The following is a 55216-nucleotide window of genomic DNA, read 5'->3' on the forward strand; positions in this document are numbered from 1 at the left end:
CATGCCGTTGACGAAGAAGCCCATCACCGCGCCGGCGACGAGGAGCTGCATCGGGTCGATCAGCCGCGAGTAGACGATGACCATCACCGCGGCGCCGAGCATGTAGCCGAAGAAGGCCGGGCGACGGCCGAGCCGGTCGGCGATATGGCCGAAGGCGAAGATGCCGAGTGCCATGCCGGCGATGGTCACCGCCGTCCACAGGGCCGATTGGGTGAGGGCGAAGCCGAACCGCGTGGCGAGGTAGTTCGGCAGCCAGATCATCACGCCGTAGTAGCCGAAGTTCTGGACCGAGCAGAGGATCACCATGCCGATGCTGAGCTTGGTGGTCTCCCAGTCCTTGACCAGCAGGCGAAGCGCGGATTCCTTCGGACGGTCCTTGGAGCGGGCGACGAAGACATCGGGCTCGTGCAGCGAATGCCGGATGAAATAGGCCGCGATCGCCGGCAGGACGCCGATGGCGAACATGCCGCGCCAGCCGATCGTGGGCAGCAACAGCGGGGTGATGAGGGCTGCCGCGAGAACGCCGACCTGCCAGCCGAGGCCGACATAGGAGGAGGCGCGCGCCCGCTTCGAGGCCGGCCAGGCCTCGGCGACGAGCGCCATGCCGATGCCGAATTCGCCGCCGAGCCCGAGGCCGGCGATGGTCCGGTAGATCAGCAGATCCCAATAGCCCTGGGCGAAGGCGCACAGGCCGGTAAAGACGGCAAACAGGACGATGGTCCAGGTCAGGACGCGGACGCGGCCGATGTGGTCCGAGAGCATGCCGAAACCGATGCCGCCGAGCACGGCCCCGACGAGCGTCGCCGTCACCAGCGAGGCGGCCTGGGCCTGGCTCAGCTGCAGATCGGCCGAGATCGCCCTGAGCATGAAGCCGAGGATGAGCAGATCGAAGCCGTCCATCGCATAGCCGATGGCGGCGCCCCACAGCGCCTTGCGCGCCTTGTCGTCCACCGTCGTCGGTGCCGACAGCGCGGCGGCAGATGTTGTCCGATCGCTCATGGCTCAAAGCCCCTCGTTTTCGCGCGGCCGAACGATGCTGAGCCGCAAAGCTGATCGAGGCGCGCTCAAATGCGTGGTGTCGGTTCGACATGTCACGCGGCCGGAGCCGGCGCAATAATTGGCCTCGACCCTGCCTGTGGATGTGTCAGGAAACATTTGCGCGTGTGGCTTTGGCGACGGCGGGGCGCCTGTCCGCGCGCCGTGGTGGAAATCGCGGCACGGGGATTGACCTGCCGGGCGGGGGCGATCAGAAGGGGCCGTTTGCCAATTCGACCTGCCCCTGCGCCCTTGCCCTCCCCGGCGAGCGGCGTCGCTCAGCCCGGAGAAACCGCGCCATGCCCAACCTGTTCACCCCCACCGACAGGACCGTGATCGCGCGCGAAGCGGCCAAGATGCTGCTCGAGATCAAGGCGGTCCATTTCTACAGCGACAAGCCCTTCTTCTTCACCTCGGGTTGGGCGAGCCCGGTCTATATCGACTGCCGCAAGATCATCTCCTATCCGCGCCTGCGCTCGACGCTGATCGACTTCGCCGCCACCACGATCGTGCGCGACATCGGCTACGAGTCGCTCGACACCATCGCCGGCGGCGAGACGGCTGGCATTCCCTTCGCCGCCTGGATCTCGGACCGCCTCGCGCTGCCGATGCAGTATGTGCGCAAGAAGCCGAAGGGCTTCGGCCGCAACGCCCAGATCGAGGGTTCGGTCGTCGAAGGTGCGCGTACGCTGCTGGTCGAGGATCTCGCCACCGACGGCCGCAGCAAGGTCAATTTCTGCGAGGCGCTGCGCAATGCCGGCGCCGATGTGCAGCACTGCTTCGTGCTGTTCTACTACGACATCTTCCCGAAGAGCCGCGAGCTGATGGCGGAGATCGGCGTGAACCTGCACTACCTCACCACCTGGTGGGACGTGCTGGCCGTCGCGAAGGACAGCGGCCATTTCGAGCCGAAGATCCTTGCCGAGGTCGAGAGCTTCCTTAACGATCCGGCGAGCTGGTCGTCCAAGCATGGCGGCATCTCCGCCTTCGGCGAAGAAAAGAAGCCGGCCTGAGCCCATGCTTCACCACCCGCAGCTGCGACTCGATACCAGCAGAGGGCAGCTGCATGACGAGCGTGGCCGGATGTTCGATCCGGCGGCGCGACGATGGAGCGAAGCGCGACCAGGCAGGCCGGGGGAGCCGGTCTCGGCTGCCCATGCCCTGCGCTGGCTCCAGCGCGAGCGCGGGATGCCGCTGCGCACGCCCGTCGCCGTGATCGGCACGCGCACGCCGACCGCGTCCCAGGCCGTTGCCGCCGAGACCTTGGGGCGGCTTCTCGCCGAGCACGGCGTCACCGTGCTGTGCGGCGGCCGCTCAGGCGTGATGGAGGAGGTCTGCCGGGGCGTCGCGCGGGCCGGTGGGCTGTCGATTGGCCTGCTGCCCGATGACGAGCCGGAGGCGGCCAATCCTTACGTCACCGTTCCGCTGGCGACGGGGATCGGCGTGGCGCGCAATGCGCTGATCGCCCGTGCCGCCTGCTGCCTCGTCGCGATCGGCGGCGGCTACGGTACCCTGTCGGAGATCGCCTTCGCCCTGCAGTTCAAGCGGCCGGTGTTCCTGCTGGACGGCGCGCCCGCGGTCGATGGGGCGCTCGAATGCGCCGATGCCGAGGCGGCGCTCGATGCCGTTGCACGGGTCATCCTGGCCCTCTGATCGACTTTCGGTTCACGACCTGCCGAGGCGGTTTCCTGCGGCTGCGCTGCGGGCCTCGAGCGCCTTGGCGACGCGGCGCATCGACTCGCCGGCGGCATGGCATTCCTCGTCGCTGAGCACAGTCATCATCGCCTCGATCTCGGTGACGTGGATCGCCATCGCCTTGCGGGTCAGAGCTTCGCCTGCGGGCGTCAGCCAGAGGCGGCGCAGGCGCTTGTCGGTTTCGTCATTGCGTCGCTCGATCAACCCGCGCCGCTCCAGCACCGGCAGCAACATGCTCATCGCGCTGCGCCCGACCAGCAGTTTCTCGGCCAGTGCCTGCTGCGAAAGGCCTGGGGCATGGAAGATGTTGGCGAGCACGTCGTAATGCGCGAGCTGGATGTCGAGCGACGCCAGCGCCTCGGTGAAGACCTTCTCCCACAGGCTATGTGCGCGGGCGACGGCAACCCAGTTGCGGAAGCGCGGCAGGTCCCAGGGCAGAATCTGTGTTGTCGCCTGATTGGAAGGGGTCGGCGCGGAAAGCTCTTGCTTTTTGTTCATGGCTGAACATATTCGTTCAGCGCTGAACAAGACAGAGTCTGTGCCATGACCGCTTCCGCTCTCCGCTACATGCGCCCACTGGTCCGGGCCGCCAGCTTCGTGGCACCCGGTGCGACCGGCCGGCTTGCTTTCCGTCTGTTCTGTACCCCGCCGAGGCCGCTGAAGCGAAACGGAAAATCGCCCGAACAGGCTGCCGCGACAAGACTCCGGCTAGCCAGCCGACGCGCGATCCCGTTTCCCTGCGGGAGCGTGCAGGCCTATGTCTTCGAGCCGGAGGGGCGCGCGGCGACCGGGACGGTGCTGCTGGTCCATGGCTGGACGGGAGAGGCGGCCTCGATGACCGCCTTCGTCGAGCCGCTACTGGCCGCGGGCTTCCGGGTCGTCGCCTTCGACCTGCCGGGCCATGGCGCTTCGACGGGGCGCGAGCTCAACCTCCCGCTCGGCGTGGCGAGTCTCGCCGCCGTGGCGCGGGTGTTCGGGCCGCTGCATGCGATCGTCACGCATTCCTTCGGCGGCGCGATCGCGCTTGCTGCCTTGGCGGGCTCGGTCAGGGGGCAGCCGCCGGTCAGCGCCGGGCGGTTGGTGCTGATCGCCGCGCCGTCTTCGATCACCGAGATCACCCGGCAATTCGGCGCCGCGATCGGCCTTGGCCGGCGCGGTCAGGCGGCCCTGGAGCGGCGCATCCATGTCGTTGCGGGCAACCCGGTCGACGTCTTCGAAGGGCCGCTGCAGCTGGAGGCGATCGGGCTGCCGACGCTGGTCATTCACGACCGCCAGGACCGCGAACTCGGCTTCCAGCATGCGCAAGCGCTGGCCGGCGCCGGCTCCTTCGTCAGGCTGGAAGCGACGGAGGGGCTCGGCCATCGCCGCATCCTGAAGGCGCGGCCGGTGGCCGAGAGCGTGGCGCGCTTCGTCGCGAATTGAGCACGACATGCCGTCATTGCGAGAAGCGAAGCGACGAAGCAATCCAGGGACCGCAGGGCTCGACGGTTCAACCCGGTCCCCTTGGATTGCTTCGCTTTGCTCGCAATGACGGGATCAGCTGAGCCAGCAAAAGCTCAGAGCCAGCCCATCAGCTCCCGCTGCACGATCTCGGCGATGACGTCGATGCCCTCGCGCGAGTCGTTGAGGCAGGGCAGATAGGCGAATTTCTCGCCGCCATTGTGCAGGAAGATCTCGCGGTTCTCGCCGTCGAGCTCCTCGAGCGTCTCCAGGCAATCGGCTGAGAAGCCGGGCGCGACGATCGCCATCGACTTCTTGCCGGCCTGGGCCAGCGCCTTCACCGTCTCGTCGGTATAGGGCTGCAGCCACTCGTCGGGGCCGAAGCGCGACTGGAAGGTCAGCGGGAAGCGCTCTTCGGAGAGACCGAGCTCGGCGCGCAGCAGGCGCCAGGTCTTGACGCATTGGCAGTAATAGGGGTCGCCCTTCAGCAGGTATTCCTTCGGCATGCCGTGGAAGGAGCAGAGGATGACCTCGGGTTCGAAATCGAGCTTGGCGAGCGAGGCGCGCATCGAGCGGGCCAGCGCGCCGATATAGACAGGGTCGTCGTGATAGGGCGGCGAGACGCGCACCGAGGGCTGCCAGCGCATCTGCATCAGCGCGCGGAAGGCCTGGTCGCAGGCCGTGGCCGAGGTCGGCGCGGCATATTGCGGATAAAGCGGCACCAGCAGAATGCGTTCGCAGCCCTGGTCGAGCAGGGCCTTCAACCGGCTCTTCACATCGGGAAAGCCGTAGCGCATCGCCCAGTCGAAGACGACGCGGTCGCCTGCGAGCGGCTTCAGGCGCTCGGCGAGTTGCTCGGTCTGCGAGCGGGTGATGGTCTTGAGTGGGCCTTCGTTGCGCTCGTTGTTCCAGATCGATGCGTAATCCTTGCCTTTGCGGCCGGGGCGCGTCGACAGGATGATCAGGTTGAGGATCGGCCACCATTTCCAGCGCGGCTCCTCGATGACGCGCCGGTCGGACAGGAACTCCTTGAGGTAGGCGCGCATCGGCCAGTAGCCGGTGCCCTCGGGCGTGCCGAGATTCATCAGCAGCACGCCGATGCGTCCGTATTGCACCCTGGGATGGTCGGGCGGCAGGGAAGCGGCCTCGCGGCCGGGCGCCGCGGCGATGTCAGCAGTCATGAGCGGATGCTCTCCTTGCCACCGTGATTTAGACGAGTTCGCGCTTTCGTCCAGCCTTGAAGCCTGTTGAAAGCATGGGTGCGACATTGCCGCCGCCGTCCGGCGGCGCGATGCATCCTCTGGTCAGTGCGGCTTAACTCTTGCTAGTCTGGAGCTGTTCTCAAGACCTGAGGGGCGCCTGCCATGACGAAACTCACCCGCCGCAAGGCTCTCGGCGTCCTGGCGGCGCCTGCCACGCTCGCCGCGACCGCCCCGGTGGCGATGGCGCAGCAGCCGGCGCCGAGCTTCACGCTGCTGCTGGTCAACGACATCTACAAGATGAGCGACGACAAGGGGCGCGGCGGCTTCGCGCGCGCGTCCGGCATCGCCAAGGCCGAGCGGGCCAAGGGTGTGCCGGTGCTCTTCTGCCATGCCGGCGACTGCTACTCGCCCTCGCTGATGTCGGGCTTCGACCAGGGCGCGCATATCGTCGCCATGCAGAACAAGATGGGCATCGACGTCTTCGTGCCGGGCAACCACGAATTCGATTTCGGCAAGGAGAACTATCTCAAGCTCGTGGCCGCGCAGACCTACCCGACCTTCGCCGCCAATCTGCGCGACGCGTCGGGCAATCCGCTGCCCGGCCACAAGGACAGCCAGATCTTCGAGCTCGGCGGCATCAAGGTCGGCGTCATCGGCACAGCCTTCGACTCGACGCCGCAGGTTTCCTTTCCGGGCGACCTGAAATTCTCCTCGACGATGGAGGCGCTACGCCGCGAGGCGAAGGGGCTGAAGGGGCAGGGCGCCGACATTCTCGTCGCCGTCGTCCATGCCGACCGGGCGATGGATTATGAGATCGTCCGCTCGCGCGTCGTCGACATCGTGCTGACCGGCCACGATCATGACCTCGCCATCGCCTATGACGGCAAGGTGGTGATGGTCGAGTCGAACGAGGAGGGCAATTACGTCACCGCCATCGACATCGCCGTCAGCGTCAAGGGCGAGGGCGCGGCCCGGCAGGTCTCCTGGACGCCGACCTTCCGCGTCAACGATTCCCGCTCCGCCACGCCGGACCCGGATGTCGCCGCGATCGTGAAGGGCTATGAGGCGGAGCTCTCGAAGGAACTCGACGTCGACATCGCCACGCTGGCCGCGCCGCTCGATTCCCGCACCGGCGTCATCCGCACGCAGGAGACCGCGATCGGCAACCTGATCGCCGATGCGATCCGGGCCGCGACCGGCGCCCAGCTCGCCATCACCAATGCCGGCGGTATCCGCGCCAACAAGCAATATGCCGCCGGGCAGAAGCTGACGCGCCGCGACGTGCTCAGCGAACTGCCCTTCGGAAACGCCACGGTGATGGTCGAGATCACCGGCAAGGACGTGAGGGACGCGATCGAAAACGGCCTGCGCGATGCGCCGCAGGGCGCCGGCCGCTTCCCCGTGGTCTCCGGCCTCACATTCGAAGCCGATCTCAAGCAGCCGCAAGGCTCGCGCGTCATCGCGGTCACGGTCGACGGCAAGCCGATCGACCCGGCCGGCAAATACACCGTCGCTTCCAACAACTTCATGCTGGAAGGCGGCGACGGCTATACGGCGCTGGGCCGCGGCAGGACTCTGATCGGCCTCACCGACGGCAAGCTGATGGCGAACGAAGTGATGGTCTATGTGCGCCGGCTCGGGACGGTCGACGCCAAGGTCGAGGGCAGGGCCGTCCTGAAGTGAGCTGCACCGACGCGCTCGCTGCCTTTCTGGCGAGCGGGAATTCCAGGGGCTGGCGCGACCTGCCGGTCTTCGCTGTCGGGGGAGACGCGGCGCGCGCCTGCGCCGTCGTCGATGCCGAGCGGGAGGCCGGGCATGTCGTGGCACCGGCGCCGGAGCGGGTCTTCGCCGCGCTGGCGCTGACGCCGCTGGACGCGGTCCGCGCCGTGATCCTCGGGCAGGATCCCTATCCGACGCCCGGGCATGCCAACGGGCTCGCCTTCTCCTATGTCGGCCCGCCGCCGCTGCCACGCTCGCTCGTCAACATCTACAAGGAGCGGGCCGAGGATCTCGGGAGGGCGGCGCCGTCCGACGGCGACCTGACGCGCTGGGCGCAACAGGGCGTGTTGCTGCTCAACACCGCGCTGACGGTGCGGGAAGGGGCAAGCAAGGCGGGTTCGCACCTTTCGCTCGGCTGGGGGAAGGTTACGGACGCCGTCATCGCGGCCGTCTCGCGGGAGCGACCCCATGCCGTCTTTCTGCTCTGGGGTGCGCCCGCGCAGGCGAAGCGGCCGCTGATCGACGAGGACCGGCATCTCGTCATCGCCAGCGCTCATCCTTCTCCGCTTTCGGCAAGGCGCGGCTTCTTCGGGTCGAAGCCGTTCAGCCGGGCCAATGCCTGGCTGGAAGGGCAGGGGGAGAAGGCGATCGCCTGGTGATGTCGACGACCGTCATGCTCGGGCTTGACCCGAGCATCTCGCGTTAGAAGAGGCGCCTTGTTCGGCAAGAGATTCTCGGGTCGAAGCCGTGCTTCGCCCGAGAATGACGGCGGATGTCACCCCACCGGCCGCTCGTCGGCGATGACCTTGCCGTCATTGGGCAGGGCGCCGAGCGGCAGGATTTCGACCGCTCCCTTCAGCTTGGTCACCTGCTGCAAGGTCGAGGAGACCGCGTCGACGAAGCCGGCGGGCTCGGCATAGATTTCCGCCTTCAGCGTCATCGTGTCGGTCTCGTTGGCGCGGCCGACGACGAGGCGCAGTTTGGCGATCTCGGCATGGCGCTTGGCGATTTCGGCGACCTGCTCGGGCCGCACGAACATGCCCTTGATCTTGGCGGTCTGGTCGGCTCGGCCCATCCAGCCCTTGATGCGGGTGTTGCTGCGCCCGCAGGCGCTCGCGCCCGGCAACACGGCGGTGAGATCGCCGACGGCGAGCCTGATCTGGGGATGATGCGGGTCGAGATTGGTGATGACGACCTCGCCGACTTCGCCCTCCGGGACCGGGTCGCCGGTGCCGGGGCGGACGATCTCGACGATCAGGTTCTCGTTCAGCACCATGCCCTCGCGTGCCGGCGTTTCGTAGGCGATGACGCCGACATCGGCGGTCGCATAGAGCTGGTAGGCGTCTATCCCGCGCTCCCCGACCCAGGCCTGCAGCGAGGGCGGGAAGGCTGCACCGGAGACAACCGCGCGCTTGATCGAGGAGATATCGACGCCGCGAGCGTCGGCGGCTTCGATCAGGATCTTGAGGAAGTCCGGCGTGCCGGCATAGGCGCTCGGCCGATAGGCGGAGATCACCTCCATCTGCTGCTCGGTATTGCCGGGCCCGGCCGGGATCACGGCGCAGCCGATGGCGCGGGCGGCGGAGTCCATGATGAAGCCACCCGGCGTCAGGTGATAGCTCAGCGTGTTCAGCACGATGTCGCCCGGCCGGAACCCGGCGGCATGGAGGCCGCGCGCCGCGTTCCAGGCATCGGCGGCGGTGCCCTCGGGCTCGAAGATCGGGCCTGGCGAGGTGAAGAGCCGGCCGAAGGAGCCGGCGTGAGCCGGGACGAAGCCGCCGAAGGGCAGCGCCTGCTTCTGGAGCGCGGGCAAGTCGGCCTTGCGCAAAACCGGCAGGCGCGCCAGTGCCTCGCGGCTCGTCACGGATGCGGGATCGATGTCACGCAACCGTTCGGCATAGGCCGGTGCCTGCATCGCGGCGGCGATCAGCTTCGGCAGCCGCGCGAAGAGATCGGCCTCGCGCTCTTCGGGCGGGCGCGTTTCGAGCGCGTCGTAATGCTCGGTCATGGTGCGGTCTCGTTCATCGGGTCTTTGGCAGGTAGCAGCCCTCATCCTGAGGAGCGCTCGGAGAGTGCGTCTCGAAGGATGTTCCAGATATCTCCGGAACCTCCCGGAGCATCCTTCGAGACGCCGCTGCGCGGCTCCTCAGGATGAGGGCTTCGCAAGATGGCAGACGTTCACGACAGCCAGCGCTTGCGGCGCTTGTAGCTCTTCACCTCGCGGAAGGACTTCTTGTTGCCCTCGGCGACGCCAAGGTAGAATTCCTTCACGTCCTCGTTCTCGCGCAGCATCTGGGCTTCGCCATCCATGACGACGCGGCCGGTCTCCATGATGTAGCCATAGGTGGCGTAGCGCAGCGCCATGTTGGTGTTCTGTTCGGCGACGAGGAAGGAGACGCCTTCCTCGGCATTGAGCCGGCGAACGATCTCGAAGATCTCTTCGACGATCTGCGGCGCGAGGCCCATCGAGGGCTCGTCGAGCAGGATCATCTTCGGCTTCGACATCATTGCGCGGCCGATGGCGCACATCTGCTGCTCGCCGCCGGAGGTGTAGCCGGCCTGCGAATTGCGGCGCTGCCTGAGGCGGGGGAACAGCGTGTAGATCTTCTCGAGGTCGCGTTTGATCGCGGCGTTTCCGTCGCGGCGGGTGAAGGCGCCGGTCAGCAGGTTCTCCTCGATCGAGAGATGGCCGAAGCAGTGCCGGCCCTCCATCACCTGGATGCAGCCACGCCGGACGAGCTCGTTCGGGGACATCTTGTCGACGCGCTCGCCGTCGAAAACGATCGAGCCCTTGGTGACCTCGCCGCGCTCGGCCTTGAGCAGGTTGGAGATCGCCTTCAGCGTCGTGGTCTTGCCGGCGCCGTTGGCACCGAGGATCGCGACGATGCCGGCGCGCGGCACGGTCAGCGAGACCCCCTTCAGCACCAGCACGACATGGTCGTAGATGACCTCGATATTGTTGAGCGACAGGATGGTGTCGCTCGCGGTCGCTGCGGTTGGCTTTTCAAGAGTGGCGGTGGACATCGGACCTCCAAATCCTTCTCCTCTCGGGGGAGAAGGTGCCTGCGGAGCAGACGGATGAGGGCTGTAGCTCCTCATCCGTCCTTTCCCTCATCCGACCCGGCTATGCCGGGCCACCTTCCCCCCGGGGGAGAAGGCTCGGCGTTGCGTTACGACGACTTCTCGCAGGTCTCGGAGCGCTTCGGCCAGTTGCCGGCCTTCTCGACATAGTCCTTGGCGTTGCTCTCGATCAGCGGACGGACCTCGTCCTTCATCGGCTCGACCCAGTCGGCCTTCTTGGTCCACTTCGTGCCGTCCCACTCCGAGACGAACATCTTGCTGTGGCCGGAATGGTCGGTGCAGGAGATCGTCGTCGGCGTGACGAAGCCGCCGAGCCCGATCTCCTTCAGGCGCGCCTCGGTCAGGTTGAGCGATTCCAGGCCGCGACGCATGTCCTGCGCATCGATCACCTTCTTGCCGGTGAGCTTCTGCGCGTTGCGGATGCCCTCGACGACCAGCATCGCGTTGTAGACGCCGCGGTTGTAGAGGGCCTCGCCGACCTTCTCCTTCGGTGTCGTGCTCTTACCCTTGTCGACCACGAACTTCAGGATGTCCTGCATCGCGGGCGCCTCGGTGCCGCTCAGCGTCCAGCTCAGCGACCGGTAGCCCTTGGCCTGCTCGCCGCCCGCACGCGCGTCGTCATCGCCGCCAGCCCACCACACGCCGACGAACTTGTTCATCGGGAAGTTGTTCTTGGCGGCTTCCTTGACCGCAGTCGGGTTCATCGCGCCCCAGCCCTGGTTGTAGAGGAAGTCCGGCCGGTCACGCCGGATCGAGAGCCAGAGCGAGCCCTGGTTCTGCATGTCGGCCGCCGCCACCGGGTACAGCTTCAGCTCGAAGCCGTATTTCTTGGCGAGGTTCTCGAGCACCGGGATCGGCTCCTTGCCGAAGGGCGCGTCGAGATGGATCAGGCCGAGCTTCTTGCCCTTGAGCTTGTCGAGGCCGCCGAGCTCGGCCGCCATGTGCTTCACCATGACGGAGGCGCCGTCCCAATAGGTGAAGGGCGGGATGAAGACCCAGGGGAAGTTCGTGCCATCAGCCGAGGCGGAGAGGCCATAGGCCATCGACAGGATCGGGATCTTGTCGACATGGGCGCGCGGGATCGCGGCGAGCGTCGCGCCGGTCGACCAGGGCGAATAGACGATGGTGTTCTTCGCCTTGGCCTGCTCGTAGCACTCGATCGACTTCTTGGTGTCGTAGCCGGTCTCGCACTCCTCGTAGATGACCTTGACGCCGTTCACGCCGCCGTCGCGCTCGTTGATCATCGTGACGTAGTCGCGCATGCCGTCGCCGATCGGGATGCCCGAGCCGGAGAACGGGCCGGTGCGATAGGCGTTGTTGGCGAAGTAGACGCTGTCCTGCGCCGCGGCCGGAGCGATCGCGCCGGCTGCGGTGAGTAGGGCGCCCAGAGCCGCCCCTTTCATCAGAATGCTGGTCTTCATGGACTTCCTCCGTTTGTTTCCTCCCGACCAGACAGCTGCCGGATCGGTCTTTCAGCGCCGGCGCTTCAGCGTCGCCGGTCGTTTCTTGGGTCCATCCCTTAGCCTCAGTAGGGGAAGGGCCACGTCCGCAATTTCTGCTTGCCGATCTGCCAGAGCCGGGCGAGGCCGTGCGGCTCGACGATCAGGAAGAGGATGATCAGCGCGCCGACGAGCATGAAAGTGACGTGCTCGGCCGCTGCGCCGCCGATCGGGACTCCGAGCGCTGGCAGGCCGAACTTCAGCGCGGTCGGCAGGATGGAAAGGAAGGCCGCACCGAAGAAGGAGCCGATCAGCGAGCCGAGCCCCCCGATGATGACCATGAACAGGATGTTGAAGGAGAGCCGGATCGAGAACACGTCCGCCGCCTCGCCGCCGCCGTACCAGAGGAAGATCATCATCGCGCCTGCGACGCCGGCGAAATAGGACGAGACCGCGAAGGCCATCAGCTTGGCGTTGAGCAGCTTGATGCCCATGAGTTCCGCCGCGATGTCCATGTCGCGCACCGCCATCCAGGAGCGGCCGAGCTTGCCGTGGACCAGGTTCGAGGCGAACCAGGTCAGCACCACGACAAGGCCGAGGCAGACGAAATAGCGTGTCTCGGGCGTCGCGGACGCTCCCGTCAGCGGGATGTCGAACAGCGTGCGCTGCGGCACCTCGATCGCGCCCGAGGCGTTGTAGTTGAACAGCCAGGGCACGCGCACGAAGGCCCATTGCAGGAAGAACTGCGCGGCGAGCGTGGCGACGGCGAGATAAAAGCCCTTGATGCGCAGCGAGGGCAGGCCGAAGAGCACGCCGATGCCGGCCGAGAACAGCCCCGACACCAGGATCAGGACGATGATGTTCACGTTCGGGAAGAAGGTCGTCAGCTTGTAGCAGGCATAGGCGCCGACGCCCATGAAGGCGGCGGTGCCAAGCGAGATCAGCCCGGTATAGCCGGTGAGGATGTTGAGCCCGATCGCCGCCAGCGAGAAGACGAGGAAGGGGATCATCACCGAGGCGATGAAGAAGTCGCTGCCGAAGAAGGGGATGGCGACGAAGGCGATCGCCAGGATGACGGCTATGCCGATCCGGTCTTCCCTGAGCGGGAAGACGGCCATGTCGGCGGAGTAGGTCGATTTGAACTGGCCGGCCTCGCGGTAGAGCATGTCGTCCGGCTCCTCAGATACGTTCGATGATCTTGTCGCCGAACAGTCCCTGCGGCCTGAACAGCAGGAAGCCCAGCGCGATGAAATAGGCGAGCCAGCTTTCGATGCCGCCGCCGACCAGCGGGCCCCAGTAGAACTCGCCGAGCTTCTCGCCGATGCCGATGATGAGGCCGCCAACGATGGCGCCGGGGATCGAGGTGAAGCCGCCGAGGATCAGCACAGGCAGCGCCTTCAGCGCCACGATCTCGAGCGCGAAGGAGACGTCCGAGCGCGCGCCCCACATGATGCCGGTGATCAGCGCGACGATGCCGGCGGTGAACCAGACGATGACCCAGATCTGGTTGAGCGAAATGCCGACCGAGAGCGCGGCCTTGTGGCTGTCGGCGACGGCACGCAGCGCGCGGCCGATGCGGGTGTACTGGAAGAAGGCGGCGAGCAGCGCGATCATCAGCGAGGCGATCACGGCCGCGGCGATGTCGATCTTCTGCAGCGAGACCAGCCCGCCGAGGATCTGCAGATCGAGCGCGCCCTTCGGCAGATAGAGCTGGTCGGCGATCATCTGCTTGGGATTGCCGCCGAACAGCGCTTCGCCGAAGCCGATCAGGAAATAGGTGATGCCGAAGGTCGCCATGAACAGGATGATGTCCGGCTGGTTGACCAGCGGCCGCAGCACCACGCGCTCGATGGTGACGGCGAGCGCGAACATGACGCCGAGGGTGATGATGACGGCGAGGAAGGCCGGCACGCCCTTCTCGTAGAGGCCGACCAGCGTCAGCGCCGCGAACACCACCATGATGCCCTGGGCGAAGTTGAACACGCCCGAGGCCTTGAAGATCAGCACGAAGCCGAGCGCGATCAGGGCGTAGAGCACGCCGGAGACGAGCCCTTCCCAGACCGTCTGCGCCAGGAGGTCCGGCGCCTGCGCCATCTGCTGGAAGGGGTCGACGAAGATGGCGTAGAGGGTGCCGGAGCCGTCGAGCCGGGCGCCGACGATCGCGGCGATCACGACGGCGGCGAGGATCAGGCCGGCCTTGATCCAGGGATTGGCCAGCGGGTTCGAGGCCGGGCGGGTGGCGATGTCGCTCATATGTCCGCGCTCCTCAATGCGCCACGCCGAGATAGGCGTCGATCACCTTCTGGTTCGCCTTGACCTCGTCGGGCGTGCCGTCGGCGATCTTGCGGCCGTATTCGAGCACGACGACGCGGTCGGAGAGGTCCATCACGACCCCCATGTCATGCTCGATCAAAGCGATTGTCGTGCCGAACTGGTTGTTCACGTCGAGGATGAAGCGGCACATGTCCTCCTTCTCCTCGAGGTTCATGCCGGCCATCGGCTCGTCGAGCAGGAGCAGCTCAGGCTCCATGGCGAGCGCACGGCCGAGCTCGACGCGCTTCTGCAGGCCGTAGGGCAGCTTGCCGACCGGCAGCTTGCGGATGTGCTCGATCTGCAGGAAGTCGATGATGTCCTCGACGACGCGGCGGTGCGCGATCTCCTCCTGCATGGCCGGGCCGTGGCGCAGCGCCTGCCAGAACAAACCCCTCTTCATCTTGAGCGTGCGGCCGGTCATGATGTTGTCGAGCGTCGACATGCCCTTGAACAGCGCGACGTTCTGGAAGGTGCGGGCGATGCCGCCGGCGGCGGCGCGATGCGGGCGCATCTTGGCGCGGCGCTCGCCCTTGAAGACGATCTGGCCTTCCTGCGGCTGGTAGAACCCGTTGATGCAGTTGAGCATCGAGGTCTTGCCGGCGCCGTTGGGGCCGATGATGGCGCGGATTTCGCCCTTGCGGATGTCGAAGGAGACATCGGTGATCGCCTTCACGCCGCCGAAGCGCAGCGAGATGTTCTCGACCGAGAGCAGGACTTCGCCCTTGCCGCGGATGGGGGTGCCGGTCACGTTCATCGGCTCCGCGTTCATGCCGCTTTCGCCGCTGCCGGCGCCTCCTGCCCGGTGACGGGATAGGTCTTGGCGTCGCGCACCTTGACCCGGGCCGAGATCGCACCCTTGCGGCCGTCCTCGAAGGTGACTTCGGTCGAGATGTCGGCGGCCTCCGAGCCGTCGTAGAGAGCCGCGACCAGCGGGGCGTAGCGCTCGGCGATGAAGCCGCGCCGCACCTTCTGGGTGCGGGTGAGCTCGCCGTCGTCGGCGTCGAGTTCCTTGTGCAGGATGAGGAAGCGCTTGATCTGGGCGCCGCCCATCATCGGCTCGGTGGCGAGCGAGCGGTTCACCTCGTCGACGTGCTTCGCGATCATGTCGTAGACGAGGTCGTGGCCGGCAAGCTCCTGATAGGAGGCGTAGACCACGTTGTTGCGCTCGGCCCAGTTGCCGACGGCGGTGAGATCGATGTTCAGCGCGACGGTGGCGTAGTCGCGGCCCTGGCCGAAGGCGACGGCTTCCTTGATGTTCGGATAGAACTTCAGCTTGTTCTCGATGTATTTGGGCGGGAAGAGGTCGCCGCTCGCGAGCTTGCCGACGTCCTTGGCGCGGTCGATGATCTTGAGGTGGCCGCCCTCGTCGAAGAAGCCAGCGTCGCCCGATCGGACATAGCCGTCGGCGGTCATCGTCTCGGCGGTCTTGTCCGGGTCCTTGTAATAGCCGCCGAAGATCGAGGGCGAGCGGTAGAGCACCTCGCCATTGTCGTCGATGCGGATCTCGACCAGCGGCGCCGGCTTGCCGACCGTGTCGGCCTTGATCTCGCCGTTCGGCTGCATGGTGATGTAAACGCCGGCCTCGGTCTGGCCGTAGAGCTGCTTCAGGTTGACGCCGATCGAGCGGTAGAAGCGGAAGAGCTCGGGGCCGATCGCTTCGCCGGCGGTGTAGCCGACCTTGATGTTGGTCAGGCCGAAGCGGTTGCGCAGCGGGCCGTAGACCAGGAGATCGCCGAGCTTGTAGAGCAGCCGGCCCTTCAGCGGCACGCTCTCGCCGTTCAGGATCTGCTCGCCGTACTGCTTGGCCACGCCGAGGAAGTAGTGGAACATCCTGCGCTTCAGGGCGCCGGCATCCTCCATGCGCACCATGGTGATGGTCAGCATGTTCTCGAAGACGCGCGGCGGGGCGAAGGCGTAGGTCGTGCCGACTTCGCGGCGGTCGTCGACGACGGTGTCCGGGCTTTCCGGGCAGTTGACGCAGAAGCCCGCCAGCATCGCCTGCGCATAGGAGAAGACGTGGTCGCCGACCCAGGCGATCGGCAGATAGGCGATGACCTCGTCGCTCTCGTTGAGCCCGTCGAAGCTGCAGCCGATCTCGGCGGCGACGATGACGTTGTAATGGCTGAGCATCACGCCCTTGGGCCGCCCGGTCGTGCCGGAGGTGTAGAGGATGATGCCGAGGTCCGAGCCCTTGCCCTGCTCCATCTCGCGGGCGAGCGCTGCCTCGGCCTGCGGGTCCTTGAGCGCCTTGGCGCCGGCCGCGATCACCGTTTCGATGGCGTGGAGCTTGCTGTGATCATAGTCGCGCAGGCCGCGCGGCTCGTCGTAGAGCATCTGGCGCAGATGCGGCAGGCGGTCGGCGATCGAGAGCAGCTTGTCGACCTGCTCCTGGTCCTGCACCACGGCGAAGGCGGCCTCGGCATGGTCGAGGACATAGGCCATCTCCTCGGCGACGCCGTCGGCATAGACCGGCACAGGGATCGCGCCGATCCATTGCGCAGCGCACATCGACCAATAGAGCTTCGGCCGGTTGTAGCCGATGATCGCGACCTTCTCGCCGCGCTTCAGCCCGAGATCGTGCATGCCCTTGGCGAAGTTGCGAACATGGCTTGCCACCTCGGCCCAGTCCCAGGACTGCCAGATGCCGAGATCCTTGTGGCGGAAGGCGACGCGGGACGCGCGCTCCCCGGCGTTGCGCAACAGCAATTTCGGAAAGGTGTCCGCCTGGCCGGCGGTGCCGCTTGCCACGATTGCGTTCTCCCTGACGAGCCGCCATGCGTCGTGGCAGCTTCCTGTAAGCCGGTTCCCGGCCTCGTTCTCATGCAAGACTTGCAGGCGGGTATCATCTTCGCAAGGACCCGCTTGACAGACAATTCTCCTTTTGTTGACTATTGTCCCGCCGAAGTGTGCTTCGTGCGCAAATTTGCAGCGCCCTTCCTGGCTTTGGCACTGATTTCCCTTGCGAAACGGGCACGATCAACCGGCGGGCCGGATAGCGCCCTGCCGCTGTGGCGGACCGGCACATGCTTCATCATCTATCATTCGGCGTTTCCGACATCGAACGCGCGAGCGCCTTCTACGACGCCGTGCTGGCGCCGCTGGGATATGTCAGGGTCTGGTCTGACCTGAGGCCAGGCGAGTCGCGGCAGGCGGTCGGATATGGCGCACCGGGTGGCGGCGACAAATTGGCCCTGAAGCTGCAGCCGGACGGTCAGAGGCCGCCCGGCCCGGGATTTCACCTTGCCTTTGCCGCGCCGGATCGGGCGGCCGTCGATCGGTTCCATGCGGCGGCGCTCCAGCATGGCGGGCGCGACAACGGCGCGCCAGGGCTACGCGCCCATTACGGCCCCTACTACTACGCGGCCTTCGTGGTCGATCCCGATGGCTTCAATATCGAGGCGGTGTGCAACGCCCCGGCTTAGCCTGACTTGACCGTCGGCACGGTTTCAAGCGCCAAGCCGAATCGAAAAGCCCGCCATCCTCGTGATGGCGGGCTCTCGGGACGCGGCGGATGATCGGTCAGTAGCGCTCGTAGTGATGGCGCCGGTAGCCATGGGCCGGCGCGTGCGGCGGCGGCCCGCCATGGCGGCGACCGTAACCGTAGCCGCGATCATAGCCGCGGCCTTGGCGGTAGTAGTCGCGCCTGTGCTGCCGCTCCATGTTCCGCTGGATTTCCCATTCGCGATGTTCGCGGTTGTGGCGGGTATATTCGGCCGGCAGCCTGTCCAGCGCCGCGGCGTGCGGAACGGTTTGCGGCGCGGCGCCGGCCGGCGTGGCGGCGATCGCAGCCAGAGCTAGGCCGGCGGCCATCAGAATTCTACGCATGGTCGTCTCCTTCAGTCGATGGCCGCATTGGATCAAGACCGGACCCAATGAAGCCTGAACGGGCAGGTTGGCTGCCGTTCAGAAAGGCCCGCGCCTCGCGGCTTGGCCGCGGCGCGGCGTCCCCGGGCTTGCACGGCGATCGACGCTCACTTTTACCGGCTGAAGGACGTGGAAGGGGTCGGCCCAATCGCCCCAGACGCGATGGGCGATGTCCGATTGAGCGGCAGCGTATTCGGCCGCCTGGTCGTTGACCCGCTTCATGAACAGATCGAAGAAGCCAAACATCTCGAAAGTTCCTTTCTCCGCACGGGACTGTTCGGGAAAGGCAACGCGCGAGATGCGATTTGGTGCCCTCCTGGGAATCCTCAACCTTCGTAGCGCGCAAGCTTGTCGAGGTCGCGGATGGTAATGCTGCCGTGCCCAACTTCGATCAGGCCGAGATCGGCAAGCTTCGCCAGGCCCTGATTGGCCATCTGGCGCGAAATGCCTGCGAGCATGCCGAGTTCCTCCTGCGAGATCGCCAGCGTGCGGCCGAGATCGGGGTAGAGGATCGGGTTGAACAGCCAGGCGAGATTGCGGGCGAGGCGGCCGGTTGAATCGAGCGTGCGCTCTGTCTCTGCCAGCGAGATGAACTGTGCGAGCCGCTCATTGAACTGGTGGACGAGGAAGCGGTTGAACGCCGCCGAATGCTCGAACAGCCAGAGGAAGGTCGAGCGGCGCATCAAGGCGATCCGCGACTCGCGCAGGGCAACCAACTCGTAACGGCGCGGTTCGGCCTTGATCACCGTGCCCTCGCCGAACCAGGCGCCGGCGCGCAGGCCCGCGAGCGTCGCCGTTTTGCCGGATTTCGAGGTGGTCGCCATCTTGACCAGCCCCTCGGCGACCCCGGTCCAGGATTCCAGCCGGTCGCCGACATGGCAGATCGAGGCACCCTTGCCGTAGCTCTTGAAGGAGATGCCGCGCCGGGCCTCCTCGAACTCGTCCTCCGACAGGTCATGGGACCAGGAGGCGATGGCGCGCAGTTCCTCGGCGGCGATCAAGATGGCGGTTATCCGGGTTGATGGGGCAGGTTTCGGCGGCGTGGCGTCATTCTCGGGCGAACCAGAGCGTAGGCCCGAGAATCTCCTTCAGGAAGAGGCTCCGGAGCCTCCCTGTCATGAGATGCTCGGGTCAAGCCCGAGTATGACGAAGCGGAGCGTTGCGGTTATTCCGCCGCCTGCGGCAGGGCTGATGTGCTGTTTCCCTCACGCAACCGCTTGAGCAACACAGCCTCCTCAGCCTTCGCCGCCTTGAGATGCCGTTCCTTGACGTGGCCGAAGCCGCGGATCTTCTCCGGAATCGCGGCGAGGGCGACGCAGAGCGCGTGGTTCTCGGGCGAAAGTCGCGCCAGCAGCTCGTTGAGCAGCGTTTCGCAATCGGCGATCAGGCGGCGCTCGGTGCGTCGTTCCTCGGTGTGGCCGAAGGGGTCGAAGGCCGTGCCGCGCAGGCCTTTGAACTTCGCCAGCATGGCAAAGGCGCCCATCATCCACGGGCCGAAGCTGATCTTGCGCGGCAGACCGGTGTTCGGGTCGCGCTGCGCCAGCAGCGGCGGCGCGAGGTGGAATTCGTAGCGCAGCTTCTTGCCTTCGCCGCCTTCCGCCTCGAAGGTCGCGGCGACCTGCCGGCGGAAGGCGCCGTCGCTGTAGAGACGCGCGACCTCATACTCGTCCTTGTAAGCCATCAGCTTGAAGAGATTGCGGGCGACGGACTCGCTCAGCGTGGTCTGGCCCGGCATGACTGCGGCTTCGCGCGTCTGTACGCGGGCGACGAGGTGGCGGTAGCGCGCCGCATAGGCGGCGTTCTGATAGGCGGTGAGGAAGGCGACGCGGCGCTCGATGATCTCGTCGAGCGTCTGCGAAAGCTGGCGGGCCGGCGTCGCCGCCTTGGTCTGCGAGAGAAGTTCGGCCAGCGCCTGGGGATCATGCGCGGCGCGGCGGCCGAGTTCGAAGGCTTGCCTGTTCATCGCCACGGCCTCGCCGTTGAGCTCGATCGCCCTGAGCAGCGCATCGCGGGAGAGCGGGACACAGCCGAGCTGCCAGGCATGGCCGAGCATGAACATGTTGGCGGCGATGGCATTGCCGAGGAAGGCCACCGCAGCGGCGGTCGCGTCGAGGAAATGCGTCCGGTCACGGCCGGCCGCCGACAGGATCGCGCGCTTCAGCCGCTCCGTCGGCAGGGAGAAATCGGCGTTGCGGGTGAAGTCGCCCGGCAGGCTCTCGGCGGTGTTGACGATGACGGTGCCGCGTTCGGGGCGGATCGCGCCGAGCACCTTCTTCGAGCCGGTGACGGTGAGATCGCAGCCCAGCACGAGATCGGCTTGTCCCGCCGTGACGCGGATGGCGTGGATGTCGTCGGGATGCGGCGCGAGCTTGACGTGGCTGAAGACGGCGCCACCCTTCTGGGCCAGGCCGGCCATGTCGATCATGCCGCAGCCCTTGCCTTCGAGATGCGCGGCCATGCCGAGGATGGCACCGATGGTGACGACGCCGGTGCCGCCGACGCCGGTGACGATCACGGCATAGCTGCGGTCGAGCGCCGGCACGGTCGGTTCGGGGACCTCGCCCTCGCCGAGCGCCGCGGCGTCGAGCCTGAGCGGATCGGCCTTCTTCGGCTTGGCGCCGTGGACGGTGACGAAGGACGGGCAGAAGCCCTTGATGCAGGAGAAGTCCTTGTTGCAGTTCGACTGGTCGATCTGGCGCTTGCGTCCGAACTCGGTCTCGAGCGGCTGCACCGAGACGCAGTTCGACTGCACGCCGCAATCACCGCAGCCTTCGCAGACCAGCTCGTTGACGATCACGCGCTTGTCCGGATCGGGATAGGCGCCGCGCTTGCGCCGCCGGCGCTTCTCGGTGGCGCAGGTCTGGTCGTAGAGCAACAGCGAGACGCCGGAGATCGTGGCGAGTTCGCGCTGGACGGCGTCGAGCTCGTCGCGGTGGTGCAGGGTTGTGCCGGCCGGCCATTGCGTGCCGGGCGGATATTTGCCGGGGTCGTCGCTGACGACGGCGATGCGCCTCACGCCTTCGGCCGCGACCTGCCGCGCCATCTGGTCGGGGGAGAGATGGCCTTCCGCCTGCTGGCCGCCGGTCATGGCGACGGCGTCGTTGTAGAGCAGCTTGTAGGTGACGTTGACGCCAGAGGCGACGGCCCAGCGGATCGCGAGCGAGCCGGAATGGGTATAGGTACCGTCGCCGAGATTCTGGAAGACGTGGCCGCGCGTCGAGAACGGCGCTTCGCCGACCCAGTTGGCGCCCTCGCCGCCCATCTGGGTGAAACCTGCCGTGTCGCGGTCCATCCACTGCACCATGTAGTGGCAGCCGATGCCGGCATAGGCGCGCGACCCCTCGGGCACGATTGTCGAGGAGTTATGCGGGCAGCCCGAGCAGAAATAAGGGGTGCGCTTCGCGATCTCCTGCGCTTCGGCAAGCCGCCCCTGCGCTTTCGCGATCTCGTCCAGCCTCGCGCGCAGGGCGGGATCGTCGCGATACTGGAGCAGGCGGCCGCCCAGGGCGATCGCGATGTCGTTGGGGTCGAGTGCGCCATGGACCGGGAAGAGCCACTCTCCCTTTTCGTCCTTCTTGCCGATCACCATGGGCTGGTGCGGGGCGCCATAGAGCTCCTCGCGGACCTGCACCTCGATCAGCGAGCGCTTTTCCTCTACCACCATGATCAGGTCGAGGCCCTCGGCGAAGGCCTTCAGCTCGGCCGGATCGATCGGCCAGGGGCAGGCGAGCTTGAACAGGCGGATGCCGAGATCATTGGCGCGGACCTCGTCGATGCCGAGATCCTCCAGCGCCTGCTGCACGTCGAGATACGATTTGCCGACGGTGGCGATGCCGATGCGCGGCTGCCGGCCGCCATGGGTGACGATGCGGTTGAGCTTGTTGGCGCGCAGATAGGCGAGCATCGCATCGCGCTTGTAGAGGTGCATCCGGCGCTCCTGCTCGACGAAATCGAGCTCGCGGCGGATGGCGAGGCCGCCGGGCGGCGGAACGTAGTCCGTCGGCGTGATAATCTCGACGCGATCGAGCGAGCCGTCGATCGAGGCCGTCGATTCGATGTTGTCCTTCACGCATTTGATGCCGACCCAGACCGAGGCGAAGCGCGAGAGCGCAATGCCATGCAGGCCGTAGTCGATGATCTCCTGCACGCCGGCCGGGTTCAGGATCGGCATCATCCGGTCGACCAGCACGAACTCGGTCTGGTGGGCGTTGGTGGAGGATTCCGCGGTATGGTCGTCGCCCATCAGGCAGATGACGCCGCCCTTGGGATCGGTGCCGGCCATGTTGCCGTGGCGGAAGACGTCGCCGGAGCGGTCGACGCCCGGGCCCTTGCCGTACCAGAGGGCGAAGACGCCGTCGTGCTTTCCCTCGCCGCTCAGGCCCGCCTGCTGCGTTCCCCAGATCGCGGTGGCGGCAAGGTCCTCGTTCAGGCCCGGCTGGAAGACGATGTTCGCGGCCTTGAGGGGCTTCGCGGCGCGCATCAATTGCTGGTCGAGCCCGCCGAGCGGGGAGCCGCGATAGCCGGAGACGAAGCCCGCCGTTTCGAGCCCGGCCCGGCGGTCGCGCTCGCGCTGCATCAGCAGCATGCGGGCGACGGCCTGTGTGCCGGTGAGGAACACCTCACGCTTGTCGAGATCGTATTTGTCGTCGAGCGCGACGCTGCGCAGGGCTCCCGCGTCAGTGCCCGATATGCGCGGTGTCTCGGCCATGCTCGACCTCCCGGATCGTCGTTCCCGCCGACGGACCGGTTGTCCCGGCCTCATGCTGTGCCGTCTTTGCGGCAAATATGTCAGTGATGCTGACATATCGACCGGAGGCGGTCAATTGATCTGGTATCATTCCAGTTTTCGAGGCGCGGTCCAGAGGGATGATGGTCGTGGAGGCCAGGCGTCATGCGGGAGCGCCGCGATTTGGCCCCGTTTGGCGGGGATGGCTGTTGCGGTGGTCGTAGGCCCGTCATGGTCGTTGACGATCGCTTAACCATGATCCACGCAAAGCCACCGGAGGATCACGGAGGGTTCGCCTTTGACGCGACGCGCATCTTTGACGGCCCTCGCCGGGCTCCTGCTGGCCGCCATCGCGGCCGGGCCGGCGGCTGCGCATCCGCACGTCTTCGTCAATGCCAAGGCAGAGATCGTCTTCGCGCCCGACGGCACGGTGCAGGCGATCCGGCACCGTTGGAGCTTCGACGAGGCCTATTCGGCCTATATCACGCAGGGCCTCGACAAGAACGGGGACGGCAAGCTGACGTCGGACGAGCTCGCCGAACTCGCCAAGACCAACGTCGAATCGCTGCCGGATGTCGAGTTCTTCACGGCGGCCAAGCTCAATGGCCGCAAGCAGGAATTCGGCACGCCGGGCGAGCAGGTGATGTCCTTCGACAACAAGGTGCTGACCCTGGCCTTCACGCTGCCGTTGAAGAGCCCGGCGAAAGCGCGCTCGTTCGGCATCGAGATCGGCGATCCCACCTATTTCGTCGCCTTCAGCATCGTCGACGAGCCCGACGCGGTCGTGACCAAGGGCGCGCCGCAGGGCTGCGTGGTGCGGGTGAACCGGCCGCCCAAGCTCGACGATGCCACGCAGAAGCGCCTGGCCGAAGCCGACATCACCGCGATGCCCGATGTCAGCGGGCTCGAAGTGACGACGCGGGCGCTGGTGGCATGTCCGTGACTATGTCACTCAGCCCTCATCCTGAGGAGCCGCGGAGCGGCGTCTCGAAGGATGGTCCAGCGCACTCTGGATCATCCTTCGAGATGCGCTCTCCGAGCGCTCCTCAGGATGAGGGCTCGAAAGTGGCGAGGCCGCTATTTGCGCGCATCGTCGTTGCGGCGCTGGCGCTGCTCCTGGTCGCGGGCGTGGTTGCGCTTCTCGCCATGCTGATCGCGAGTGTTAGCCCACCGCCTCCGCCTCCGCCGCGCAATCCTTTCGGCACGGCGCTGCCACGCGAGGCGCTGCCGTCCACCACCGGCTTCGGCGCGCTGCTGATCGCCTGGCAGTCGAGCTTCTACCGCGAGCTGACGGCGGCGCTGAAGGCGATCGCGACGGCGCCCGGCGCGCTCTGGGGTTTGCTCGGGCTCTCCTTCGGCTATGGCGTCTTCCACGCAGCCGGGCCCGGACACGGCAAGGCGGTGATCTCCGGTTACATCGTCGCCGACAACCGTAGCCTGAAGCGCGGCCTTGGCCTGAGCTTCGCGGCGGCCCTGCTGCAGGCCCTGGTCGCCATCGCGATCGTGACGGTGGCGACGCTGCTGCTGCGGCTCACGGCGATGCAGATGAATGCCGCAACGACCGTGATTGAGCAGGGCAGCTTCCTGCTGGTGGGTCTGGTCGGCCTGCTGATGCTCTGGCGCAAGTCGGGCGCATTTATTGGGCTGGAGGCGGGCGCTGCGCATGATCCGGCGGCCTGCGACCACGTCCATATGCCGGATGCCGATCAGGTCTCGCGGCTCGCCGGCTGGCGGGACATGGCAGGCGTCGTGCTGGCTGCTGGTTCGCGGCCCTGCGCAGGGGCGCTGATCATCCTCGTCTTCGCGGCGTCGCAAGGGCTGTTCTGGGCCGGCGTCGCCGCGACCCTGGCCATGGCGCTCGGTACCGCATTGACCACCGGGGCGCTGGCCGCCTTCGCGGTCTTCTTCAAATTCGCGGCGCTGAAATTCGCCGGCGGCGGCAACCTGCGCTCGGCGCGGCTGATCGCCGGGCTCGAGCTCCTTGCAGCCGCCTTCGTCGCCGTGCTGGGCGCGGCGCTCTTCACCGGCCTCTGGCTCGGCGGGGCGGGGGGCTGAATCTGAAGACGCCTAGAATCGCAGCCCTCATCCTGAGGAGCCGCGTCAGCGGCGTCTCGAAGGACGCTTCAGCAGGCTCTGGAACCATCTGGAGCATCCTTCGAGACGCGCCTGCGGCGCTCCTCAGGATGAGGGCTGAGTTCGCCCAGTGGCGAACTAACGCTGCGGATCGTTCTTCAGCAGGATCGGCTTGCCGTGCGGGGTCGCTTCCGCGGCACGGGCCCAGGAGGCGGCGAGTGCGTCGACGCCGTCATGCGAGGCTAATCCCTTCTCGATCAGCAGGTGCTCCAGCGCCTCGCACCAGCGCTCGTAATAATCCGAGCCGTCGCGGCAACCGCCATTGGCGAGCGCTTCGCGGATTTCGGCGCCGAGCGCCTGCGCCCATTCATCGGCCGTGAAGACGCCCTTGTTCTGCAGCGCGACGACCAGCGCGAAGGCCTGCGCCTGCCAGGGCTCGGCGAAGATCGGCCCATCGGCATCGCGCGGGATCGGCGTGTCGGCGGCGAGCGCTGCCGCCAGGTCGGTCTCAGGCCGGCTCAAGATAGCTCTCCCAGGCCTCGATGCTGACGGCGGAGGTCGGGTCGCCATCGCGGCCCCAGAGCTCGCTGCCGGTGAAGACCACCGTGTAGAGCCACTGCGCCGTCTCGGGCAGGCCTTGCGAGCCGGTATCGGGGAAGACGTGGCAGCCGACGATGCGCTCGACCACGCCTTCCTTGCCGCGGGCATAGCGCGGCAGGCGGGTGTGGTGCTGCGGGTGCATCACGATGGTTCGCACTTTGTCGCCGGCGGCGAAGCGGGCCGGCGCCTTCGCTTCGCGCTCATAGGGGAAGCCACGGCGCAGCACGCCGGCGACCTCCTCGCCCTTGAGCACGCGCTTCGGTTCGCGGCGCTCAGCCGAAGGCTTGCCGGTCGCGAGTTCGTCCGATGTCAGGAAGCCATGCTTGACCAGCACCTTGTCGAGCGCGGCCAGCCAGATCTCGTAATAGGTCGAGGAGAGGTACTGCGCCGGCGGCAGGCTTTCGCGGGCGTGGCGGATCTCGTCGATGGTCCAGGCGCCCATGGCGCCGGCCGCGACATTGATCGCGAGCACGCGCTTCTCCCAGTCGCCGTGGAAGACCGGCTCGTTCGGCTCGGGGACGACCGGCCCGAAAGCCATCTGTCCGCCGAGGTCATGGGCGCTGTTCATGCGGCGTCCTCCACCTTCGGCAAACCGGTCCCGATCATCGAATCGCGGGTCACGATGCTGGCGAGTTTTTCCTCGCTCCAGCCCTCGGTGCCGGCCGGGCGCATCGGGATGACGATGAAGCGGGTCTCGGCCGTCGAATCCCAGACGCGGATGCGCTGGCTCTCCGGTAGCGTCACGCCGAAATCGGCGATGGTGCCGCGCGGGTCGATCACCGCCTTGGCGCGATAAGGCGGGGATTTGTACCAGACCGGCGGCAGCCCCAGCACCGGCCACGGGTAGCAGGAGCAGAGCGTGCAGACGATCAGGTTGTGCTGCTCGGGCGTGTTGAAGCAGGCGACGATATGCTCGCCGCCGCGCCCGCCATAGCCGAGCTCGGCAACGGCCGCCGTCCCGTCCGCCTTCAGGCGTTCGGCAAAGGCCGGGTCGGTCCAGGCTTTGGCGACGACGCGGGCGCCGTCGCGCGGGCCGATCCTGGTCTCGTAGGTGTCGATGATGGCGTCGAGCGCGGCCGGATCGACATAGCCCTTCTCGACCATCAGCGTCTCCAACGCCTTCACCCGCGCCTCGATGGCCGTGAAGTGGTTGTCGTGCTGGTGGTCGTGATCGTGGTGGTGATGTCCGCCCATGGCGAGATCCTCTCAGGCGATCCGGATGCGCGCGGCGCGTTCGTAGCGTATCGCGAAGGCGACGAGCGAGCGATCGGAACCCTTCGGGCCGATCAGCGACAGGCCGAGCGGCGCGCCCTCGCGTTGCGCCACCGGAATGGTAACTTGCGGGAAGCCCGACAGGCCAGCAAGGCAGAGCAGACGCAGGGCCCGGTTGCGGAAATCCTCCAGCTCCGCCTCTTTCGCTGCGATCAACGGGGCGATGTCCGGCATGGTCGGCAGGATCAGCACGCCGTCCCGGCCGAGAAGGCGCGCGAGCCGGGTGCGGAAGGTTTTGCGGGTGGCTTCTCCCCGGGCGTATTCGGCGTCGGTCACCGCCTTGGAGAAGATGAAACGCTCCCTGACGCCCGGCCCGAGCGGCGGGGCGAAGCGCTCGATCATGGCGCCGTCGGACAACCAGGCTTCGCGACCTTGAATCCAGCGGAAGGCCCAGTAGAGCGCGTCGAGATCGCGCACCAGCTTGACGCTTTCCGGCTGGCCGAGTGCCGGGATCGTGCGCTGCACGACATTGCGCAGGATCGACTCGGCCTCGGGGATGGCCTGGGCGAACATGTCGTCGGCGATGATGAGGCGCGGCGTCTCCGGCAGTTCTGTCCGATCCAGATCGAACAGCGTGTTGGAAACGCGGGCGAAGACCTCGCCGTCGCGGGCAAACCAGCCGGGCGTGTCGAGGCTCTCCGCCAGCGGCCAAACCCGCTTCAGCGAGAGCCGGCCATGGGTCGGGCGGATGCCGAAGAGCCCACCATAGCTTGCGGGAGCCCGCACCGACCCGCCGGTGTCGGAACCAACAGCGATATCGGCGAGGCGCCCCGCCACCGCCGCCATCGAGCCGCAGGACGAGCCGCCGGTGATCCGCTCGGGCGCAGCGGGATTGATCGGCGAGCCGAAATGCGCATTCTGGCCGTTGAGCGAGAAGGCGAGTTCGTCGGTATGGGTCTTGCCGACGAAGCGGGCGCCGGCCTGGAGCAGTTCCTTCACGATCGGGGCCGTCTTCGTCTTGATGCCGGACTGCGCCAGCACCAGCGGCGAGCCCGCCCCGGTCGGATAGCCCTTGACGTCGAAGAGATCCTTCACCGCGAGCGTCAGCCCGGCCAGAGGCCCCGCGGCGGCGTGCTTCACCGGCGCGTCGGGGTAGGGAACAAAGCAGCGGAACGGATCGTCGAAAGTCATCTGGCGTCAGATCCCCCTTGCATCGCCGTCGGAACGCGGGTCGTGCACCGCCTCGACATGGCCCTTGGCGTGCTTCACCAGCATGCCGGCATGGCCGAAGCCCTCGGAATAGGCCAGGCCGCTCTCCTCGACCGGATGGCCGGCGGCATCGAGCCGTTCCAGCAACGAGGAATCGAAGCGGCTTTCGAGCTTGAGGCTGGTTGAGCCGGCCCCCCAGGTCTTGCCGAAGAGCCAGCGCGGCGCGTCGACCGCCGTGGCGAGGTTCTGGCCGGCACGGTAGCGCGTCAGGATCTGCGCCTGGAACTGCGGCTGGCCGTCGCCGCCCATTGAGCCATAGGGCAGGATGCGCCCGTCATCGAAGCGGGCGAAGGCAGGATTGAGCGTGTGGAAGGGCTTGCGCCCCGGCACCAGCGGATTGGCGGCATTCCTGTCGAGCGAGAAGGAGACGCCGCGGTTCTGCCAGTGGATGCCGGTGGCGGGCAGCACGCAGCCGGAGCCGTATTCCCAATAGATCGACTGGATGTAGGAGACGGCAAGGCCGCTGCCGTCGATCGCGCCCATCCAGATCGTATCACCGTCGCCATTGCGCAGGGGCAGCTTCGCCGCCCGCTTCATATCGATGGCCGCGACCTCGCGCTTCAACGCGGCGTCGGTCAGGAAGTCCGCAGGCGGGTGATCGAGCTCGGCCGGGTCGGTGACATAGCGGTCGCGAATGGCGAAGGCGCGCTTCGTCGCCTCGATCAGCCCGTGATGGTGCTCGAAGCTGTCGAGCTCGAACCGGCCGAGCCGCTCGAAGATGCCGAGGATGATCAGCGAAGCCAGCCCCTGCGTCGGCGGCGGCAGGTTGGCGACGGTGAGGCCGGGCAACTTGAGCGTCAGCGGCGCGACGGAGCGCGCGCGATTGCGTTCGAGATCGGCGCGAGTGACGGGGGCGCCGATGCGTTCGAGATCGGCCGCGATCTCGCGCCCGACGTCGCCGCGGTAGAAGTCGTCGAGGCCGGCATCGGCGAGCTGCTGCAGGGCTGCGCCGAGCGCTTCCGGCCTGCGGCGGGCGCCGGGCTTGGGCGGCGCGCCGTCGACCCAGAAGCTGGAGAGGAAGCCGGGCGCGGCCTTCAGCGCCTCCAGCTCGTTGGGCTTGTTGCCGAGCTCGGAATCCGAGACCGCATAGCCTTCCCGGCAATGGCTGATGGCATCGATCAGCAATTCTCTGAGCGGCATGCGCCCGCCGAGCGAGCGCGAGAGATCGAGGGCAAGCTGCCAGCCTCCGACGGCGCCGGCGACGGTCAATGCCGCTTCCGGCCCGCGCGAGGGAATGGTGTCGTAGCCCTTGCCGCGATAGCGCTCGATCGTGGCGAGAGAGCCGGCCGGGCCACAGGCCTCGATGCCGTGCAGCCGGCCGCCGGGCTCATGCACCAGCCAGAAGCCATCGCCGCCGATCGCGTTCATATGCGGATAGACCACGGCGATCGTCGCGGCCATCGCGACCATGGCTTCGATCGCATTGCCGCCTTCGGCGAGCACGGCTCGCCCGGCCTCGGAGGCGAGGCGATGGGGCGCTGCCACTGCAGCGGAGGCGAAGACAGGCGTATCCAGCATCAGGGCTTTTCAAGTTCCGGAATCATGCCCATCTGGGGGCGGCGGGCGCGAATTTGTTGCATGGGGCGGCAAGCTCCGCTAGGTGCCTAGGGCGCATGGCGGCGTGAGGCGGCCGGCGCGCGAAGGAAGGACAGCATGGCCGGACGGCATATGAACTGGCGCAACCTGATCATGGTCTCCTCGTTCGGGATCCTGATCGCCGTCGAGCTCTTCGGCGTGGCGCTGGCGGCTGGTTGGGCGCTGGCGGGCTTGTTCGATCTCGGCGCCATCTTCGAATACATCATGATGGCGATCTTCTCGGTCTTCGCGGCCTATGGCCTGCTCAACCTGATGCGCCGGATGCTCAAGATCGAGCATCTGACCGAGGTCGATTGATCGGGCGTCATGCTCGGGCTTGAACCGAGCATCTCAGGCCGAGGACGGCTCCCGCGCCTCGCTTTCAAGAGATTCTCGGGTCTGCGCTTCGCTCCGCCCGAGAATGACGGCTATTGCTCGCAGATCTTCAACGTGACCGGGTCGGCGTCCACCGGGACATAGTCGCCCATCGGGCGGCAACCGGCGAGCGTGCAGATGCGCCAGTCGGCGGTCGCGCCGGAACGCCGCATTACGACCTCTCTCAGAGGCGGCAGCGCCGGGCGCCAGCGCCAGAAGCCGTCGACCAGCTTCGCGCCGTCGGGCGGGTCCATGCCGGCGCCCGAACCCTCGATCCGCGCTTCGACGATCTCGAGCCCGGCGGGCGTCTCCCGCCAGACCTCTTCCCACAGCGTCTTCTGCACCGAATGGTGCCAGCCGAGCGTGATCTCGCTGCGGCCGAGCGCCACGACGAGCGCGCCGGCCGCGAGGCACAGGCTCATGCCAGCGCGGTCTCGGCCTTGCGGGCCGCGAACCAGTGCCGCAGAACGATCACAGCGGCGAGCGCGTAGCCGAGTGGATCGCTATAGGCGAACTCGCCGAAGAGCAGCACCGCCGCGCCGAAGCTCAGCACGCGCTCGATGACGGAGAGCTTTCCGAACAGGTAGCCGATCGCGACCATGCCGAAGAGGCCGATGGCGACCGTCGCCTTGAAGGTGGCGTAGACCACCGCCGGCCAGAAGCCGATGACATTGGCCATCGGATCGCCCGGTTGCAGCATCAGCGCCGGCGAATAGACGGCGATGAAGGGGATGACGTAGCCCGCGAGCGCGACGCGCATCGCCTCCCAGCCGATCTTGTCGGGGTTCTCTTTGGCGATCGGCGCGGCTGCGAGTGCCGCCAGCGCTACCGGCGGCGAGAGATCGGCCATGATGCCGTAGTAGAAGGCGAACATGTGGCTGACGATCAGCGGCACCCCGAGCTTCTCCAGCGCAGGGGCGGCAAGCGCCGCGACGATGATGTAGGTCGGAATCGTCGGGATGCCCGTGCCGAGCAGGATCGACAGGATCATCGTCAGGATCAGCGCCAGGAACAGGCTGGACTGGCCGAGGCCGATGATCCAGGCGCCGAAGGTGGTGCCGATGCCGGTTTGCGTCATCAGGCCGATGATGGTGCCGACGATGGCGCAGGCGATGCCGACCGGCAGTGCGGTCTTGGCACTGTCGGCGAGTGCGTCGCGGCTGATCGTCAAGGTCGTGCGCCCGCCGAGCGTGAACGCATTGGCGAGGACCAAGACCGCGATCAACCCGGCGACGACGCGGATATCCATGCCCTCGCGGAAGAGCGCGGCCGCGATCAGGCCGAGGCCAACCCAGAAGATCACGCGCAGGGTCTGCGTGCGCAGGCCCATCGCAATGCCTGCGCCGAGCAGCAAGCCTACCGTCAAGGCAAGGCCGATCGTGCCGGCGAAGAGCGGCGTGAAACCGTGGAACAGCATGAAGATCAGCACGGCGAGCGGCAGCGCCAGGTACCAGCGCTCGCGCAGGGCCTTGAGCGGGCTCGGCAGCATGGAGCGCTCGATGCCCTTGAGGCCGTATTTGCCGGCTTCCAGATGCACCATCCAGAAGGCCGAGGCGAAGTAGAGCACGGCGGGGATCGCCGCCGCCTTGACGATCTCGGCATAGGGCACGCCCAGCGTCTCGGCCATGATGAAGGCGACGGCGCCCATCACCGGCGGCATGATCTGGCCGCCCATCGAGGCTGTCGCCTCGACGCCGGCGGCGAAGGCGCGGCGGTAGCCGAACTTGATCATCAGAGGAATGGTGAACTGGCCGACGGTGACGACGTTGGCGACGCCGGAGCCGGAGATCATGCCCATCATGCCGGATGAAACCACGGCGACCTTGGCCGGGCCGCCGCGCGAGCCGCCGAAGATGCCAAGCGAGACGTCGTTGAAGAGATGAATCATCCCGGCCTTCTCGAGGAAGGAGCCGAAGACGATGAACAGGAAGATGTAGGTCGCGGAGACGTAGATCGGCGTGCCGTAGAAGCCCTCCGTGCCGAAGGAGAGATGGCCGATGATCTGGTCGAAGCCATAGCCGCGATGGTTGAAGGGCGCAGGCAGGTACTGGCCCAAGAACCAGTAGAGCAGGCAGACGCCGCACATGATCGGCAGGGCATTGCCCATCAGCCGGCGCGCCGCCTCGAAGACCAGGACGATCAGCAGCGTGCCGACGACGAGGTCCATGCTCGAAGGGTCGCCGTCACGCAGGATCAGGTCGGCATAGAAGATCCATTGATACAGGCCGACGCCGAAGCCGAGGATGCCAAGCGCCCAGCCGAGCAGCCGGCCGGGCGTATCCTTCGCCCGGAAATTGGCGACGAGGCCGAAAGAGAGCAGCAGCAGGAAGCCGACATGGACGCCGCGCGCCGCCTGGCTCGGCAGGAAGTTCCAGGCGGAGATCGCGATCTGGAAGGCGGCGAAGGCGATCGCCAGAGCATAGGCGAAGAGCCCCCAGCCGCCTGGGCCGAAGCCGGGCGGAAAGCCGTGCTCGAAATTGTCGAGATCGGGATGCTCGATCGGAACCGGGGTGGCGCCGGAGAGTTCGTGCAGCCGGTCGGTGTCGGCTCCCGTCACGGAGGTCTGCTGTGTCATCGCGCTACCCTCGAAAGCCGACCGCCGTCATGCCCGGGCTTGACCCGAGCATCTCGGAAACCAGCGAACTGGTCATGAGATTCTCGGGACAAGCCCGAGAATGACGTTCTACGAACCGGCCTTCAGGCCCTTTTCCTTGAGATAGCGCGCCGCGCCCGGATGCAGCGGCACGGGCATGCCGTCGAGCGCCTTCTCCAGCTTGATCTCCTTGCCGGCCGAGTGCGAGGCGGCGAGATCGCCGAGATTCTCGAAGACGTTCTTGGTCATCTGGTAGACGAGCTCCTCCTTCACGCCCTCATGAGTGACGAGGTAGTTGACCACGGCGGCCGTGTTCACGTCGCTTGTCTGGCCGGTATAGGTGTTGGCCGGGATCGGGGCGCTGATGAAGGGCGGCCCGGCCTTGTCGATGACCGCCTTCGGCACCTCGACGACGTTGATCTCGACGGAGGTCGCGAGGTCGCGCAGCGAAGCGACGCCGAGGCCGGCCGATTGCAGGGTGGCATCGAGCTGGCGATTCTTCATCAGTTCGACCGATTCGGCGAAGGGCAGGTACTCGATCTTGCCGAGGTCCTTGTAGGTGATGCCGGCGGCCGCGAGGATGGCGCGGGCGTTGAGCTCGGTGCCGGATTTCGGCGCGCCGACCGAGAGGCGCTTGCCCTTGAGATCGGCGAGCGTCTTGATGCCGCTCTCCTTCGAGGCGACGATCTGGACATAGTTCGGATAGATCGCGGTGATGCCGCGCAGCTTCTTTAGCGGCGCCTTGAAGCCGGCTTCCTCGTCGCCCTTCCAGGCGGCGTCGAGCGAATCGCCGAGCGTGAAGGCGATCTCGCCGCGGCCCTGCTGCAGCAGCACGAGATTCTCGACAGAGGCCTTGGTCGCCTGCACGGTCGGCCGGACGTTCTGGATCTTCTCGCCATAGATCTTCGAGAGCGCGACGCCCATGGGGTAATACACGCCGGAGGTGCCGCCGGTCAGGATGTTGATGAAGTCCTGGGCACTGGCTTTCACCGGGGCGGCGGCGAGCGCGACAGCGGCGGCGAGGCCGGCAAGGTTCCGGGCGCGGAACAGCGTTTTCATGATGTCTCCCTGGAAAGCCTCCGGCTCGTACGGCCGGTTGTCGCGCATTTTAGAGCATGCTGCCGGTGAAAGTGAAAGCACGACGGCGCCCCGCGCTTTTCGCCTTTAGCCCAAGCCCCGGACTGGTTTCGCCATGATTGGCTGACTATCTCCCGCTTCGCGCGGCTGCTCTTTCCCCGGGAGCGGGCCAGCCGGGCAACGGGACAACAGGCTATCAGGAACGACATGGATAACCGCGCCGGACAGGGCAGCAACCAGAGGTTTCGCCTCGATCGACGGACTCTTCTCACAGGCGCGGGCGCAACGGCGACGCTGGCGGCGCTCGGGTTCACGCCGGAGGCGCTGGCTCAGCAAGGGCTCAAGCTCGGTCAGGCCGAGGACTTCACCTTCGAGGCGCTGAAGGCGCAGGCGAAGCAGATGGCGGCGCAGGAATATCAACCGCCGCCCAGCCCGCGGCCGGACGTGCTGCAGCGGATCGATTACGACGCCCATGGAAAGATCAGGTTCAAGCCGGAGATGGCGCTGTGGGCGAACGGGCCGTCGCCCTGGCCGGTGACCTTCTTCCATCTCGGCCGCTATTTCCAGAAGCCGGTGCGGATGCATGTCGTCGAGGCTGGCCGGGCGCGCGAGATCATCTACGACGAGAGCTATTTCGAGATGCCGGCCGACTCGCCGGCGCGCGGGCTGCCGACAGGGGCTGGCTTCGCCGGCTTCCGCTTCCAGGAAAGCCGCAGTGGCCATCCCGGCCGCAAGGGTGAGACGCTCGACTGGAAGAAGAACGACTGGGTCGCCTTCCTCGGCGCGTCCTATTTCCGCGCCATCGGCGAGCTCTATCAGTACGGCCTCTCGGCGCGTGGCCTCGCCATCGACCCGGCGGTCGCGGGCCGGTCCGAGGAATTCCCTGACTTCACCCATATCTGGCTGGAGACGCCGAAGGACGGGGCCGAATACGTCACGGTCTATGCGCTGATCTCGGGGCCGAGCGTGGCCGGCGCCTATCGCTTCCGCATGCATCGCGGCAAGGGCGTCACCATGGAGATCGAAACCGCGATCCATCTGCGCAAGGATGTCGAGCGGCTCGGCATCGCGCCGCTGACCTCGATGTTCTGGTATTCGGAGACATTGAAGCCGACGGCGATCGACTGGCGCCCGGAGGTCCATGATTCCGACGGGCTTGCGCTCTGGACGGGGCCGGGCGAGCGCGCCTGGCGGCCGCTCAACAATCCGCCGCGCACCATCGCCTCGGCCTTCGTCGACAACAATCCGCGCGGCTTCGGGCTGATGCAGCGCGATCGAGAAGTCGGGCACTACCTGGACGGCGTGCTCTACGAGCGCCGCCCGAGCCTCTGGGTCGAGACGGAAGGCGATTGGGGCAGGGGCTCGGTTCAGCTGATCGAGATCCCGACCGACGACGAGATCCACGACAACATCGTCGCGATGTGGGTGCCGGAGGCCTCGGCCCGAGCCGGCAATGCCTATAACTACCGCTACACGCTGCACTGGCTCGCCGACGAACCCTTTCCGACCACGCTCGGCCGGGTCGTCGCGACGCGGTTGGGAAATGGCGGCCAGCCCGGGACGGCGCGTCCAAAGGGCGTGCGCAAGTTCATGGTCGAGTTCCTCGGCCCGGCATTGGAGACGATTCCCTTCGGCGTGAAGCCGGAGGTGGTGCTTTCCGCCTCGCGCGGCAGCTTCTCCTACGTCTTCGCCGAGGCGATGCCGGACGATGTCCCCGGCCACTGGCGCGCCCAGTTCGACCTTACGGTCGGCGGCAGTGAACCGGTCGAGTTGCGCTGCTATCTCAAGGCCGGCGACACGGTCCTGACCGAGACCTGGCTCTACCAGTATCTCCCGTTCTGAGGAACGCTAGCTTTCGAGCAGGCGATAGACATGCGCCCCGGCGATCGCAATCCCGAGAACGCCGAGTTGGCTTGCAACACCCACGAAGGCGAGCGGGTAGATATAGGCGTCGCCGTCGTCGACATCCAAGATGCCCGTCATGGTGATCATGATCGCGAAGATACCCACCATCGTTGCGGCCACCGGCACGACGACGATGGCGAGGAGCTGCCATGTCAGCCCATCCGTTCTTGCGATGGACTGGGCGACGCCGAGATCCTGCCTACCGAGCGCGAGGGCACTGAATACCAGCGTCGTCCTCAGCAGGATCCAGCTCAACGCTATCGCGAAAACCAACTTCGCAGCCATGATGACCGGAGATGCCGGTACGTCGCTTGAAATCACCAGCATGGCCGAGAGCGCCACGACGTTGTAGGCGCCGTACCGCAAAGTCGCGAATGAAGGTGCGCCGATCCGGAAATCCACGTTCCGCCCCAGGACGATCTCCCGTACTGCAAGGAGGCAAAGCGGCAGCCAGAGGATCGCCGACGAGACGTTCAGGAGCCACGACGTCGCGAAGTTTTCGAGCGATGGCGCGTCTTGCCCCGCCAGTTCCACCAGGACAAGTCGATGGTGGATCGGGATCGTACATATCGTCGCGACCAGAACCGTTAAGGGATGGCGCAGCAGAAAGCGCCCGAGATCACGCAAGGTCGCGCCCGCGACCGCAAGCACCGGCAACGTCATGATAAGCCCCCCGGCCAATTAGAACAGATAGAGTACAAAAATCTCGCTTGATGCAAGCGATTTCGCTGCGATGCCGTGGCAGCCGGGCAGACCGCCATTGCGCCGCGGCGAATGTAATATTATAGCAGTGCATATGCCGTCGCAGAGTCACAATCACTCCCATGCCGTCGCGACCGAGCCCGGCTTCTCGCTGCTGCGGATGTCCGCGCGGGCGCGGCTTGGCTTCGCAGCGCTCGTCGTCGCCATGCTGTGGCTGGCGACGCTGGCCGTGATCCTTTGATCGAGTAGCGTTGATGTCCGCCATCCGCCTGACAGATCTGACTCTGGGATATGACCGTCATCCGGCGGTGCATCACCTTTCGGGCGAGATCGAAACCGGCAGCCTCACCGCCATCGTCGGCCCGAACGGTGCCGGCAAGTCGACCCTGCTCAAGGGCATCGCGGGGGCGCTCGCCCCGCTTTCCGGCGGGGTTGCGCTGGCCAAGGGCAAGCGGCTCGCCTATCTCCCGCAATCGGCGGATCTTGACCGCTCCTTCCCGATCCATGTCTACGATCTTGTCGCCATGGGCCTTTGGAACCGGGCGGGTATCTTCGGCCGCATCGGGGCCGGGGCCGTGCACAAGATCGAGCATGCCATCGCGGCTGTGGGCCTGACCGGCTTCGAGCGCCGGCCGATCGGTACGCTCTCCGGCGGCCAGATGCAGCGGGCGCTGTTCGCGCGGCTCCTGCTGCAGGACGCCGATGTCATCCTGCTCGACGAGCCCTTCACCGCCATCGATGCACGCACCACCGCCGACCTGCTGGAACTGGTGCGGCGCTGGCATGGCGAGAGCCGCACGGTCGTCGCCGTGCTGCACGATATCGAAACGGTGCTGCAAGCCTTTCCGCAGACGCTGCTGCTGGCGCGAGAGGTTGTCGCCTGGGGCGAGACCGGCGCAGTGCTGACGCCAGAGAACCTGCTGAAGGCGCGGCGCATGGTCGAGGCCTTCGACAGTCACGCCGCTCCCTGCCAGCGCGACGCGGCGTAACCACCGCCCCAGCGCCTCCCCCAACCCAATGACAAGTGCTCGGTCATCCCGGGCGTAGTGAAGCGAAGACCCGGGATCCATGCCTGAGCGCTGCTGAACGAGGTTCAGGCATGGATCCCGGGTCTCCCTGCGGTCGTCCGAGATGACCTGGAAATAGCGTTTCATGCTCTACGATCTCTTCATCGGCCCCTTCGCCGAGTTCGACTTCATGCGGCGCGCGCTTGTCGGCGTGGTGGCGCTCTCCGTTTCGGGGGCGCCCATCGGCGTCTTCCTGATGCTCAGGCGAATGAGCCTGACAGGCGACGCCATGGCGCATGCCATCCTGCCGGGCGCGGCGCTGGGCTATCTTGTCGCCGGCTTCTCGCTGCCGGCGATGACCATCGGTGGGCTCGCGGCCGGCTTCGCCGTGGCGCTCGCTGCCGGGGCGGTGGCGCGGGCGACGGTGCTCAAGGAGGATGCCTCGCTCGCTGCCTTCTATCTGATCTCGCTGGCGCTGGGCGTCACCATCGTCTCGCTGCGGGGGTCGGCGATCGACCTGCTGCATGTGCTCTTCGGCAATGTCCTGGCGCTCGACGACCAGGTGCTGATCCTGCTCGCCGGTGTCGCGACCGTGTCGCTGTTGTCGCTGGCGGCGCTCTACCGGCCGCTGGTGCTGGAATGCGTCGATCCCGGCTTCCTGCGCTCGGTCAGCCGCTCCGGAGGCATCGTGCATCTGACTTTCCTCGCGCTCGTCGTGCTCAACCTCGTCGCCGGTTTCCATGCGCTGGGGACCTTGCTCGCCGTCGGCATGATGATGCTGCCGGCCGCGGCTGCGCGCTTCTGGACGGCCGATATCACGCGCCTGCTGCTGCTCGCGGCCGGTTTCGGCATGGTCTCGGGCTATGCCGGGCTGGTGACGTCCTACGCGGCCGGTTCAAGCCTGCCTGCCGGCCCCTCGATCATCCTCGCGGCCGGCGCGATCTATATCGGCTCGCTCCTGTTCGGCTCGCAGGACGGACTTGCGCGTCGCCTCTTGCCTCGCGCCCATCTCCAGAGATAGAAACGTTATATCGTTTCATTTTGTGGAGTTGCCAGTGCCCAACCGTCGCGCCCTCGTCGCCGGCCTCGCCTTCGGGCTCGCCGCAGCCGCCGCGCCGCTCAGTACCTTCGCGCAGGAGAAGCTGCCGGTGGTCGCGAGCTTCTCGGTCCTCGGCGATTTCGTCCGGCAGGTCGGCGGCGACCGCGTCAACGTGACGACTCTGGTTGGGCCGGACGGCGACGCCCACGTCTATTCGCCGACCCCGGCCGATGCGAAGGCGATGTCGGCTGCGAAGCTCGTCGTCGTCAACGGGCTGCATTTCGAGGGCTGGCTGCCGCGTCTCGTGAAATCCTCCGGCACCAAGGCGACGCTGGCCGAGGCGACGAAGGGGATCACGCCGCTCGAGGCCGATGACGACCATGACGATCGCGGCAAGGGTGGTCATGCGCATGCCCACGGCCATGACGACCCCCATGCCTGGCAGAGCATCGCCAATGCGAAGACCTATGTCGCCAACATCCGCGATGCACTGAGCATGGCCGACCCCGCCGGCAAGGCTACCTACGACGCCAACGCCACGACCTATCTTGCGGCGCTGGACGGGCTCGAAGGCGAGGTGAAGGCTTCGGTCGCGCGCATCCCGGCCGAGCGGCGCAAGGCGATCACCACGCATGATGCCTTCGGCTATTTCGTGAAGGCCTATGGTATCGAATTCGTCGCGCCGCAGGGCGTTTCGACCGAGGCCGAAGCTTCTGCCAGGGACGTCGCCCGCATCATCCGGCAGGTGAAGGCGCAGAAGATTCCGGCGGTCTTCCTCGAAAACGTCACCAATCCGCGCCTCGTCGAGCAGATCGCCCGTGAAAGCGGGGCCAAGGTCGGCGGCCGGCTCTATTCGGATGCGCTCTCGGCCGAGAGCGGCCCGGCGGGGACTTACATCCAGATGATGAAGCACAATATAAGCGAAATCGAAAAGGCGCTGACCGCCGGCCCGGCCTGACCGGGCGGTGTCGTCCTTGCGTCGCAGTCATTCAGGTCAAGCCATGTCCGAGAAAATCCCCGTCACGGTGCTCACCGGCTATCTGGGCGCCGGCAAGACCACGCTCCTCAACCGCATCCTGACCGAGGACCACGGCAAGAAATTCGCCGTCATCGTCAACGAGTTCGGCGAGGCCGGCATCGATGGCGACCTCATCGTCGGCGCCGACGAGGAAATCTTCGAGATGAACAACGGCTGCATCTGCTGCACCGTGCGCGGCGACCTGATCCGCATTCTCGACGGGCTGATGAAGCGCAAGGGCAAGTTCGACGCGATCATCGTCGAGACCACCGGCCTCGCCGATCCTGCCCCGGTCGCGCAGACCTTCTTCGTCGACCAGGATGTCGGCGACGCGACCCGCCTCGATGCCGTCATCACCGTCACCGACGCGAAGTGGCTCAAGGACCGGCTGAAGGACGCGCCCGAAGCGAAGAACCAGATCGCCTTCGCCGATGTCATCGTTCTCAACAAGACCGATCTCGTGACCGCGGAAGAGCTGGCCGATGTCGAGTCCGCGATCCGCGCGATCAACCCCTATGCCAAGTTGCACAAGGCCGAGCGCGCCAATGTCGATATCGCCGCCTTGCTCGACCGCAACGCCTTCGACCTCGACCGCATCCTCGACATCGAGCCGGATTTCCTCGAGGCTGGGCATCACCATCACCATGCCGAGGATGTGCGCTCGATCTCGCTGACCGTGCCCGGCGATGTCGATCCCGAGAAGTTCATGCCGTGGATCAACGACCTCACCCAGATCCAGGGTCCGAACATCCTGCGCTCCAAGGGCATCCTCGCCTTCAAGAACGAGCCGCGCCGCTTCGTCTTCCAGGGCGTGCACATGATCCTGGACGGCGACCTGCAGCGCGACTGGAAGGATGGCGAGACCCGCGAGAGCCGCCTCGTCTTCATCGGGCGCGGTCTCAACGAGAACGAATTGCGCAGGGGGTTTGAAGCCTGCGCGGCCTGAGGGCTCCTACCTCCAACGCGGTCATCCCGGACAAGCCGCGTGAGCGGCGCCGATCCGGGATACATGCCGGAGCCTTCATCGGAGGCGTTCCGGAATGGATCCCGGGTCTTCCTTCGGTCGCCCGGGATGACGTCGCGGTTTTCATCGAACGCGAGCTGCGTTAGACCCCGGCCATGACGACGATGACTCCACCCGTCTCGCTGCGCGAGCATGTCACCCCGATCGCCGCGGAGACGCATGTCGTCGCCGCTCGCTGGCTGAAGCAGGGGCTCGCGCTCGCGCTCGCCGACGGGCGCGTGCTGCGCTGGCGCGACGGCGCGACCGATATGGTCGAGGCCCATGCCGGCGGCATCCTGTCGGCGACGAGCGATGCCGATCGGCTCATTACCGGCGGCGATGACGGGCGCGTCGTCGCAACCCGGATCGAAGGCGAGCCGGAAGAGCTGGCGAAGGACCCCAAGCGGCGCTGGATCGACGCGATCACGCTGTCGGCCTCGGGCAACCTCGCCTGGAACAGCGGCAAGACCGTGCAGGCCCGCGACGAGAAGGGCCGCGTCCGCACGCTGGAGGCCGCGAGCACGCCGCAGGGCCTCGTCTTCGCGCCGAAGGGCTACCGCCTCGCCATCGCGCAGATGAACGGTGTTTCGCTTTGGTATCCCAACACCGAGGCGACGCCGGAATTCCTGGAATGGAAGGGCTCGCACCTCGACGTCGTCTGGTCGCAGGACGGGCGCTTCATCGTCAGCTCGATGCAGGAGAATGCGCTGCATGGCTGGAAGCTCGGCGACAAGCCCGGCCATATGCGGATGACCGGCTATCCGGCGAAGCCGCGCTCGCTGTCCTGGTCGCATGACGGGCTCTGGCTCGCCTCAAGCGGGGCGGATGGGGCGATCGTCTGGCCGTTCCAGGGCGATGGCCCACAGGGCAAGGCGCCGCGCGAATGCGGCGTGCGCCGTGCCCGCGTCACCCGCGTTGCCTTCCACCCGGGCGCGCTGGTGCTGGCGATCGGCTACGATGATGGCTGCATCCTGCTGGTGCGGCTGACCGACGGCTCCGAACTGCTGGTGCGGCCGGCCGAACGCGACAGCGGCATCAGCGCCTTCGCCTGGGACAAGGGCGGCAAGCGGCTCGCCTTCGGTGCCGAGGACGGTGCCGCCGGCGTGCTGGTCCTGCCGAGCTGAGAACCGCATGCGCTTCGGGCTTTTCGGCAAAGCTGAGGCCCGCAAGGGCGGTGACGCGAAAGCCGAGGCGAAGGCTGCGGCCGACCGGTTGAAGATGCTGGTGAGGGAGCTGCTCGGCCTTCCCGAGACGGCGGCGATCGCCGCCAACGAGATTCTCTGTGCCGACCCTGCCTGCCCGGGCAGCGAGACGGTGATCCTGGTGATGAAGCCGGGAGAGAAGACCCGCGCCTACAAATTGCAGATGGCGATGGCCGAGGTGACTGCCGAAGCGCTGGTGGAGGTTCTCCGTCCTGCTCAGGCTTGATCTAAGCCTCTCGGAAATCTGTGCCTTGTTGTCGTGAGATGCTCGGGGCAAGCCCGGGCGTCTGCTTTCACGCTCACGGCTTGAGGCCGTTCGGCAACGCCGGCGCCTCGGCCCGCGGATGAATTCTTGGTCGTGCCCGTCGGCGATGTAGCGCAGTCGCTGGGTGAGGAAGGGATCGGAGATCTCGACGCTTTCGAGTGCGACCGGCCCGCTCTTGCGCGCGATCTCGGCGAGGCGGGTGATCTCGTCGATCAGCTCGTGCGGGTGGCTTGCGCTCATCGTGAACGCGAAGCGCATGCCCATCGGCAGGCCGTGCAGGATGACGGAAAACGGAAAGCGGATCATCGTCGCGGCGGTCGCGCCGCCGATGATCACGATCACTGCCTGGACGTCGCAATAGGCCTTGAAGTTACCGCCATCGAGCATGATCAGGCCGACGCGCACGCCGATGCCGGCGAAAAAGCCGATGCCCGTAGCAGGATCCATGACAGCACCTCGGCGCAGCGATCACCCGGACAAGCGCTGCCGCAATGCCGAGACCTGGATTAACGACAATGATCAGCTCTTGAAGGAAGCGTTGAGGTTGACCGCTTGCCCGCTGCGCCCATTCGGCTAAAGCTCTGGGCGATGTCGCTTCTTTCGCTCTATGCCCGTGTCCTCGGTGAACTCGGCCCGGAAAGGCGGCTGGGTCTCATCCTGGCCTTGGCCAATGTCCTGCTGGCCGCGGTCGCCTTCGCAGAGCCGATGCTCTTCGGCACGCTGATCGACCGGCTGACCACGATCCAGATGTCCGGCGGCAAGCTGACCTGGGACAGCATCGACTATCTGATCCTCGCCTGGGTCGGCTTCGGCCTCACCAATATCGGGCTCGGCGTCTTCGTCGCGCTCCATGCCGACAAGCTCGCCCATCGCCGCCGGCTCGCGGTGATGGCGCAATATTTCGAGCATGCGCTGACGTTGCCGCTCGCCTATCACACGCAGACCCATTCCGGCCGCGTGCTCAAAGTGATGCTCGACGGCGCCAGCGCGATGTGGGCGCTCTGGCTCTCCTTCTTCCGCGAGCATTGCGCCTCGATCGTCGCGCTGTTCGTGCTGCTGCCCTTCACCATCTGGAAGAACTGGCAACTCGGCCTGCTGCTGATCGCCCTCGTCATCCTGTTCGGCTCGCTGACGGCCTTCGTGCTGCGGCGGACCGACCAGCTCCAGCGCAGTGTCGAATCGTATCATTCCAGCCTGGCCGAACGCGCTTCGGACGCGCTCGGCAACGTGCCGGTGATCCAGAGTTTCACCCGCATCGAGGCCGAGGTGCGCGGCCTGCGCTCGACCATCACGAACCTCCTCAACGCGCAACTGCCGGTGCTGTCCTGGTGGGCGGTGGCCAATGTCGCGACGCGGGCCTCGGCGACGCTGACGGTGCTGGCGATCTTCATTGTCGGCACCTGGCTCCTGATGCACGGCCAGACCACTGTCGGCGAGATCGTCACCTTCATGGGTTTCGCGACGATGCTGGTTGGGCGTCTCGAGCAGATCGTCGCCTTCGTGAACTTCATCTTCATGCAGGCGCCGAAGATGCGCGAGTTCTTCGAAGTCCTCGACACGTTGCCGACCGTGCGCGACCTGCCGAACGCTCCGGACCCCGGCCGACTCAGCGGCGCCGTCGCCTTCGAGGACGTCTCCTTCTCCTATGACGGCAAGCGCGCCGCGGTGCGCGACGTCTCCTTCTCGGTTAGGCCCGGCGAGACCATCGCGGTCGTCGGCTCGACCGGCTCGGGCAAATCGACCACGCTGGGGCTGCTGCACCGTGCCTTCGATCCGCAGTCGGGGCGGATCACGGTCGATGGCCTGGACATCCGCGACATCTCGCTGTTGTCGCTCCGGCGCAATATCGGCGTCGTCTTCCAGGAGCCGATGCTGTTCGCGCGCTCGATCCGCGAGAACCTGCTGGTCGGCAAGCCGGAGGCGAGCGATGCCGAGCTGATGCAGGCGCTCGACCGCGCCCAGGCGACCGAGGTGATGGCGCGCCAGGCCGACGGCCTCGACACCCTCGTCGGCGAGCGCGGCCGCACGCTCTCCGGCGGCGAGCGCCAGCGCATCTCGATCGCGCGCGCGCTGCTCAAGAACCCGCCGATCCTGATCCTCGACGAGGCGACCTCCGCCCTCGACGCGGCGACCGAGGTGAAGCTGCAGAAGGCGCTGGAAGAGGTGATGAAAGGGCGCACCACCTTCGTCATCGCGCATCGCCTCGCGACCATCCGCAATGCCGACCGCATCCTCGTCTTCGAGCAGGGGCAGGTCGAGGAGATGGGCACCTTCGACGAGCTCGTCGCCAAGGGCGGGCGCTTCGCGGCGCTGGCGCGGGCGCAGTATCTCGTCACCGACAATCCGGCGCCGCTCGCCGAAAGCGATGCCAGTCCGCTGGCGCAAAAAATCAGCGCCGGCTGATACGCCGCCGGCTCTCGGAAGGCTGTCGCGAAGGTCGCATGCGACATCAGCCGTTGCGCCGATGTCGCCTTTCCCGCTTATTAGATCGCGCCCTTCCCGCAACAGAACTTCCGTGTGACGACGACGATGATGATCCTTCGCCTTGCCTGTGCCTGGCTTTCGGTTGCCGCTTTTCTGCTGTTCGGCGACACCCTGCTTGGCCAGCTTGGCGCGCCGTTGCCGTCGCTGCTGCTGTTCTTCTGGCTGCTCGGCATCATCGTCTGGGCGTCCTTCGGCGTCGTGCACGAGGCCGAGGAACTGGCCGAGAGACTGGGCGAGCCCTATGGCACGCTGATCCTGACCCTCTCGATCGTCATCATCGAGGTGGCGCTGGTGGGCGCCGTCATGCTGGGCGCCAAGGGCGCGCCGACGCTCGGACGCGACACGATGTTCGCGGTGCTGATGATCGTGCTCAACGGCGTGGTCGGCGTCGGGCTGCTCATCGGCGGCCTGAGGCATTTTCAGCAGCGCTATAACCTGAAGGGCGCCTCTTCCTATCTGGCCGTCATCATCCCGCTGACGGTGATCCCGCTTTTCCTGCCGAACTTCACCACCTCGACGCCCGACGGGACGCTGACCTCGTTCCAGGCGATCGCCTTCTCGATCTTCACGGTCGCCCTCTACGGCGCCTTCCTCGCGCTCCAGACGGGCCGGCACAGCATGTTCTTCCGGGAGCCCGAGGAGGACGGCAAGCCGGCGTCTGCCGTGGCCGTCGCCGAGGGCGGGCCGACCTCACTGTCTTCCGCCGGTGAATTGCTGCCGCGCGTCGGCCTGCTGCTCGCCAACATCCTGCCGATCGTCATCCTCTCGAAGAGCCTGGCGAAGGTGCTCGATTTCGGCATTGCCCAGCTCGGCGCCCCGACGGCGCTCGGCGGCATCCTGATCGCTATGGTGGTGTTCACGCCGGAATGCATCGCGGCACTGAGGGCGATCACCGCCAATCAACTCCAGCGCGCGGTCAATCTGTGCCTGGGCGCGGCGGCCTCGACGCTCGGCATGACGGTACCGGCGGTGTTGCTGATCGGCGTCTTCACCGGTCAGCCGGTTGTGCTCGGCCTGTCGGGGACGAACATGGTGATCGCCGCCATGACGCTGCTGCTCTCGACGCTGACCTTTACGGGCACGCGCACCACGATGCTGGAAGGGGCGGTGCATCTCGCTGTGTTCTTCGTCTTCCTGGTGCTGGTGTTCAGCCCCTGACGGGGACGCGATAACCCGAGAGGTAATCGACCCGCGCCGCCCGGCGCGACATGGTCTCCCGCGACGGCTGCCATCGGTGGCCTTTCAACGGAGATGATCATGGCCGCCTACGCCATCGCCCATCTGCAGGATGTCCGGCTCGGGCCGGAGATCATCGACTACATCCGGCGCATCGACGCGACGCTTGTTCCCTATGAGGGTCGGTTCCTGATCCATGGCGCGACGCCGGAGATCATCGAGGGGCCGTGGCCGGGCGATCTCGTGATCATCGCCTTTCCCGATCTGGAGCGGGCGCGCGCCTGGTACGACTCGCCGAGTTATCGCGATATCTTGCCGCTGCGGACGGAGAACTCGCTCAGCGTCGCGATGATCGTGAAGGGCGTGGAGTCCGGCTACCGCGCGACCGATTTCCTTGCGAAGTCCGGCCTCGCCTGAGTCGGTGCGCCAGCCTTACGCTGCCAGTTCGGCCTCGATGAAGCCGCGCACCTCGTCGGCAGCGACGCCCGGCGCGATGAAGCTCTTGCCGATGCCGCGAGTGAGAATGAAAGTCAGCACGCCGCGCTTGACCTTCTTGTCCTGCGTCATGGCGCTGACGATCTCATCGGCGGTGCCGGCGCCGCCGGGCACCTGCTGCAAACGGCTTGGCAGGCCGACATGGTCGAGATGGCGCGCGACACGCCCGGCATCCTGTCCCGCGCAGAGGCCGAGGCGTTGCGAGAAGCGGAAGGCGAGCGCGAGCCCGATAGCGACGGCCTCGCCATGGACGAGGCGGCTGGAATCGTAGTTGGTCAGCCGCTCCAGCGCATGGGCGAAGGTGTGGCCGAGATTGAGCAGGGCGCGATCACCTTCCTCGCGCTCGTCGCGGGCGACGATCGCCGCCTTGGCGCGGCAGGAGACGGCGACGGCATGGTCGCGCTCCGGTCCGCCGGCGATGACGCGGCTCCAATTGGCTTCGCACCAGTCGAAGAAATCGGGATCGTCGATCAGCCCATATTTTACCACCTCGGCATAGCCGGCCTTGAACTCACGCTCGCTCAGCGTGTCGAGCAGAGCGGTGTCGGCGATCACGAGCGCAGGCTGATGGAAGGCGCCGATCAGGTTCTTGCCATGCGGCGAGTTGATGCCGGTCTTGCCGCCCACCGAGGAATCGACCTGGGCGAGCAGCGTGGTCGGTACCTGCACGAAACGCACGCCGCGCCGCAGCACCGCCGCCGCGAAGCCGGTGAGATCGCCGACGACGCCGCCGCCGAAGGCGATGACGAGGTCGTTGCGCTCGATCTTCGCCGCCAGCAGCGCGTCGCAGAGCGCGATGAACTGGGCATAGGATTTCGAACCCTCGCCCGGCGGAATGGTGATGCGGGTCGCCGTGATCCCTTCCTGGTGGAGGCAGGTCTCGAAGGCGGCGCCATGCAGGGCGGCCACGCTGGTATCGGTCACGAGGGCGACCTTGGCGCCGGGCGCGAAAGCGGCGATCAGCGCCGCCGCCTCGCAGAGCTGGTGGCGGCCGATATGGATGTCGTAGGCGCGGCCTTCGAGCGCGACGGGGACGACGATCCGCGCGCCGGCCTTCTCGGTCAGGGTGGCGTTCATGACGTTTATTCTCCGGCCGTCAGGCGCAGATAGCCGCCCAATGCGGCAATGGTATCGCCGACCACGACTTCGTGAGGCTCGTCGCTCGACAGAATGGTAAGATCGGCGAGGGCATAGACGGGCTCGCGTTCGGCCAGCATCCGGCGCAGTGTCGCCTCCGGATCGGCAGTCTGAAGCAGGGGGCGGTTCGAGCGTTTGCGGACGCGGCGCATCAGCACGTCCGGCTCGGCCTTGAGCCAGATCGAGATGCCGAACTGCTTGATTCGCTCACGCGTGTCGGCATTCATGAAGGCACCGCCGCCAGTCGCCAGCACGACTGGCGACTGCGTCTCCAGGATGCGGCTGATCACGCGTCGCTCGCCCTGGCGGAATTCGGCCTCGCCACGCTGCTCGAAGATCTCGGGGATCGTCATGCGGGCCGCTGTCTCGATCTCGACATCGGCGTCGATGAAAGGCATGCCGAGCCGCGAGGCCAGCCGGCGCCCGACGGAGCTCTTGCCGGAGCCCATCATGCCGACGAGCACGATGGTGCGCCCGCCGAGGGCGGTGCGGAGATCGGCCATGTCCGGGGCAGCGATGGTGGCAGCGGCGGTCATCAATCTATTTTCCCTGGGAGGGCTGTAGCACGCAGCTGCCGGCCGCGTCATGCCTTCGTCATGGCTTTTTGGCCGCGCTTTGCACGCAGCTGTGGCGTGCCAGCCCTTGCGCGATGTGGACGGCATCGCGGATAGTGACTCGGCCCAAGATCGCGCGATTGCGAAAGTCCGCCCGACGTGCCGACGTTATTCCGTTTTCTCGCCTTCGTCGCGATCATCGCCGGTCTGGTCTTCGGTGGCATGGTGGCGCTCGTCACCTTCGTGCAACCGGTGCAGCGCGAGATAGTCGAGATCGTGCCGCCTTCGAAACTCCAGCCGAAATGAGCCGGTTGTCGCGCCAGCGGCTGAATACCTTCCTCGACATGCTCGCAGCCGAGCGCGGCGCGGCGCGCAATACGCTCGACGCCTATGAGCGCGATGTCGAGGATTATCTCGAATTCCTTGGCAGCAAGGCGCCGGGAGACGCGACCGCCGCGGACATTCGCGGCTGGCTGGCGGACCTTTCGGAGCGCGGGCTCAAGGCCTCGTCCGCCGCGCGCAGGCTGTCCGCCGTCCGGCAGTTCCACCGCTTCCTCTACACCGAGGGGCTCGCCGGGACCGACCCGACCGCCGCGATCTCGGGGCCGCGCCAGGGGCGACCGCTCCCGAAGGTGGTCTCTGTCGGCGATGTCGACCGGTTGCTTGACGTTGCGCGGGCGGCTTGTTCGCAGGAGGGCGCAACGACGGCAGCCCGGCTGAAGGCGCTGCGGATGCGTTGCCTCGTCGAGATGCTCTACGCCACGGGCCTGCGCGTCTCCGAGCTGATCGCGCTGCCACGCTCGGCCGCGACGACGCGCGAACGCTTCCTGATCGTGCGCGGCAAGGGCGACAAGGAACGGCTGGTGCCGCTGAACGAGGCGGCACGCCAGGCCGCGCGCGACTGGCTGGCGGCTTTGACGGAGGCCGGGCAGGCCGAAGGGCGCTGGCTGTTCCCATCCGATGGCGAGAGCGGGCACCTGACGCGCCAGGTCTTCGCGCGCGATCTCAAGACGCTTGGTGGAGCGGCGGGGCTTTCAGCCGCGGCGCTCAGCCCCCACGTGCTGCGCCACGCCTTCGCCAGTCATCTGCTGCAGAACGGCGCCGATCTCAGGGTGGTGCAGGAACTGCTGGGGCATGCCGATATCGCGACGACGCAGATCTACACCCATGTCCTCGATGAGCGGCTGAAGAGCATGGTGCGCGATCTCCACCCGCTGGCGGATGGAGAGTGAGGCGCAGCCGGTGCCGAAGCACCCTCGGGCCGAGCGAAGCGCAGCCCCGAGAATCTCAGGGTCGGAGCAGCTGGTTTCCGAGATGCTCGGGTCAAGCCCGAGCATGAAGTACAGCGCTCACGCCTCTGAGCAGCGGATCTGCTGGACGCGCTTGGGCATCTCGCCGACGGCCGGGATGAATTGGCCGGTGACCGGGTCGAGGATCATCAGCACGCCGGAGGCGACGGCGAAATAGGCGCCATGCAGATGCAGCCGGCCTTTGCTCTCCAGAATCTGGACGCAGGGGAAGGTGCGGAGATTGGCGAGCGATTGCTGGATCGAGGCCAGCTCCAGCCGGTGCAGATAGTCGTCGAAGCTCTCGTTGCGGCCGCGCCCGCCGGTGCGTTCGGCCGCCGGGCCGATCAGGGTGATCCATTTGCCGATGAAATCGCCCGGCGAGAGCGCTTCCTGGCTGTCGTCGGCGAAGGCGCGGATGCCGCCGCAGCGGCCGTGGCCGAGCACGACGATGTGCTGGACCTTGAGGGCCTGCACGGCATATTCGAGCGCCGCCGAGGTGCCGTGGAGCTGGTCGTCCGGCGCGAAGGGCGGGATCAGATTCGCGATATTGCGGGCAACGAACATCTCGCCCGGCCGCGCATCGAAGATGACTTCCGGCGAAACGCGCGAGTCGCAGCAGCCGATCAGCATGATCTTCGGCGTCTGCCCGTGCTCGCCGAGCTCTTCATATCGGCTCTGCTCGCGGACGAAACGATCGTCGAGGAAGGCACGGTAGCCTTCCGTCAGGCGCTGCGGGAACGGCTCAGCAGGCTTGTCCATGACCCTTCTGGAACAGGAAACAGCGGCTTTCGTCAAGTCGATGTTGCGATGCGGAATTGGGAGACCGTCTAGGCGATCCCGTCGAGGCACAGGGCGAGCGTCGCCGACAAGGCGGCAACTTCACCTCGAAGGAGCACGGTTTTCAGTCGTGCGGTGGCTCCGCCCACGATGGCAAGCTGCGAGCGGGGCAGCCGCAGCTCGCTCGCCAGCAAGCGGATGAGCGCGGCATTCGCCTCGCCATCCGTCGGGGCAGCGCGGACACGGGCCTTCAGGACGATGCGGCCGTCCGCGAGCGTCTCGACGCCGTCGAGCGCATCGCGCCCGCCGCGCGGCGTCAGGCGGACATCTAGCGCGATCCCCTCCTTCGTTTCCCGCCAGGGCCGGGCGGCCGGGTCGCTCATGAGCCCTCTCTCCCGGAAGGGGCGGCCATGCGCCGCCGCCGCATGGACATATGGCCGTCGTCGCCTAGTCTGAGGCGCCGGCTCGTGCGGCATAGCGCTAGCGAGGGGCCGTACGCAACGGAGACCGAGCCTTGTCTGAACCCTGCGATCTCAGCGCCGTCGCTGCGCGCGCCCTCATCGGCGCCAAGAAGTTGTCCGCCCGCGAACTCCTCGAAAGCTGCATCCACCGTATCGATGCGGTCGACCCCGCCGTGAATGCGATGGTGGCGCGCGACGACGAGGCGGCGCGCAAGGCGGCAGCTGCAGCGGACGAGGCGACGGCGCGCGGCGACAGCCTCGGTGCGCTGCACGGCCTGCCGGTCGGCATCAAGGACCTGGAGAACGTCGCGGGACTGCGCACCACCTATGGCAGCGCGCTCTATCGCGATTTCGTGCCGAAAGAGGATCAGCTGATCGTCGCCTCGGTACGCAAGGCCGGTGCGATCATAGCGGGCAAGACCAACAGTCCCGAATGGGGCGCGGGCGCCAATACGCGCAACGCCGTCTACGGCGCGACCGGAAATCCCTTCGACCCCTCGAAGAGTGCAGCCGGCTCCTCCGGCGGCTCGGGCGTGGCGCTGGCCACCGGCATGGTCCCGATCGCGACCGGCTCGGATACGGGCGGTTCGCTGCGCAATCCGGCGGCCTTCAACGGCATCGTCGGCTTCCGGCCGACGCCCGGCCTCGTTCCGAGCGACAAGCGCGCACTGGGCTGGAGCCCGCTTTCGGTGCTGGGACCGATGGCGCGCAACGTGCCTGATCTGTGCCTGCTGCTCTCGACCATGGTGTCGGACAGCGCCTGCGATCCTCTTGCCACGACGATCCACGGCAAGGCCGTGCGCCGGCCGGAGGATTTCGCCCGGCCGGCGACGATCGACCTGGCGTCGCTCAAGGTCGCGGTGACGCCGGATTTCGGCTTCGCGCCGACTGAGCGTCACATCAGCCAGGTTTTTGCGGAGAAGACGGGCGCCTTCAGCCATCTCTTCCATGCCGCGGAGGAAGCGACGCCGGATTGTGCGGGAACGGACGAGGTCTTCGAGGTCCTGCGCGCCGTCGGCTTCCTCGCGAGCCATCTCGACAAGGTGCGCGACACGCCCGAGATGGTCGGGCCGAATGTCCGCGCCAATGTCGAGGAAGGGCTGGGCTATTCCGCCCTCGACGTGACCAAGGCGATGAAGCACCAGACGGTGCTCTATGATCGCTGGCAGCAGTTCTTCGAGCGCTACGACGTCATCCTGTCGCCGGCGGTGACGCTGAGCCCGCGGCCCTGGACCGAGCTGTTCCCGGCCGAGATCGACGGCAAGGCGACACGGACCTATTTCCACTGGCTGGCGCTCGCCTATGCCGTCACCGTCGTCGGCCATCCGGCGATCTCGCTGCCCGTCGGGCTCGACCGCAACGGCATGCCCTTCGGGCTGCAGATCGTCGGCCCGCGCGGCGGCGACGCCAAGGTGCTGGCGGTGGCCGCCGCCTTGGAGGCCGCACTCGCGGGCGATCCGCTGACGGCGCGCCCGGTTCCGGATCTGGCCAGGCTCGCCAAGGCGCGGCCGATCAGCGAGAGCCCGAATTTCATGGGGTTTGCCTGAGCGATACGCACCGACTGCCAACCATAAGAGGGGAGAACATATGAAGCGTCGCGATTTTCTCACTGGGACGGCGGCTCTCGCCATTGCCGGCCCGAGCCTGACCCGCTCCGCAGCCGCGCAGAGCGCCACGGTTCTGAAGTTCGTTCCACAGGCCAACCTGACGGCGCTCGATCCGATCTGGACGACGGCGACCGTGACCAACAATCACGGCTATTTCGTCTTCGACACGCTCTATGGCGGCGATCTGGACCTGAAGCCGCAGCCGCAGATGGCCGAGGGGCACGAAGTCTCGGCCGACGGCAAGACCTGGCGCATCAAGCTGCGCGAGGGGCTGTCTTTCCATGACGGCGCGCCGGTGAAACCGGCCGATTGCATCCAGAGCATGAAGCGCTGGTGCCAGCGCGATCCCTACGGGCAGCTGCTAACCAAGGTTGTCGAGGCCTGGAGCGCTCCGGATGAGCGCACCATCGAGATCAAGCTGACCCGGCCCTTCCCGATGATGCTCGACCTGCTCTCCAAGGCCGACAATCCGCCCTTCATCATGCCGGAGCGGCTGGCGCAGACCGATGCGACCAAGCAGGTGACGGAGATGATCGGCTCCGGTCCCTACAAGTTCGTTGCCGGCGAGTTCGTCACCGGCAGCCGCGCGGTCTACGAGAAGTTCGACGGCTACAAGCCGCGCAGCGAGCCGCCGAGCCGAAATGCAGGCGGCAAGGTCGCGAACTTCAAGCGGATCGAGTGGCACATCCTGCCCGACCCGGCGACGGCGGCGGCGGCGCTGACCACCGGCGAGGTCGACTGGTGGGAGCGTCCGCTTGCCGACCTGCAGCCGATGCTGGCCCAGAGCCCCGACATCAAGCGCGAGGTCATCGACAAGGCAGGCCGCGGCGCCATCATCCGGCTCAACCACCTGCAGCCGCCCTTCAACAATCCGAAGGTGCGCGCCGCCGTCCGCATGGCGGTGAAGCAGGAGGACTACATGCGCGCCGCCCAGGGCGACGACACCTCGATGTGGCAGGTCTGCCGCAATCTCTGGTGGCGCGGCACGCCCTACTATACCGGCGAGCAGGAAGACCTGATGCCGGGCAGCATCGAGAAGGCCAAAGCCGCCCTCAAGGAGTCCGGCTACAAGGGCGAGAAGGTCGTCATCATCAACCCGACCGACTTCCCCGATATCGGTCCGCTCGGCGAAGTGACTTACGAACTGCTCAAGCAGCTCGGCATGAATGTCGAGATGGCGGCGAGCGACTGGGGCACGGTGATCCAGCGCCGCAACAGCCGCGAGCCTGTCGAGAAGGGCGGCTGGAGCATCTTCCACACGACCGGATCGGCTGTCGGCTGGGGCAATCCGGCTCTGTCCAACCTCGTGCGCGGGCAGGGCGAGAAGGGCTGGTTCGGCTGGTGGACGAGCGACAAGGCCGAGGGCCTGGCCGAGCAATGGCTCTACGCCCCCGACGAGGCGGCGCAGAAGAAGACGGCGGTCGAGCTCGGCCGGCTGGCGCTGGAGGAGGTCGCGACCATCCCGCTCGGCCAGTTCGTGATCCGCACCGCCTACCGCAAGAACCTGACCGGCATGCTGCCGGGCTCGGCGCCCTATCCCTGGGGGCTGAAGCGGGTCTGAGACCGTCTCCGGAGATTCGCGGCGGGGCGGGCATGTGCCGCCCCGCCTTCGCTGTGTCAGCGTTGCGCCGCCACCGCCGCCGACCAGGGCGAGGCGGCGTCGCTCGAGCCTTCGGCGCCGTCGCGATCGACCCGGATGAAGTTGGGACAGGCGAAGTTGATCGGCATGACGGCGTGTTCGGCCAGCGTCGTCGGGCCGGCCTGTTCCAGAGCGGCCAGCGTCCCGGCCGGCAGCCGCAGATCTGCGCTGGCGGAATCCGGACCGGAGACGTCGATGCGCGGCTGATGCGCGGTTTCCTCGGTCCCCATGCCGAAATCGAGCTGCCAGGCCAGCGTCTGGTAGACGCTGGCGAGGATGCGCCGCCCGCCGGAGGAGCCGGCCGCAAGGCGCGGCCAGCCGCCATCCTTTGGCGTCACCACGACCGGGCACATGTTGCAGAGCGGCCGGGCCCCGGGCGCGATCGCGTTGGCGCTGCCGGGGCGTGGATCGAACCACATCATGCCGTTGTTCATCAGCACGCCGGTCGAGGGCAGCACGACGCGGCTGCCCATCGAGGAGAGCAGGGTGGTGGTGACGGTGACGAGATTGCCCTCGCCATCGACCACGGTGAGGTGGGTGGTGCAGGTATCGCCGGGCTCCTTCGCGGCCGTCGCGGCACCGAGGCCGTCGAGGCGCTCGCGATAGGCCTGCCGCATCACGCGCGACAGCTGCGCGAACCAGGCGGCTGAAGGACCCTCGCCGTCAATCGGCGCATCTGCCATGCCGGCAATGACGCGCTCGAGCGTCGGGGCGGCGGTGAGGCCGCCAGCGGTATGGACGAGGTGGCTGCCGCGCCAGTCGATCGTCGGCGCGGCGCGCAGCTGCGCCGCGCAGCCCGCCAGATCCTGCTCGTCCACGACGCCGCCGACGGCGGCGATGTCGGCTGCGAGACGACGGGCGACGTCACCGCGATAGAAGTCGTCGAGGCCGGCCACGGCGAGCCGCTCCAGCGTCTCTGGCAGCTTGCCCAATGTCATGAAGCCGGGCGTGCCCTGATAGGGCGGCACCGGCGGCAGCCCGCCGGGCAGATAGATCCGCGCGCTCTCTTCGTAGAGCCTGAGCACCGAAGCCGAGGAGGCGACCTTCAGTGTCGTGTACCAATCGGCCGGCAGGCCGCGCTTCGCGAGCGCGACAGCGGGGGCGAGGATCTCGGCGAGCGGCAAAGCGGAGCCGAAGGCCTCCTTCAACTTCGCATAGCCGGCGACGGATGAGGGGATGCAGAAGGAGAGCGGGCCGTGGATGTTGCGGTCGCCGACGATTTCGGGCCAGGTGAAGAGATCCTTCTTCATCTCCCCGGTGAGAGGGTAATCGGCGGGATCGGCGCGCCGCGGGGCGATTGGCCCGAAATCGACGACCTGTGCCCGGCTCTCGCCGGCCTTCAGCACCACGGCGAAGCCGATACCGCCCAGGCCACTGTTCCAGGGCTCGACCGCGGCCAGCGCGAAACAGGCCGCAACCGCGGCGTCGGCGGCGTTGCCTCCCTGTTCGAGGATCGCTGTTCCGGCTTCGGCGGCCTCGCGGCTCTGGGATACGACCATGCCGTGCCTTCCGCGCGCGGAAGGCTTGGTCAGAACCCAGTTCTGGCTGCGATAGGGGCGGGCGGCTGCGGCCATGCTGGCGACCTCGGGCGATTGCAGAGGCCGCCATACTGCATACCGCTCATGGCGGCGTCGAATGCGTCGTCGCAGCCTGAGAGCCGCGTCGCTTGCAGGACGGGCGCGGTCAGAACACGTTGGGGTAGATGTAGCGGACGATCACGCTCTGGATGAAGTAGATGATCAATACCAGGATGATCGGCGAGATATCGATGCCGCCGAGATTGGGCAGGCGTTCGCGGATCGGGCGCATAGCCGGTTCAGTGATGCGGTAGAGCGTGTCCCAGACGGTGGAGACGAACTGGTTGCGGGTGTTGATGACGTTGAAGGCGATCAGCCAGCTCAGCACAGCCGAGGCGATCAGAAGCCACACATAGATCTGCAGAGCGAGCAGAACCACGTCGAGAACGGCACGCATCGATCTTCCTTTTAAGCCTGACCGGAGAGGGTTCGCGGAATATCCCCTGTTCGCGCCAAAACAGATGGCGGAAGTGATTGACATCCACGCGGCGCACAGCCTAGAAGGCCAGCGCCTTGGGGCTGTAGCTCAGATGGGAGAGCGCTGCAATCGCACTGCAGAGGTCAGGGGTTCGAATCCCCTCAGCTCCACCA

54 protein-coding genes and 1 tRNA gene (1 of these 55 cut by a window edge) are annotated in these 55216 nt (G+C 66.8%); 26 read left to right on the forward strand and 29 right to left on the reverse strand.

All coding sequences use genetic code 11. The features are described from left to right. Positions 1 to 999 carry the 5' portion of an MFS transporter gene (locus tag AC1DIN_RS09215; RefSeq protein ID WP_476809513.1) on the reverse strand. 240 nt of this gene lie to the left of the window's left edge, so only the first 999 of its 1239 coding nucleotides appear in the window; its start codon is at positions 997 to 999; its stop codon lies beyond the left edge, outside the window. A 335-nt stretch (positions 1000 to 1334) separates the two neighbouring features. On the opposite strand from AC1DIN_RS09215, the gene AC1DIN_RS09220 reads away from it, so the two are divergent. Continuing rightward, complete coding sequence (locus AC1DIN_RS09220; RefSeq protein ID WP_441469347.1) at positions 1335 to 2048, forward strand: orotate phosphoribosyltransferase; 714 nt, start codon at positions 1335 to 1337, stop codon at positions 2046 to 2048. A gap of 4 nt (positions 2049 to 2052) precedes the next feature. Further along, positions 2053 to 2688, forward strand: a complete 636-nt coding sequence (locus AC1DIN_RS09225; RefSeq protein WP_476809514.1) for a TIGR00725 family protein — start codon at positions 2053 to 2055, stop codon at positions 2686 to 2688. A 12-nt stretch (positions 2689 to 2700) separates the two neighbouring features. On the opposite strand, the gene AC1DIN_RS09230 is transcribed toward AC1DIN_RS09225, so the two are convergent. Continuing rightward, positions 2701 to 3228 carry a MarR family winged helix-turn-helix transcriptional regulator gene (locus AC1DIN_RS09230; protein ID WP_476809515.1) on the reverse strand — a complete coding sequence of 176 codons (528 nt, stop codon included), beginning with the start codon at positions 3226 to 3228 and terminating at the stop codon, positions 2701 to 2703. Positions 3229 to 3273: 45 nt separating this feature from the next. Here AC1DIN_RS09230 and AC1DIN_RS09235 point away from each other — a divergent pair, with 45 nt between their 5' ends. After that, on the forward strand, positions 3274 to 4152 hold the full coding sequence (locus AC1DIN_RS09235; RefSeq protein ID WP_476809516.1) for an alpha/beta fold hydrolase: 879 nt from the start codon (positions 3274 to 3276) through the stop codon (positions 4150 to 4152). 134 nt (positions 4153 to 4286) lie between these two features. Here the strand turns inward: AC1DIN_RS09235 and hemH are convergent, their stop codons facing one another. Beyond that, positions 4287 to 5351 (reverse strand): ferrochelatase, encoded by a 1065-nt coding sequence (gene hemH / locus AC1DIN_RS09240; RefSeq protein WP_476809517.1) that lies wholly within the window; start codon positions 5349 to 5351, stop codon positions 4287 to 4289. 183 nt (positions 5352 to 5534) lie between these two features. On the opposite strand from hemH, the gene AC1DIN_RS09245 reads away from it, so the two are divergent. Next, positions 5535 to 7055: a bifunctional metallophosphatase/5'-nucleotidase gene (locus AC1DIN_RS09245; protein ID WP_476809518.1), complete on the forward strand. Its 1521-nt coding sequence runs from the start codon at positions 5535 to 5537 to the stop codon at positions 7053 to 7055. Beyond that, positions 7052 to 7750, forward strand: a complete 699-nt coding sequence (gene ung, locus AC1DIN_RS09250) for a uracil-DNA glycosylase (protein WP_476809519.1) — start codon at positions 7052 to 7054, stop codon at positions 7748 to 7750. The genes AC1DIN_RS09245 and ung overlap by 4 nt, the downstream gene beginning before the upstream one ends. 116 nt (positions 7751 to 7866) lie before the next feature. On the opposite strand, the gene AC1DIN_RS09255 is transcribed toward ung, so the two are convergent. The 7 genes from AC1DIN_RS09255 to AC1DIN_RS09285 all read right to left on the reverse strand — a co-directional run bounded on the left by AC1DIN_RS09255 (position 7867) and on the right by AC1DIN_RS09285 (position 16675). Further along, positions 7867 to 9099: a phenylacetate--CoA ligase family protein gene (locus tag AC1DIN_RS09255; protein WP_476809520.1), complete on the reverse strand. Its 1233-nt coding sequence runs from the start codon at positions 9097 to 9099 to the stop codon at positions 7867 to 7869. A 170-nt stretch (positions 9100 to 9269) separates the two neighbouring features. Beyond that, positions 9270 to 10115 carry an ABC transporter ATP-binding protein gene (locus tag AC1DIN_RS09260; protein ID WP_476809521.1) on the reverse strand — a complete coding sequence of 282 codons (846 nt, stop codon included), beginning with the start codon at positions 10113 to 10115 and terminating at the stop codon, positions 9270 to 9272. A 146-nt stretch (positions 10116 to 10261) separates the two neighbouring features. Further along, positions 10262 to 11593: an ABC transporter substrate-binding protein gene (locus tag AC1DIN_RS09265; RefSeq protein ID WP_476809522.1), complete on the reverse strand. Its 1332-nt coding sequence runs from the start codon at positions 11591 to 11593 to the stop codon at positions 10262 to 10264. A gap of 104 nt (positions 11594 to 11697) precedes the next feature. Then, complete coding sequence (locus tag AC1DIN_RS09270; RefSeq protein WP_476809523.1) at positions 11698 to 12777, reverse strand: branched-chain amino acid ABC transporter permease; 1080 nt, start codon at positions 12775 to 12777, stop codon at positions 11698 to 11700. A 13-nt stretch (positions 12778 to 12790) separates the two neighbouring features. After that, positions 12791 to 13705, reverse strand: a complete 915-nt coding sequence (locus AC1DIN_RS09275; RefSeq protein WP_441469513.1) for a branched-chain amino acid ABC transporter permease — start codon at positions 13703 to 13705, stop codon at positions 12791 to 12793. 172 nt (positions 13706 to 13877) lie between these two features. Continuing rightward, positions 13878 to 14678 (reverse strand): ABC transporter ATP-binding protein, encoded by an 801-nt coding sequence (locus AC1DIN_RS09280; RefSeq protein ID WP_441469512.1) that lies wholly within the window; start codon positions 14676 to 14678, stop codon positions 13878 to 13880. 11 nt (positions 14679 to 14689) lie between these two features. After that, positions 14690 to 16675, reverse strand: coding sequence for an AMP-dependent synthetase/ligase (locus tag AC1DIN_RS09285; protein ID WP_476809744.1), 1986 nt, complete (start codon positions 16673 to 16675; stop codon positions 14690 to 14692). Between the two features lie 272 nt (positions 16676 to 16947). Between AC1DIN_RS09285 and AC1DIN_RS09290 the strand changes: the two genes are divergently transcribed. Next, the gene (locus AC1DIN_RS09290; protein ID WP_476809524.1) at positions 16948 to 17346 is read left to right on the forward strand and encodes a VOC family protein; all 399 of its coding nucleotides are present in this window, start codon (positions 16948 to 16950) and stop codon (positions 17344 to 17346) included. A gap of 97 nt (positions 17347 to 17443) precedes the next feature. On the opposite strand, the gene AC1DIN_RS09295 is transcribed toward AC1DIN_RS09290, so the two are convergent. The 4 genes from AC1DIN_RS09295 to AC1DIN_RS09310 all read right to left on the reverse strand — a co-directional run bounded on the left by AC1DIN_RS09295 (position 17444) and on the right by AC1DIN_RS09310 (position 22496). Further along, positions 17444 to 17749: a hypothetical protein gene (locus AC1DIN_RS09295; protein WP_476809525.1), complete on the reverse strand. Its 306-nt coding sequence runs from the start codon at positions 17747 to 17749 to the stop codon at positions 17444 to 17446. Positions 17750 to 17827: 78 nt separating this feature from the next. Next, positions 17828 to 18034 (reverse strand): hypothetical protein, encoded by a 207-nt coding sequence (locus AC1DIN_RS09300; protein ID WP_441469334.1) that lies wholly within the window; start codon positions 18032 to 18034, stop codon positions 17828 to 17830. An 80-nt stretch (positions 18035 to 18114) separates the two neighbouring features. Further along, positions 18115 to 18789: a Crp/Fnr family transcriptional regulator gene (locus tag AC1DIN_RS09305; RefSeq protein ID WP_476809526.1), complete on the reverse strand. Its 675-nt coding sequence runs from the start codon at positions 18787 to 18789 to the stop codon at positions 18115 to 18117. Positions 18790 to 18953: 164 nt separating this feature from the next. Beyond that, positions 18954 to 22496, reverse strand: a complete 3543-nt coding sequence (locus AC1DIN_RS09310) for an indolepyruvate ferredoxin oxidoreductase family protein (RefSeq protein ID WP_476809527.1) — start codon at positions 22494 to 22496, stop codon at positions 18954 to 18956. Positions 22497 to 22812: 316 nt separating this feature from the next. Here AC1DIN_RS09310 and AC1DIN_RS09315 point away from each other — a divergent pair, with 316 nt between their 5' ends. Together AC1DIN_RS09315 and AC1DIN_RS09320 are read left to right on the forward strand one after the other, a co-directional pair. Beyond that, positions 22813 to 23457, forward strand: a complete 645-nt coding sequence (locus tag AC1DIN_RS09315; RefSeq protein ID WP_476809528.1) for a DUF1007 family protein — start codon at positions 22813 to 22815, stop codon at positions 23455 to 23457. An 83-nt stretch (positions 23458 to 23540) separates the two neighbouring features. Beyond that, complete coding sequence (locus AC1DIN_RS09320; RefSeq protein ID WP_476809529.1) at positions 23541 to 24569, forward strand: nickel/cobalt transporter; 1029 nt, start codon at positions 23541 to 23543, stop codon at positions 24567 to 24569. Between the two features lie 156 nt (positions 24570 to 24725). Here the strand turns inward: AC1DIN_RS09320 and AC1DIN_RS09325 are convergent, their stop codons facing one another. From AC1DIN_RS09325 to AC1DIN_RS09345, 5 genes are read right to left on the reverse strand one after another with little or no spacing between them, the layout of a single operon-like run. Beyond that, positions 24726 to 25109, reverse strand: a complete 384-nt coding sequence (locus tag AC1DIN_RS09325; RefSeq protein WP_441469329.1) for a nitrile hydratase accessory protein — start codon at positions 25107 to 25109, stop codon at positions 24726 to 24728. After that, a complete protein-coding gene (nthB, locus tag AC1DIN_RS09330; RefSeq protein WP_441469328.1) occupies positions 25096 to 25755 on the reverse strand; it encodes a nitrile hydratase subunit beta in 660 nt (219 codons plus the stop codon). The genes AC1DIN_RS09325 and nthB overlap by 14 nt, the downstream gene beginning before the upstream one ends. Next, positions 25752 to 26381 carry a nitrile hydratase subunit alpha gene (gene nthA / locus AC1DIN_RS09335; RefSeq protein ID WP_476809530.1) on the reverse strand — a complete coding sequence of 210 codons (630 nt, stop codon included), beginning with the start codon at positions 26379 to 26381 and terminating at the stop codon, positions 25752 to 25754. The genes nthB and nthA overlap by 4 nt, the downstream gene beginning before the upstream one ends. A gap of 12 nt (positions 26382 to 26393) precedes the next feature. Continuing rightward, positions 26394 to 27590 (reverse strand): amidase, encoded by a 1197-nt coding sequence (locus AC1DIN_RS09340; protein ID WP_476809531.1) that lies wholly within the window; start codon positions 27588 to 27590, stop codon positions 26394 to 26396. Between the two features lie 6 nt (positions 27591 to 27596). Next, a complete protein-coding gene (locus tag AC1DIN_RS09345; protein ID WP_476809532.1) occupies positions 27597 to 29186 on the reverse strand; it encodes a gamma-glutamyltransferase family protein in 1590 nt (529 codons plus the stop codon). Positions 29187 to 29321: 135 nt separating this feature from the next. Here AC1DIN_RS09345 and AC1DIN_RS09350 point away from each other — a divergent pair, with 135 nt between their 5' ends. After that, positions 29322 to 29561: a hypothetical protein gene (locus AC1DIN_RS09350; RefSeq protein ID WP_441469324.1), complete on the forward strand. Its 240-nt coding sequence runs from the start codon at positions 29322 to 29324 to the stop codon at positions 29559 to 29561. Positions 29562 to 29671: 110 nt separating this feature from the next. Here AC1DIN_RS09350 and AC1DIN_RS09355 read toward each other — a convergent pair whose 3' ends face one another. The 3 genes from AC1DIN_RS09355 to AC1DIN_RS09365 all read right to left on the reverse strand — a co-directional run bounded on the left by AC1DIN_RS09355 (position 29672) and on the right by AC1DIN_RS09365 (position 33270). Continuing rightward, the gene (locus AC1DIN_RS09355) at positions 29672 to 30040 is read right to left on the reverse strand and encodes a DUF1850 domain-containing protein (RefSeq protein WP_476809533.1); all 369 of its coding nucleotides are present in this window, start codon (positions 30038 to 30040) and stop codon (positions 29672 to 29674) included. Then, positions 30037 to 32193, reverse strand: coding sequence for a TRAP transporter permease (locus AC1DIN_RS09360; RefSeq protein ID WP_476809534.1), 2157 nt, complete (start codon positions 32191 to 32193; stop codon positions 30037 to 30039). Before AC1DIN_RS09360 ends, AC1DIN_RS09355 begins: the two co-directional genes overlap by 4 nt. A gap of 108 nt (positions 32194 to 32301) precedes the next feature. Then, entirely contained in the window at positions 32302 to 33270 is a 969-nt protein-coding gene (locus AC1DIN_RS09365) for a TAXI family TRAP transporter solute-binding subunit (protein WP_441469321.1), read from the reverse strand. A 225-nt stretch (positions 33271 to 33495) separates the two neighbouring features. On the opposite strand from AC1DIN_RS09365, the gene AC1DIN_RS09370 reads away from it, so the two are divergent. Then, positions 33496 to 35130, forward strand: a complete 1635-nt coding sequence (locus AC1DIN_RS09370; protein WP_476809535.1) for an OpgD/OpgG family glucan biosynthesis protein — start codon at positions 33496 to 33498, stop codon at positions 35128 to 35130. A 6-nt stretch (positions 35131 to 35136) separates the two neighbouring features. Here AC1DIN_RS09370 and AC1DIN_RS09375 read toward each other — a convergent pair whose 3' ends face one another. Then, a complete protein-coding gene (locus AC1DIN_RS09375; protein ID WP_476809536.1) occupies positions 35137 to 35856 on the reverse strand; it encodes a hypothetical protein in 720 nt (239 codons plus the stop codon). A 133-nt stretch (positions 35857 to 35989) separates the two neighbouring features. On the opposite strand from AC1DIN_RS09375, the gene AC1DIN_RS09380 reads away from it, so the two are divergent. The 11 genes from AC1DIN_RS09380 (at position 35990) to AC1DIN_RS09430 (ending at position 45506) form a co-directional block, all read left to right on the forward strand. Then, entirely contained in the window at positions 35990 to 36136 is a 147-nt protein-coding gene (locus tag AC1DIN_RS09380; protein WP_476809537.1) for a hypothetical protein, read from the forward strand. Positions 36137 to 36149: 13 nt separating this feature from the next. Continuing rightward, positions 36150 to 36884, forward strand: a complete 735-nt coding sequence (gene aztA, locus AC1DIN_RS09385; RefSeq protein WP_476809538.1) for a zinc ABC transporter ATP-binding protein AztA — start codon at positions 36150 to 36152, stop codon at positions 36882 to 36884. 163 nt (positions 36885 to 37047) lie between these two features. Next, complete coding sequence (locus AC1DIN_RS09390; protein WP_476809539.1) at positions 37048 to 37923, forward strand: metal ABC transporter permease; 876 nt, start codon at positions 37048 to 37050, stop codon at positions 37921 to 37923. Positions 37924 to 37957: 34 nt separating this feature from the next. Next, the gene (locus AC1DIN_RS09395) at positions 37958 to 38899 is read left to right on the forward strand and encodes a metal ABC transporter substrate-binding protein (RefSeq protein ID WP_476809540.1); all 942 of its coding nucleotides are present in this window, start codon (positions 37958 to 37960) and stop codon (positions 38897 to 38899) included. A 43-nt stretch (positions 38900 to 38942) separates the two neighbouring features. Beyond that, a complete protein-coding gene (locus AC1DIN_RS09400; protein ID WP_476809541.1) occupies positions 38943 to 39905 on the forward strand; it encodes a CobW family GTP-binding protein in 963 nt (320 codons plus the stop codon). Between the two features lie 182 nt (positions 39906 to 40087). Continuing rightward, a complete protein-coding gene (locus tag AC1DIN_RS09405) occupies positions 40088 to 41086 on the forward strand; it encodes a WD40 repeat domain-containing protein (RefSeq protein WP_476809745.1) in 999 nt (332 codons plus the stop codon). 7 nt (positions 41087 to 41093) lie between these two features. After that, positions 41094 to 41390 carry a hypothetical protein gene (locus AC1DIN_RS09410; protein ID WP_476809542.1) on the forward strand — a complete coding sequence of 99 codons (297 nt, stop codon included), beginning with the start codon at positions 41094 to 41096 and terminating at the stop codon, positions 41388 to 41390. Positions 41391 to 41516: 126 nt separating this feature from the next. Continuing rightward, positions 41517 to 41939 (forward strand): hypothetical protein, encoded by a 423-nt coding sequence (locus AC1DIN_RS09415; RefSeq protein WP_476809543.1) that lies wholly within the window; start codon positions 41517 to 41519, stop codon positions 41937 to 41939. A gap of 78 nt (positions 41940 to 42017) precedes the next feature. Further along, positions 42018 to 43832 carry a glucan ABC transporter ATP-binding protein/ permease gene (locus AC1DIN_RS09420; RefSeq protein ID WP_476809544.1) on the forward strand — a complete coding sequence of 605 codons (1815 nt, stop codon included), beginning with the start codon at positions 42018 to 42020 and terminating at the stop codon, positions 43830 to 43832. A 129-nt stretch (positions 43833 to 43961) separates the two neighbouring features. After that, entirely contained in the window at positions 43962 to 45071 is a 1110-nt protein-coding gene (locus AC1DIN_RS09425; protein WP_476809545.1) for a calcium:cation antiporter, read from the forward strand. 99 nt (positions 45072 to 45170) lie between these two features. Continuing rightward, positions 45171 to 45506 (forward strand): DUF1330 domain-containing protein, encoded by a 336-nt coding sequence (locus AC1DIN_RS09430; RefSeq protein ID WP_476809546.1) that lies wholly within the window; start codon positions 45171 to 45173, stop codon positions 45504 to 45506. Between the two features lie 15 nt (positions 45507 to 45521). Here the strand turns inward: AC1DIN_RS09430 and aroB are convergent, their stop codons facing one another. After that, entirely contained in the window at positions 45522 to 46661 is a 1140-nt protein-coding gene (gene aroB, locus AC1DIN_RS09435) for a 3-dehydroquinate synthase (protein ID WP_476809547.1), read from the reverse strand. A 5-nt stretch (positions 46662 to 46666) separates the two neighbouring features. After that, positions 46667 to 47260, reverse strand: a complete 594-nt coding sequence (locus tag AC1DIN_RS09440; protein WP_441469307.1) for a shikimate kinase — start codon at positions 47258 to 47260, stop codon at positions 46667 to 46669. 174 nt (positions 47261 to 47434) lie between these two features. On the opposite strand from AC1DIN_RS09440, the gene AC1DIN_RS09445 reads away from it, so the two are divergent. Further along, the gene (locus AC1DIN_RS09445; protein WP_476809548.1) at positions 47435 to 47581 is read left to right on the forward strand and encodes a histidine kinase; all 147 of its coding nucleotides are present in this window, start codon (positions 47435 to 47437) and stop codon (positions 47579 to 47581) included. After that, on the forward strand, positions 47578 to 48507 hold the full coding sequence (locus tag AC1DIN_RS09450) for a site-specific tyrosine recombinase XerD (RefSeq protein WP_476809549.1): 930 nt from the start codon (positions 47578 to 47580) through the stop codon (positions 48505 to 48507). The genes AC1DIN_RS09445 and AC1DIN_RS09450 overlap by 4 nt, the downstream gene beginning before the upstream one ends. Before the next feature lie 117 nt (positions 48508 to 48624). On the opposite strand, the gene AC1DIN_RS09455 is transcribed toward AC1DIN_RS09450, so the two are convergent. Continuing rightward, the gene (locus AC1DIN_RS09455; RefSeq protein WP_441469304.1) at positions 48625 to 49323 is read right to left on the reverse strand and encodes a carbonic anhydrase; all 699 of its coding nucleotides are present in this window, start codon (positions 49321 to 49323) and stop codon (positions 48625 to 48627) included. A 68-nt stretch (positions 49324 to 49391) separates the two neighbouring features. Then, positions 49392 to 49724: a DUF167 family protein gene (locus AC1DIN_RS09460; RefSeq protein WP_476809550.1), complete on the reverse strand. Its 333-nt coding sequence runs from the start codon at positions 49722 to 49724 to the stop codon at positions 49392 to 49394. A gap of 131 nt (positions 49725 to 49855) precedes the next feature. Between AC1DIN_RS09460 and AC1DIN_RS09465 the strand changes: the two genes are divergently transcribed. Both AC1DIN_RS09465 and AC1DIN_RS09470 read left to right on the forward strand, forming a co-directional pair. Next, the gene (locus AC1DIN_RS09465; protein ID WP_476809551.1) at positions 49856 to 51349 is read left to right on the forward strand and encodes an amidase; all 1494 of its coding nucleotides are present in this window, start codon (positions 49856 to 49858) and stop codon (positions 51347 to 51349) included. 40 nt (positions 51350 to 51389) lie between these two features. Continuing rightward, positions 51390 to 52970: an ABC transporter substrate-binding protein gene (locus tag AC1DIN_RS09470; RefSeq protein ID WP_476809552.1), complete on the forward strand. Its 1581-nt coding sequence runs from the start codon at positions 51390 to 51392 to the stop codon at positions 52968 to 52970. A 56-nt stretch (positions 52971 to 53026) separates the two neighbouring features. On the opposite strand, the gene AC1DIN_RS09475 is transcribed toward AC1DIN_RS09470, so the two are convergent. Further along, complete coding sequence (locus tag AC1DIN_RS09475; RefSeq protein ID WP_476809553.1) at positions 53027 to 54622, reverse strand: gamma-glutamyltransferase; 1596 nt, start codon at positions 54620 to 54622, stop codon at positions 53027 to 53029. A 109-nt stretch (positions 54623 to 54731) separates the two neighbouring features. Next, positions 54732 to 55022, reverse strand: coding sequence for a YggT family protein (locus tag AC1DIN_RS09480; protein WP_476809554.1), 291 nt, complete (start codon positions 55020 to 55022; stop codon positions 54732 to 54734). A gap of 118 nt (positions 55023 to 55140) precedes the next feature. On the opposite strand from AC1DIN_RS09480, the gene AC1DIN_RS09485 reads away from it, so the two are divergent. Continuing rightward, positions 55141 to 55216: transfer RNA gene (locus AC1DIN_RS09485), tRNA-Ala, on the forward strand.

This window comes from Allobosea sp. 05T438, from assembly GCF_056396025.1.

Excerpts from the sequence above, each read along its gene's own strand:
- AC1DIN_RS09380 (WP_476809537.1), top strand. The coding sequence starts at position 35,990 with ATGCCGTCGCAGAGTCACAATCACTCCCATGCCGTCGCGACCGAGCCC.
- AC1DIN_RS09420 (WP_476809544.1), top strand. The coding sequence starts at position 42,018 with ATGTCGCTTCTTTCGCTCTATGCCCGTGTCCTCGGTGAACTCGGCCCG.
- AC1DIN_RS09245 (WP_476809518.1), top strand. The coding sequence starts at position 5,535 with ATGACGAAACTCACCCGCCGCAAGGCTCTCGGCGTCCTGGCGGCGCCT.
- AC1DIN_RS09405 (WP_476809745.1), top strand. The coding sequence starts at position 40,088 with ATGACTCCACCCGTCTCGCTGCGCGAGCATGTCACCCCGATCGCCGCG.
- AC1DIN_RS09295 (WP_476809525.1), bottom strand. The coding sequence starts at position 17,749 with ATGCGTAGAATTCTGATGGCCGCCGGCCTAGCTCTGGCTGCGATCGCC.
- AC1DIN_RS09350 (WP_441469324.1), top strand. The coding sequence starts at position 29,322 with ATGGCCGGACGGCATATGAACTGGCGCAACCTGATCATGGTCTCCTCG.
- AC1DIN_RS09230 (WP_476809515.1), bottom strand. The coding sequence starts at position 3,228 with ATGAACAAAAAGCAAGAGCTTTCCGCGCCGACCCCTTCCAATCAGGCG.
- AC1DIN_RS09370 (WP_476809535.1), top strand. The coding sequence starts at position 33,496 with ATGGATAACCGCGCCGGACAGGGCAGCAACCAGAGGTTTCGCCTCGAT.
- AC1DIN_RS09270 (WP_476809523.1), bottom strand. The coding sequence starts at position 12,777 with ATGCTCTACCGCGAGGCCGGCCAGTTCAAATCGACCTACTCCGCCGAC.
- AC1DIN_RS09290 (WP_476809524.1), top strand. The coding sequence starts at position 16,948 with ATGCTTCATCATCTATCATTCGGCGTTTCCGACATCGAACGCGCGAGC.
- AC1DIN_RS09260 (WP_476809521.1), bottom strand. The coding sequence starts at position 10,115 with ATGTCCACCGCCACTCTTGAAAAGCCAACCGCAGCGACCGCGAGCGAC.
- AC1DIN_RS09300 (WP_441469334.1), bottom strand. The coding sequence starts at position 18,034 with ATGTTTGGCTTCTTCGATCTGTTCATGAAGCGGGTCAACGACCAGGCG.
- AC1DIN_RS09280 (WP_441469512.1), bottom strand. The coding sequence starts at position 14,678 with ATGAACGTGACCGGCACCCCCATCCGCGGCAAGGGCGAAGTCCTGCTC.
- AC1DIN_RS09460 (WP_476809550.1), bottom strand. The coding sequence starts at position 49,724 with ATGAGCGACCCGGCCGCCCGGCCCTGGCGGGAAACGAAGGAGGGGATC.
- AC1DIN_RS09410 (WP_476809542.1), top strand. The coding sequence starts at position 41,094 with ATGCGCTTCGGGCTTTTCGGCAAAGCTGAGGCCCGCAAGGGCGGTGAC.
- AC1DIN_RS09450 (WP_476809549.1), top strand. The coding sequence starts at position 47,578 with ATGAGCCGGTTGTCGCGCCAGCGGCTGAATACCTTCCTCGACATGCTC.
- AC1DIN_RS09310 (WP_476809527.1), bottom strand. The coding sequence starts at position 22,496 with ATGGCCGAGACACCGCGCATATCGGGCACTGACGCGGGAGCCCTGCGC.
- AC1DIN_RS09480 (WP_476809554.1), bottom strand. The coding sequence starts at position 55,022 with ATGCGTGCCGTTCTCGACGTGGTTCTGCTCGCTCTGCAGATCTATGTG.
- AC1DIN_RS09375 (WP_476809536.1), bottom strand. The coding sequence starts at position 35,856 with ATGACGTTGCCGGTGCTTGCGGTCGCGGGCGCGACCTTGCGTGATCTC.
- AC1DIN_RS09345 (WP_476809532.1), bottom strand. The coding sequence starts at position 29,186 with ATGCTGGATACGCCTGTCTTCGCCTCCGCTGCAGTGGCAGCGCCCCAT.
- AC1DIN_RS09320 (WP_476809529.1), top strand. The coding sequence starts at position 23,541 with ATGCGCTCTCCGAGCGCTCCTCAGGATGAGGGCTCGAAAGTGGCGAGG.
- nthA (WP_476809530.1), bottom strand. The coding sequence starts at position 26,381 with ATGGGCGGACATCACCACCACGATCACGACCACCAGCACGACAACCAC.
- AC1DIN_RS09475 (WP_476809553.1), bottom strand. The coding sequence starts at position 54,622 with ATGGCCGCAGCCGCCCGCCCCTATCGCAGCCAGAACTGGGTTCTGACC.
- AC1DIN_RS09430 (WP_476809546.1), top strand. The coding sequence starts at position 45,171 with ATGGCCGCCTACGCCATCGCCCATCTGCAGGATGTCCGGCTCGGGCCG.
- aztA (WP_476809538.1), top strand. The coding sequence starts at position 36,150 with ATGTCCGCCATCCGCCTGACAGATCTGACTCTGGGATATGACCGTCAT.
- nthB (WP_441469328.1), bottom strand. The coding sequence starts at position 25,755 with ATGAACAGCGCCCATGACCTCGGCGGACAGATGGCTTTCGGGCCGGTC.
- AC1DIN_RS09355 (WP_476809533.1), bottom strand. The coding sequence starts at position 30,040 with ATGAGCCTGTGCCTCGCGGCCGGCGCGCTCGTCGTGGCGCTCGGCCGC.
- AC1DIN_RS09275 (WP_441469513.1), bottom strand. The coding sequence starts at position 13,705 with ATGGCGCAGGCGCCGGACCTCCTGGCGCAGACGGTCTGGGAAGGGCTC.
- AC1DIN_RS09400 (WP_476809541.1), top strand. The coding sequence starts at position 38,943 with ATGTCCGAGAAAATCCCCGTCACGGTGCTCACCGGCTATCTGGGCGCC.
- AC1DIN_RS09455 (WP_441469304.1), bottom strand. The coding sequence starts at position 49,323 with ATGGACAAGCCTGCTGAGCCGTTCCCGCAGCGCCTGACGGAAGGCTAC.
- AC1DIN_RS09365 (WP_441469321.1), bottom strand. The coding sequence starts at position 33,270 with ATGAAAACGCTGTTCCGCGCCCGGAACCTTGCCGGCCTCGCCGCCGCT.
- AC1DIN_RS09220 (WP_441469347.1), top strand. The coding sequence starts at position 1,335 with ATGCCCAACCTGTTCACCCCCACCGACAGGACCGTGATCGCGCGCGAA.
- AC1DIN_RS09235 (WP_476809516.1), top strand. The coding sequence starts at position 3,274 with ATGACCGCTTCCGCTCTCCGCTACATGCGCCCACTGGTCCGGGCCGCC.
- hemH (WP_476809517.1), bottom strand. The coding sequence starts at position 5,351 with ATGACTGCTGACATCGCCGCGGCGCCCGGCCGCGAGGCCGCTTCCCTG.
- AC1DIN_RS09265 (WP_476809522.1), bottom strand. The coding sequence starts at position 11,593 with ATGAAGACCAGCATTCTGATGAAAGGGGCGGCTCTGGGCGCCCTACTC.
- AC1DIN_RS09360 (WP_476809534.1), bottom strand. The coding sequence starts at position 32,193 with ATGACACAGCAGACCTCCGTGACGGGAGCCGACACCGACCGGCTGCAC.
- AC1DIN_RS09225 (WP_476809514.1), top strand. The coding sequence starts at position 2,053 with ATGCTTCACCACCCGCAGCTGCGACTCGATACCAGCAGAGGGCAGCTG.
- AC1DIN_RS09390 (WP_476809539.1), top strand. The coding sequence starts at position 37,048 with ATGCTCTACGATCTCTTCATCGGCCCCTTCGCCGAGTTCGACTTCATG.
- aroB (WP_476809547.1), bottom strand. The coding sequence starts at position 46,661 with ATGAACGCCACCCTGACCGAGAAGGCCGGCGCGCGGATCGTCGTCCCC.
- AC1DIN_RS09255 (WP_476809520.1), bottom strand. The coding sequence starts at position 9,099 with ATGACCGAGCATTACGACGCGCTCGAAACGCGCCCGCCCGAAGAGCGC.
- AC1DIN_RS09470 (WP_476809552.1), top strand. The coding sequence starts at position 51,390 with ATGAAGCGTCGCGATTTTCTCACTGGGACGGCGGCTCTCGCCATTGCC.
- AC1DIN_RS09425 (WP_476809545.1), top strand. The coding sequence starts at position 43,962 with ATGATCCTTCGCCTTGCCTGTGCCTGGCTTTCGGTTGCCGCTTTTCTG.
- AC1DIN_RS09340 (WP_476809531.1), bottom strand. The coding sequence starts at position 27,590 with ATGACTTTCGACGATCCGTTCCGCTGCTTTGTTCCCTACCCCGACGCG.